The organism is Leisingera thetidis, assembly GCF_025857195.1.
In the GTDB taxonomy this organism is placed as follows: Bacteria; Pseudomonadota; Alphaproteobacteria; order Rhodobacterales; family Rhodobacteraceae; genus Leisingera; species Leisingera thetidis.
In genome coordinates this window covers 1,187,105-1,244,129 of sequence record NZ_CP109787.1, presented here as the reverse complement: position 1 = coordinate 1,244,129, position 57,025 = coordinate 1,187,105, and the positions used below count along the sequence as shown (strand labels likewise).

47 protein-coding genes and 1 tRNA gene (1 of these 48 only partly in view) are annotated in these 57,025 nt (G+C 66.8%); 19 read left to right on the top strand and 29 right to left on the bottom strand.

The window, feature by feature from the left end; translation table 11 throughout:
• Positions 1–1,011, top strand: the 3' portion of a protein-coding gene (locus OKQ63_RS05950; RefSeq protein WP_264213038.1) for a hypothetical protein. It extends 156 nt beyond the left edge of the window; only the last 1,011 of its 1,167 coding nucleotides appear in the window; its start codon lies off the left edge, out of view; the stop codon is at positions 1,009–1,011.
• 42 nt (positions 1,012–1,053) lie between these two features.
• On the opposite strand, the gene OKQ63_RS05945 is transcribed toward OKQ63_RS05950, so the two are convergent.
• Positions 1,054–3,414 carry a Tex family protein gene (locus tag OKQ63_RS05945; RefSeq protein WP_264213037.1) on the bottom strand — a complete coding sequence of 787 codons (2,361 nt, stop codon included), beginning with the start codon at positions 3,412–3,414 and terminating at the stop codon, positions 1,054–1,056.
• Positions 3,415–3,706: 292 nt separating this feature from the next.
• On the opposite strand from OKQ63_RS05945, the gene gatB reads away from it, so the two are divergent.
• From gatB to OKQ63_RS05930, 3 genes are all read left to right on the top strand, one after another.
• Entirely contained in the window at positions 3,707–5,218 is a 1,512-nt protein-coding gene (gatB, locus tag OKQ63_RS05940; RefSeq protein WP_264213036.1) for an Asp-tRNA(Asn)/Glu-tRNA(Gln) amidotransferase subunit GatB, read from the top strand.
• 172 nt (positions 5,219–5,390) lie between these two features.
• Positions 5,391–5,969: a class I SAM-dependent methyltransferase gene (locus OKQ63_RS05935; RefSeq protein WP_264213035.1), complete on the top strand. Its 579-nt coding sequence runs from the start codon at positions 5,391–5,393 to the stop codon at positions 5,967–5,969.
• Between the two features lie 71 nt (positions 5,970–6,040).
• Positions 6,041–6,538, top strand: coding sequence for a DUF4177 domain-containing protein (locus OKQ63_RS05930; protein WP_264213034.1), 498 nt, complete (start codon positions 6,041–6,043; stop codon positions 6,536–6,538).
• A 23-nt stretch (positions 6,539–6,561) separates the two neighbouring features.
• Here OKQ63_RS05930 and OKQ63_RS05925 read toward each other — a convergent pair whose 3' ends face one another.
• The gene (locus OKQ63_RS05925) at positions 6,562–6,816 is read right to left on the bottom strand and encodes a BolA family protein (RefSeq protein WP_264213033.1); all 255 of its coding nucleotides are present in this window, start codon (positions 6,814–6,816) and stop codon (positions 6,562–6,564) included.
• Between the two features lie 106 nt (positions 6,817–6,922).
• Between OKQ63_RS05925 and OKQ63_RS05920 the strand changes: the two genes are divergently transcribed.
• The 6 genes from OKQ63_RS05920 (at position 6,923) to OKQ63_RS05895 (ending at position 14,139) form a co-directional block, all read left to right on the top strand.
• Positions 6,923–7,546 carry a J domain-containing protein gene (locus OKQ63_RS05920; RefSeq protein WP_264213032.1) on the top strand — a complete coding sequence of 208 codons (624 nt, stop codon included), beginning with the start codon at positions 6,923–6,925 and terminating at the stop codon, positions 7,544–7,546.
• 256 nt (positions 7,547–7,802) lie between these two features.
• On the top strand, positions 7,803–8,171 hold the full coding sequence (locus tag OKQ63_RS05915; protein ID WP_264213031.1) for a hypothetical protein: 369 nt from the start codon (positions 7,803–7,805) through the stop codon (positions 8,169–8,171).
• A 378-nt stretch (positions 8,172–8,549) separates the two neighbouring features.
• Complete coding sequence (gene cobS, locus OKQ63_RS05910; RefSeq protein WP_264213030.1) at positions 8,550–9,536, top strand: cobaltochelatase subunit CobS; 987 nt, start codon at positions 8,550–8,552, stop codon at positions 9,534–9,536.
• Between the two features lie 166 nt (positions 9,537–9,702).
• The gene (cobT, locus tag OKQ63_RS05905; RefSeq protein WP_264213029.1) at positions 9,703–11,580 is read left to right on the top strand and encodes a cobaltochelatase subunit CobT; all 1,878 of its coding nucleotides are present in this window, start codon (positions 9,703–9,705) and stop codon (positions 11,578–11,580) included.
• A 351-nt stretch (positions 11,581–11,931) separates the two neighbouring features.
• Positions 11,932–13,722 carry an aminopeptidase P family protein gene (locus OKQ63_RS05900; protein ID WP_264213028.1) on the top strand — a complete coding sequence of 597 codons (1,791 nt, stop codon included), beginning with the start codon at positions 11,932–11,934 and terminating at the stop codon, positions 13,720–13,722.
• Between the two features lie 75 nt (positions 13,723–13,797).
• A complete protein-coding gene (locus OKQ63_RS05895; RefSeq protein WP_264213027.1) occupies positions 13,798–14,139 on the top strand; it encodes a DUF427 domain-containing protein in 342 nt (113 codons plus the stop codon).
• Between the two features lie 203 nt (positions 14,140–14,342).
• Here the strand turns inward: OKQ63_RS05895 and OKQ63_RS05890 are convergent, their stop codons facing one another.
• The 15 genes from OKQ63_RS05890 to ftsW all read right to left on the bottom strand — a co-directional run bounded on the left by OKQ63_RS05890 (position 14,343) and on the right by ftsW (position 31,315).
• The gene (locus OKQ63_RS05890; protein WP_264213026.1) at positions 14,343–14,534 is read right to left on the bottom strand and encodes a hypothetical protein; all 192 of its coding nucleotides are present in this window, start codon (positions 14,532–14,534) and stop codon (positions 14,343–14,345) included.
• Positions 14,535–14,741: 207 nt separating this feature from the next.
• Positions 14,742–16,424, bottom strand: a complete 1,683-nt coding sequence (locus tag OKQ63_RS05885) for a chloride channel protein (protein WP_264213025.1) — start codon at positions 16,422–16,424, stop codon at positions 14,742–14,744.
• Between the two features lie 88 nt (positions 16,425–16,512).
• Entirely contained in the window at positions 16,513–18,162 is a 1,650-nt protein-coding gene (recN, locus tag OKQ63_RS05880) for a DNA repair protein RecN (protein ID WP_264213024.1), read from the bottom strand.
• Between the two features lie 27 nt (positions 18,163–18,189).
• On the bottom strand, positions 18,190–19,038 hold the full coding sequence (locus OKQ63_RS05875) for an outer membrane protein assembly factor BamD (RefSeq protein WP_264213023.1): 849 nt from the start codon (positions 19,036–19,038) through the stop codon (positions 18,190–18,192).
• A 236-nt stretch (positions 19,039–19,274) separates the two neighbouring features.
• Positions 19,275–20,210: a UDP-3-O-acyl-N-acetylglucosamine deacetylase gene (lpxC, locus tag OKQ63_RS05870; RefSeq protein WP_264213022.1), complete on the bottom strand. Its 936-nt coding sequence runs from the start codon at positions 20,208–20,210 to the stop codon at positions 19,275–19,277.
• A gap of 211 nt (positions 20,211–20,421) precedes the next feature.
• Positions 20,422–22,140, bottom strand: a complete 1,719-nt coding sequence (ftsZ, locus tag OKQ63_RS05865; protein WP_264213021.1) for a cell division protein FtsZ — start codon at positions 22,138–22,140, stop codon at positions 20,422–20,424.
• Between the two features lie 371 nt (positions 22,141–22,511).
• The gene (gene ftsA / locus OKQ63_RS05860) at positions 22,512–23,846 is read right to left on the bottom strand and encodes a cell division protein FtsA (RefSeq protein WP_264213020.1); all 1,335 of its coding nucleotides are present in this window, start codon (positions 23,844–23,846) and stop codon (positions 22,512–22,514) included.
• A gap of 1 nt (position 23,847) precedes the next feature.
• Entirely contained in the window at positions 23,848–24,741 is an 894-nt protein-coding gene (locus tag OKQ63_RS05855; protein ID WP_264213019.1) for a cell division protein FtsQ/DivIB, read from the bottom strand.
• Positions 24,729–25,607, bottom strand: coding sequence for a D-alanine--D-alanine ligase (locus OKQ63_RS05850; RefSeq protein ID WP_264213883.1), 879 nt, complete (start codon positions 25,605–25,607; stop codon positions 24,729–24,731). The genes OKQ63_RS05855 and OKQ63_RS05850 overlap by 13 nt, the downstream gene beginning before the upstream one ends.
• Before the next feature lie 358 nt (positions 25,608–25,965).
• Positions 25,966–26,907, bottom strand: a complete 942-nt coding sequence (gene murB, locus OKQ63_RS05845; RefSeq protein ID WP_264213018.1) for a UDP-N-acetylmuramate dehydrogenase — start codon at positions 26,905–26,907, stop codon at positions 25,966–25,968.
• A complete protein-coding gene (locus OKQ63_RS05840) occupies positions 26,832–27,161 on the bottom strand; it encodes a hypothetical protein (RefSeq protein ID WP_264213017.1) in 330 nt (109 codons plus the stop codon). The genes murB and OKQ63_RS05840 overlap by 76 nt, the downstream gene beginning before the upstream one ends.
• 117 nt (positions 27,162–27,278) lie before the next feature.
• Positions 27,279–27,527 (bottom strand): DUF2484 family protein, encoded by a 249-nt coding sequence (locus OKQ63_RS05835; RefSeq protein ID WP_264213016.1) that lies wholly within the window; start codon positions 27,525–27,527, stop codon positions 27,279–27,281.
• A 100-nt stretch (positions 27,528–27,627) separates the two neighbouring features.
• Positions 27,628–29,025, bottom strand: coding sequence for a UDP-N-acetylmuramate--L-alanine ligase (gene murC / locus OKQ63_RS05830; protein ID WP_264213015.1), 1,398 nt, complete (start codon positions 29,023–29,025; stop codon positions 27,628–27,630).
• A gap of 4 nt (positions 29,026–29,029) precedes the next feature.
• The gene (locus OKQ63_RS05825) at positions 29,030–30,121 is read right to left on the bottom strand and encodes a UDP-N-acetylglucosamine--N-acetylmuramyl-(pentapeptide) pyrophosphoryl-undecaprenol N-acetylglucosamine transferase (RefSeq protein ID WP_264213014.1); all 1,092 of its coding nucleotides are present in this window, start codon (positions 30,119–30,121) and stop codon (positions 29,030–29,032) included.
• Positions 30,122–30,148: 27 nt separating this feature from the next.
• A complete protein-coding gene (gene ftsW / locus OKQ63_RS05820; RefSeq protein WP_264213013.1) occupies positions 30,149–31,315 on the bottom strand; it encodes a putative lipid II flippase FtsW in 1,167 nt (388 codons plus the stop codon).
• Between the two features lie 234 nt (positions 31,316–31,549).
• Between ftsW and OKQ63_RS05815 the strand changes: the two genes are divergently transcribed.
• The 3 genes from OKQ63_RS05815 to OKQ63_RS05805 all read left to right on the top strand — a co-directional run bounded on the left by OKQ63_RS05815 (position 31,550) and on the right by OKQ63_RS05805 (position 33,530).
• Positions 31,550–32,731 (top strand): BaiN/RdsA family NAD(P)/FAD-dependent oxidoreductase, encoded by a 1,182-nt coding sequence (locus OKQ63_RS05815; protein WP_264213012.1) that lies wholly within the window; start codon positions 31,550–31,552, stop codon positions 32,729–32,731.
• Between the two features lie 65 nt (positions 32,732–32,796).
• A complete protein-coding gene (locus OKQ63_RS05810) occupies positions 32,797–33,090 on the top strand; it encodes a putative quinol monooxygenase (protein ID WP_264213011.1) in 294 nt (97 codons plus the stop codon).
• Between the two features lie 5 nt (positions 33,091–33,095).
• On the top strand, positions 33,096–33,530 hold the full coding sequence (locus OKQ63_RS05805) for a MarR family winged helix-turn-helix transcriptional regulator (RefSeq protein ID WP_264213010.1): 435 nt from the start codon (positions 33,096–33,098) through the stop codon (positions 33,528–33,530).
• A gap of 78 nt (positions 33,531–33,608) precedes the next feature.
• Here OKQ63_RS05805 and OKQ63_RS05800 read toward each other — a convergent pair whose 3' ends face one another.
• Complete coding sequence (locus OKQ63_RS05800) at positions 33,609–34,505, bottom strand: LysR substrate-binding domain-containing protein (protein ID WP_264213009.1); 897 nt, start codon at positions 34,503–34,505, stop codon at positions 33,609–33,611.
• A 92-nt stretch (positions 34,506–34,597) separates the two neighbouring features.
• Here OKQ63_RS05800 and OKQ63_RS05795 point away from each other — a divergent pair, with 92 nt between their 5' ends.
• Positions 34,598–34,762 (top strand): hypothetical protein, encoded by a 165-nt coding sequence (locus OKQ63_RS05795; protein ID WP_264213008.1) that lies wholly within the window; start codon positions 34,598–34,600, stop codon positions 34,760–34,762.
• A gap of 22 nt (positions 34,763–34,784) precedes the next feature.
• Here OKQ63_RS05795 and murD read toward each other — a convergent pair whose 3' ends face one another.
• From murD to OKQ63_RS05750, 9 genes are all read right to left on the bottom strand, one after another.
• A complete protein-coding gene (gene murD / locus OKQ63_RS05790; RefSeq protein WP_264213007.1) occupies positions 34,785–36,185 on the bottom strand; it encodes a UDP-N-acetylmuramoyl-L-alanine--D-glutamate ligase in 1,401 nt (466 codons plus the stop codon).
• Between the two features lie 404 nt (positions 36,186–36,589).
• On the bottom strand, positions 36,590–37,672 hold the full coding sequence (mraY, locus tag OKQ63_RS05785) for a phospho-N-acetylmuramoyl-pentapeptide-transferase (RefSeq protein ID WP_264213006.1): 1,083 nt from the start codon (positions 37,670–37,672) through the stop codon (positions 36,590–36,592).
• A 20-nt stretch (positions 37,673–37,692) separates the two neighbouring features.
• Positions 37,693–39,093 (bottom strand): UDP-N-acetylmuramoyl-tripeptide--D-alanyl-D-alanine ligase, encoded by a 1,401-nt coding sequence (locus OKQ63_RS05780; RefSeq protein ID WP_264213005.1) that lies wholly within the window; start codon positions 39,091–39,093, stop codon positions 37,693–37,695.
• A complete protein-coding gene (locus tag OKQ63_RS05775) occupies positions 39,090–40,574 on the bottom strand; it encodes a UDP-N-acetylmuramoyl-L-alanyl-D-glutamate--2,6-diaminopimelate ligase (protein WP_264213004.1) in 1,485 nt (494 codons plus the stop codon). The genes OKQ63_RS05780 and OKQ63_RS05775 overlap by 4 nt, the downstream gene beginning before the upstream one ends.
• A gap of 19 nt (positions 40,575–40,593) precedes the next feature.
• A complete protein-coding gene (locus tag OKQ63_RS05770) occupies positions 40,594–42,378 on the bottom strand; it encodes a peptidoglycan D,D-transpeptidase FtsI family protein (protein WP_264213003.1) in 1,785 nt (594 codons plus the stop codon).
• Positions 42,375–42,725 carry a cell division protein FtsL gene (gene ftsL, locus OKQ63_RS05765; protein ID WP_264213002.1) on the bottom strand — a complete coding sequence of 117 codons (351 nt, stop codon included), beginning with the start codon at positions 42,723–42,725 and terminating at the stop codon, positions 42,375–42,377. The genes OKQ63_RS05770 and ftsL overlap by 4 nt, the downstream gene beginning before the upstream one ends.
• Positions 42,722–43,714, bottom strand: coding sequence for a 16S rRNA (cytosine(1402)-N(4))-methyltransferase RsmH (gene rsmH, locus OKQ63_RS05760; protein ID WP_264213001.1), 993 nt, complete (start codon positions 43,712–43,714; stop codon positions 42,722–42,724). Before rsmH ends, ftsL begins: the two co-directional genes overlap by 4 nt.
• A 3-nt stretch (positions 43,715–43,717) precedes the next feature.
• Complete coding sequence (gene mraZ, locus OKQ63_RS05755) at positions 43,718–44,221, bottom strand: division/cell wall cluster transcriptional repressor MraZ (protein ID WP_264213000.1); 504 nt, start codon at positions 44,219–44,221, stop codon at positions 43,718–43,720.
• A gap of 811 nt (positions 44,222–45,032) precedes the next feature.
• On the bottom strand, positions 45,033–46,097 hold the full coding sequence (locus tag OKQ63_RS05750; RefSeq protein ID WP_264212999.1) for an Mrp/NBP35 family ATP-binding protein: 1,065 nt from the start codon (positions 46,095–46,097) through the stop codon (positions 45,033–45,035).
• A gap of 360 nt (positions 46,098–46,457) precedes the next feature.
• Here OKQ63_RS05750 and OKQ63_RS05745 point away from each other — a divergent pair, with 360 nt between their 5' ends.
• Positions 46,458–46,667, top strand: a complete 210-nt coding sequence (locus tag OKQ63_RS05745; protein WP_264212998.1) for a DUF1127 domain-containing protein — start codon at positions 46,458–46,460, stop codon at positions 46,665–46,667.
• Between the two features lie 340 nt (positions 46,668–47,007).
• On the opposite strand, the gene OKQ63_RS05740 is transcribed toward OKQ63_RS05745, so the two are convergent.
• Positions 47,008–49,392 (bottom strand): ATP-dependent helicase, encoded by a 2,385-nt coding sequence (locus OKQ63_RS05740; RefSeq protein ID WP_264212997.1) that lies wholly within the window; start codon positions 49,390–49,392, stop codon positions 47,008–47,010.
• A gap of 199 nt (positions 49,393–49,591) precedes the next feature.
• On the opposite strand from OKQ63_RS05740, the gene OKQ63_RS05735 reads away from it, so the two are divergent.
• The 3 genes from OKQ63_RS05735 to OKQ63_RS05725 all read left to right on the top strand — a co-directional run bounded on the left by OKQ63_RS05735 (position 49,592) and on the right by OKQ63_RS05725 (position 56,406).
• Positions 49,592–51,385 (top strand): sensor domain-containing diguanylate cyclase, encoded by a 1,794-nt coding sequence (locus tag OKQ63_RS05735; protein ID WP_264212996.1) that lies wholly within the window; start codon positions 49,592–49,594, stop codon positions 51,383–51,385.
• A 109-nt stretch (positions 51,386–51,494) separates the two neighbouring features.
• Complete coding sequence (locus tag OKQ63_RS05730) at positions 51,495–52,640, top strand: alpha-hydroxy acid oxidase (RefSeq protein WP_264212995.1); 1,146 nt, start codon at positions 51,495–51,497, stop codon at positions 52,638–52,640.
• Positions 52,641–52,962: 322 nt separating this feature from the next.
• Positions 52,963–56,406, top strand: a complete 3,444-nt coding sequence (locus tag OKQ63_RS05725) for a pyruvate carboxylase (RefSeq protein WP_264212994.1) — start codon at positions 52,963–52,965, stop codon at positions 56,404–56,406.
• A 110-nt stretch (positions 56,407–56,516) separates the two neighbouring features.
• Here the strand turns inward: OKQ63_RS05725 and OKQ63_RS05720 are convergent, their stop codons facing one another.
• Positions 56,517–56,702: a hypothetical protein gene (locus OKQ63_RS05720; protein ID WP_264212993.1), complete on the bottom strand. Its 186-nt coding sequence runs from the start codon at positions 56,700–56,702 to the stop codon at positions 56,517–56,519.
• 156 nt (positions 56,703–56,858) lie between these two features.
• On the opposite strand from OKQ63_RS05720, the gene OKQ63_RS05715 reads away from it, so the two are divergent.
• A tRNA-Gly gene (locus OKQ63_RS05715) sits at positions 56,859–56,933 on the top strand.
• Positions 56,934–57,025: the final 92 nt, after the last annotated feature.

Here is a 57,025-nt window from a genome sequence, read left to right as displayed (position 1 = left end):
CGTGCCAGCGCCCGCTGCGGGCTGCCGCTGGCCGATCTCATCGCCTATGGCGCCCGCGCCGATGTGGTGCATGCCACCGAGCACGCGCTGGAAGAAGGAGAGGACGCAGGCAGCCGCGCCCTGATCCGCGGGCTGATGGCCTTTGAAGCCCTGCGGGCGGAGCACCGCCGCGACCCCTATCTGACCGCCCTGGTGGCACTGGCGCATATCGATATCGGCTGGGCCTGGCGCGGAACCGGTACCGCGCGCAAAGCGGCGCAGCACGGAAGGCGCCGCTGTGCTGCCCATTTCGACCGGGCCGCTGCCCTGCTGGATCCGATTGCGGAGGACTGCCGGAACAGCCCTTTCCTGAAAGCTGCGCATTGCGCGCTGTTTGCCGGCCGCAGCAGCGGGGCCCTGCGGGTGGCGGACGAATTTGGCATGCTGATCGATCTCGCGCCCGGCAACCACCGCCACATGCGCACGCTCGGCACCCATATGCTGCCGCGCTGGTCCGGCTCCTATCCGGCGCTGGAACTGGAAGCCCGCCGCACCGCCGCACGCACCGCGGAAACCTGGGGCGCGGGCGGCTACACATGGGTCTATTTCGACGCCATCGCAATCGACGATCAAGCCTGTGCAAGGGTGGACACCCGGCTGTTCCTCGACGGCCTTCGGGACATCGTCAATGCCAATTCCTCGCAGGAAATGATCAACCTGCTGGCGGCCTATTGCACGATTTCCCTGCGCAAGGGGCTGGGGCGGAATCTGCAGGCTGACGTGCCGCGGCTGAAGCTGGCCGAGGCGGCGGACTGGCTGATCCGCGATCATCTCACGGAACTGCATCCGCTGGTCTGGGCCCATGCGGCCGAAGGGTTTGACAACAGCGCCCGCATCCCTTCGATCAACCGCTTTGCTGCCCGCGGCCACGCCGGCGCGCTTGCCGCAATCGCCAGCCAGTTCCGCGATGAAATCGAAGGCGGCCAGAAAATCGCCTTTACCGACCAAGGTTTGCAGCTCAGCCCGGCCTAACCTGCGGGCTGAGCAATAAAAGGGGCCCAGGCCCCTTTTTCGTCATTTCTTCTTGAAGGCATCCAGCAGCGCCGCGCCCAGCGCCCCCGTGCCCTGGTCCGAGCCCTGGCCTTTGTTCCGGCCGCCGCCGCCGGGGGCTGCGGACATCTTGCCCTTGCCGCCGCCCGGCTTGCCGCCCCGGCGGGGGGCCGCGTCTTTGGCCGGACCGCGCGCGCTGCGCTCTTCCCTGGCCGAGGTGCCGCCGTCCTTCTTCATGGTCAGGCCGATCCGCTTGCGCGGCACATCCACCTCGGTGACCGTGACCTTCACCACCTGGCCGGTCTTCACCACCTCATGCGGGTCCTTCACAAACCGGTCGGCCAGCTGGCTCACGTGCACCAGCCCGTCCTGATGAACGCCAATATCGACAAATGCGCCAAAGGCCGCAACGTTGGTCACCGTGCCTTCCAGCACCATGCCCGGCTTCAGGTCGGTGATCTGCTCCACGCCGTCCTTGAAGGAGGCGGTCACAAAGGACGGGCGCGGGTCACGGCCGGGTTTCTCCAGCTCCTGGAAAATGTCGCGCACCGTCGGCAGGCCCACTTCGCCGCCCACGAAATCCTCCGCCCGCACCCCCTTCAGCGCCGCACCGTCGCCCATGATCTGCCGGATATCCCGGCCGCAGGCCGCGACGATCCTGCGCGCCACGTCATAGGATTCCGGGTGGACCGAGGACGCATCCAGCGGCTCCTTGCCGTCGCGAATGCGCAGGAAGCCCGCGCATTGCTCAAACGCCTTGGGGCCAAGCCGCGCCACCTTCAACAGTTCCCTGCGGGACTTGAAGGCGCCATTCATGTCCCGATGCGCCACAACCGCCTCCGCCAGACCGGGGCCCAGGCCCGAGACATGGCTCAGCAGCGGCGCCGAGGCCATGTTGAGGTCGACGCCCACCGCGTTCACCGCATCCTCGATCACGGCCTCCAGCGATTTCGACAGCTTATGCTGATCCACGTCATGCTGGTACTGGCCGACGCCGATGCTTTTTGGTTCAATCTTCACCAGCTCCGCCAGCGGATCCTGCAGGCGCCGCGCAATCGACACCGCCCCGCGCAAGCTCACATCCAGATCCGGGAACTCCCGCGCCGCCAGCTCGGACGCGGAATAGACCGAGGCGCCGGCCTCCGACACCACCACCTTGGTTGGCGCCTTGATCTTGGCGGGCAGGTGTTTCAGCACCTCCGCCACCATCCGCTCGGTCTCGCGGCTGGCGGTGCCGTTGCCGATGGCGATCAGCTCCACGCCGTGCTCGGCAATCAGCTTGACGATAGACACCTGCGCGCCGCGCAGATCATTCTTCGGCTGGAACGGATACAACGTCTCTGTGGCCACCAATTTCCCGGTTGCATCCACCACTGCCGCCTTGACGCCGGTGCGGATGCCCGGGTCCAGCCCGAGAGTCGGCCGCGCACCGGCCGGAGCTGCAAACAGCAGGTCCTTGAGGTTGCGGGCAAAAACCTGAATGGCGTCTTCCTGTGCGCGCGCCCGCAGATCGCCCATCAGCTCCAGCATCATCGAAAGGCTCAGCTTCACCCGCCAGCACCAGCCCGCCACCTTGCGCAGCCATTTGTCGCCGGGGCCATTGCCGCCCGCGCCCAGCTCGGCCGCGACCATGGACTCGGCCCGTGCCGCGCCCTCCTCCGGTTCCGGCCCCGCGTCCAGCGTCAGCACGCCTTCGTTGGAGCCGCGCAGCATCGCCAGCGCCCGGTGCGAGGGCACATCGGCCCAGCGCTCGGAATGCGCGAAGTAATCGGAGAACTTGGCGCCCTCCTGCTCCTTGCCCTCGATCACCTTGGCGGTCAGCACCGCCTCCCGCTGCAGGAATTCCCGCAGCCGGCCCAGCAGAGCGGCGTTCTCGGTCAGCCGTTCGGTCAGAATGTCCCGCGCCCCGTTCAGCGCGTCCTTCACCGTGGCGACTGCCTCGGTAATGTAACCTTCCGCCAGTTTCTCCGGGTCGGCGCTGCGGTTGCCCAGAATGGCGTCGGCCAGCGGCTCCAGCCCGTTTTCGCGGGCAATCATCGCCTTGGTGCGCCGCTTGGGCTTGTAGGGCAGATAGATATCCTCCAGCTGCGCCTTGGTTTCCGCCTTGGCAATCGAGGCCGCCAGATCATCAGTCAGCTTGTCCTGTCCCTTGATCGACTCGAGGATCGCAGCACGGCGCTTTTCCAGCTCGCGCAGGTACTCCAGCCGCTCGGCCAGGGTCCGCAGCTGGGTGTCATCCAGCCCGCCCGTCGCCTCCTTGCGGTAGCGCGCGACAAAGGGCACGGTTGCCCCCTCATCCAGCAGCGCGACGGCGGCACTGACCTGTTTCGCAGCGGCGCCGATCTCTGTGGCAATGGTCTGGGCGATGCGGGCGGATGTGTCCAAGGCGGCCTCCTGAAATTCTGTTCGGGCTGCCAGTTCTAGCCCTCCTGATGCACTCCGCCAAGAGGCTGAATCGGGACCAAGCGAAGCATTGCGAAAGGCAGTGCCCGTCCGCGGGCAGCAGCAAAGCGCCCGCCCATGGGGGCGGACGGGTGCTGCCCGCGCGTGCGGCCCGAGCAAAATAAGGAGTATCAGCGCCGCTCGGAGTTTTCTCCGCCACCTGCCCCCTTGCCCCTGCCCGCCAGCGGGCCTAGAACGCTTGCCAACATCGGACATTCGGATACGGCGGAAAACCATGCTCGACCTGACATATGAACTCCCCAAGCCCAAGGTGATCGCGGGCGCCAAGCATGACTGGGAACTGGTCATCGGCATGGAGGTGCATGCCCAGGTCAGCTCCAATGCCAAGCTGTTCTCCGGCGCCTCGACCAAGTTCGGCGCCGAGCCGAACTCCAACGTGGCCTTTGTGGACGCGGCGATGCCCGGCATGCTGCCGGTGATCAACGAATACTGTGTTGAACAAGCTGTGCGCACCGGTCTCGGCCTCAAGGCCGGCATCAACCTGTGGTCGGCCTTCGACCGCAAGAACTACTTCTACCCCGACCTGCCGCAGGGCTACCAGATCTCGCAGCTCTACCACCCCATCGTGGGCGAAGGCGAAGTGCTGGTGGAACTGGGCGACGGCACCGCGCGCAATGTGCGCGTGGAGCGCATCCACATGGAGCAGGACGCGGGCAAGTCGATCCACGACATGGACCCCAACATGTCCTTTGTCGATCTCAACCGCACCGGCGTCTGCCTGATGGAAATCGTCTCCCGCCCCGACATCCGCGGGCCTGAGGAAGCGGCCGCCTATATCGCCAAGCTGCGCCAGATCATGCAGTATCTGGGCACCTGCGACGGCAACATGCAGAACGGCAACCTGCGCGCCGACGTGAACGTCTCGGTCTGCCTGCCGGGCCAGTACGAGAAGTACCAGGAAACCCAGGACTTCTCCCACCTCGGCACCCGCTGCGAGATCAAGAACATGAACTCGATGCGCTTCATCCAGCAGGCGATCGAGGTCGAGGCGCGCCGCCAGATTGCGATCATCGAGGCCGGCGGCAAGATCGACCAGGAAACCCGGCTGTACGATCCGGACAAGGGCGAGACCCGCTCCATGCGCTCCAAGGAAGAGGCGCATGACTACCGCTATTTCCCCGACCCCGACCTGCTGCCGCTGGAAATCGAACAGGCCTGGGTGGATGAGATCAAAGCCAATCTGCCGGAGCTGCCGGACGAGAAGAAGGCGCGTTTCATCAAGGACTTCGGGCTCAGCGACTATGACGCCTCGGTGCTGACCGCCGATGTGGAATCGGCGGCCTTCTTTGAAGAGACCGCCCAGGGCCGCAGCGGCAAGCTGGCCGCCAACTGGGTCATCAACGAGCTGTTCGGCCGCCTGAAGAAAGAAGACCACAGCATCACCGACTCGCCGGTCTCCCCGGCGCAGCTGGGTGGCATCATCGACCTGATCGCCTCGGACGCGATTTCGGGCAAGATCGCCAAGGACCTGTTCGAGATCGTCTACACCGAAGGCGGCGACCCGGCGCAGATCGTCGAAGAGCGCGGCATGAAGCAGGTGACCGATACCGGCGCCATCGAGACCGCCCTGGACGAGATCATCGCCGCCAACCCGGCGCAGGTCGAGAAAGCCAAGGTGAACCCGAAACTGGCAGGCTGGTTCGTCGGCCAGGTGATGAAAGCCACCGGCGGCAAGGCCAACCCCAAGGCGGTGAACGAGCTGGTCGCCCGGAAGCTGGGCGGCTGAGCCAGCTGCAGACCGGAAACCGGAAAGGCGCCCCGTGGCGCTCTTCCGGCCCTTCAGGCCGGTGCCGTTTGCGTATCTGCGGCGGCTGCCTCCTGGCCGCGTTCCACAAAATCCGCGCCGCCTGTTCCGGCGGAACTGGACCCGGCGTGCGCCGGTGTGCAAGGGTGCCGGCATGACGGAAATCATTGATATTCTTCAGGAACGCAAGGAACTGCCTCAGTTCCTCGGCCGCGGTGGCCTGATCGGTGTGGAACTGGGGGTGGCGTCGGGCTGGCATTCCAGGCGGCTCTTGGAAACCGGCCTGTTCCAGGCGCTTTACGGGGTCGACATCTACGGCGACCACCATGACACCCGGGAATACATCCGCGCCATGCAGAATGTCGGCATGGGAAAGCCCTATTGGCTGCTGCGGATGAGCTTTGACGACGCCCTGGACGCATTTCCGGATGCGTATTTCGATTATGTGTACATAGACGGCTACGCGCACACCGGCGAAGAGGGCGGCAAGACGATTTACGACTGGTATGCCAAGGTCAAGGTCGGCGGCATGATTGCGGGGCATGACTACCACCCGAAGTGGCCGCTGGTTCAGGCCGCCGTCGACGCATTTGCCCTGGCCCTGGGCCAGCCGGTGATGCGCACCGCGCTGAGCCGCACCCCGGACCCGCAGGACGCGTTTCCCTCCTGGGCGCTGCACAAGATATCGCCGGAATTGCCGGTATATCCCGAAAGTCTGCGCCCCCCGGCCTGACACCAGGCCCGGGAGAGGTTATATCACGGGCCGTACGCGCAGCAGCCAGCCCCCTTCAGGATCCAAAGCCAATGACAAAATACGAATACAAGGTTGTCCCCGCCCCGGCCAAGGGCACCAAGGCAAAGGGGGTCAAGACCCCGGAAGCACGCTTTGCCAATTCGATCGAGATCCTGCTGAATGAAATGGCCGCAGGCGGCTGGGAGTTCCAGCGGGCCGAGCTGCTGCCCAGCGAGGAGCGCTCCGGCCTCACCGGCTCCACCACCAACTGGCGCAACGTGCTGGTCTTCCGCCGCGCCAGTCCAGCCGAGCAGCCGGCAGAATCACCCGCGCCGGGCCGCAGGGAGCCCGCGGCGCCATCCGTCGCGTTCCGCCATTCCGAACCGCAGTCCCCGCCGCTGACTGCCGCCGCAGGCGATCCCGAAGCACCACCGGAAGCCGCGCAGGTTCCGGGGCCGGGAGCGGCAAAGATGCAATCGGATGACGGGGTCGAGGAACTGAGCCCGGTGTCCGGCATGACCGCCGCGCTCAAAAAACGGGCCGAGCAAAAAGGGCACGGGGAGGACTGATCCCCCCGCTTCAGGCCTCCGGTTCAGGCCCCGGTGTCCAGCGCCAGCGCGTGGATGCGCGGCACGATGTCCCCCAGCGCCTTGTGCACGGCACGGTGTTGCGCCACCCGGCTCATGCCCTGAAAAGCCTCCGCGCGGATCATCACCGCAAAATGGCTCTCGCCCGAGCCGTCATCGCCGGCATGGCCTGCGTGCTTGCGGCTTTCGTTCACGACTTCCAGCGCGCTGGGGGCAAATGCCGCCTGCAGCGCGGCTTCCATTTCTTGCTTCACGTTCATTTTCCGCTCATCCCCATATTTTTTCCCTGCGCCCCCTTCTATCTGGCGCCCCTTAGACTAAACTGCTGCCTCCGAGTCGAACAGATGCGTCTAGAAGGTGCGCCCCATGAGCAAGTCCGATCCCTTTGGCTTTGATATGTCCATCCGCTCTGCCAAGAAAAAGAACCCGCGCGGACGCCGGGCCGCCAGCGGCGCGTCCGAAACCTCCGTGCGTGTCTGCGACAAGGACGGCTGCGAGGAAGCCGGCAAGTTCCGCGCCCCGAAGGCACCGGATGTGCTGGATGATTTCTACTGGTTCTGCCAGGAGCACGTGCGCGAGTACAACAACAGCTGGAACTTCTTCGAAGGCACCACCGAGGCGGAGCTGAACGCGCAGCGCTCCAAGGACAAGGTCTGGGAGCGCGAGACCAAGCCGCTGGGCGACCCGGAGGCCCGCGCCTGGGCGCGGCTGGGCATCGAGGACCCGCATCAGGTTCTGGGCGCCAACGCCACCCAGAACCCCGGCCGCGCCGCCAAGACCGGCCGCCGCCTGCCGCCCACCGAACGCCGTGCCATCGAAATTCTGGAGGCCAAGGACGATTGGACCAAGGCCGACATCCGCAAGGCGTACAAGAAGCTGATCAAGGTGCTGCACCCCGACATCAACGGCGGCGACCGCAGCCAGGAGGAGCAGCTGCAGGAGGTCATGTGGGCCTGGGATCAGATCAAGGACAGCAAAAGCTTCAAATAAGCCGTCAGCTGATGGATGCGCAGAGGGCGGCCCGGGGCCGCTCTGTTCATTTGGCGCCCCCGCCTTTCCAGCGTCCCGACAGCGCAGCCGCGCGCACAAAAGGCGAGACGCCTATCCGTTGGCATAGGCCGGCGCGCTTTTGCTGCGGATAGCGCAGGGGTTCTATCCTTTTGCGGCCCCGCAGGAGCGGCGGTTTCCGGTTAGGTTGGGATGACCGGCCAGGCAGGCAGCCGCCGGCGCCCAAAGGAGACAGCCCATGCACCGCCTCATCCTCACCACCCGCCTTGCCCCCGGCACCCGGCACCTGGAAATCGGCAGCTACATCAGCCGCAACCGGCCGGCCCTGCGCCAGGGCGGCGCCACCGGCATGATGATCCGCAGCGGAGAGGCCGTGCATTTTGTTCTTGAAGGGCCGCAGGCCGTGTTGGAGCTTGCAACCGCCCAGGCCAGGTCGAGCCGGCTGTTTGCCTCTGTGCAGGTGGCGGGCCTCGTGCCGGTTAGCTGCCGCGCGTTTGACAGGCTCTGCCTGGCATACGCCAGGCCGGAGCTTCTGACAGAAGAGATACGCCATGAAATCGCCACGCACACCGGGCTGAAATTCCAGCAGGCGGCGCTGGCCGCCTGAAGCGCCGCCCCCTCAGGGCTGCCGTCCGGCCCTGCGCCATGGGCGGTCTTTTGCCGAAAACTTACGATAGACTCTTTATTTCTTTGACGCCGCCCCGCGCAACCGGCTAGGCAAAGACGTGTCGGCCGCAGCCTACCCCCCCAAAGCTCAATGAGAGCCGGCAGACGCGCCCCCTGCTGCCCGGCCGGGGGCGCTGTGACTCTGCTGCGGTCCGGAGCGGCCTGCCCGGCCCCTGCAGCGCAGCCTGTCCAGTTCCGGAACAATCGCAGCCTCAGCTGGTTTCCGGCGCGACTTTCCCTTGCCCTCGCGCGCCAGATCGGGCACCAATCCCGCGGATTGGCCCCTGATGCCAGGGAAGTGAGATAAGGATCGACTGGGATGACCGACGGCTTTGTGGACATGAATGCGAAACCGACCGAAGCAATTTCGGTCCGCGATGTGTTCGGGATCGACACGGATATGACGGTCAAGGGCTTTGCTGACGGCTCCGACCGGGTGCCGGCGCTGGACCACACCTACAAGTTCGACCCGGAAACCACGCTGGCGATTCTGGCCGGCTTCAGCCACAACCGCCGCGTCATGATCCAGGGCTACCACGGCACCGGCAAGTCGACCCATATCGAACAGGTCGCGGCGCGGCTGAACTGGCCCTCCGTCCGGGTGAACCTCGACAGCCACATCTCCCGGATCGACCTGATCGGCAAGGACGCGATCAAGCTGCGCGACGGCAAGCAGGTGACCGAGTTCCACGAAGGCATCCTGCCCTGGGCGCTGCGCAACCCGGTTGCCATCGTGTTCGACGAATACGACGCCGGCCGCGCCGACGTGATGTTCGTGATCCAGCGGGTGCTGGAGCATGACGGCAAGCTGACCCTCTTGGACCAGAACGAGATCATCACCCCGAACCCGTTCTTCCGCCTGTTTGCCACCGCCAACACCGTCGGCCTGGGCGACACCACCGGCCTCTATCACGGCACCCAGCAGATCAACCAGGCCCAGATGGACCGCTGGTCGCTGGTCTCGACCCTGAACTACCTCAGCCATGACGCCGAAAGCGCCATCGTGCTGTCCAAGGCACCGCATTACAACACCGAGAAGGGCCGCAAGACCATCAGCCAGATGGTGACCGTTGCCGACCTCACCCGCACCGCCTTCATGAACGGGGATCTCTCGACCGTGATGAGCCCGCGGACGGTGATCAACTGGGCCCAGAACGCCGAGATCTTCCGCGATGTGGGCTATGCCTTCCGCCTGTCGTTCCTGAACAAATGCGACGAGCTGGAGCGCCAGACCGTGGCCGAGTTCTACCAGCGCTGCTTTGACGAGGAGCTGCCGGAAAGCGCCGCAAGCGTGAGCCTGGGATAGGCAAAGCCGAGCCGCCCGGCCGGCAGGCCGGGCAGTGCCCGACCGCCCCCACGGGCGGGCACTTCGTTTCCCGCCCGCGGCCGGGCACTGCCCTTTGATAACTCCAAAGAAGGCTGGACATCGGCTGCTCTTGGCGGAATGCTTCGACCAAGGACACCTTGCGACCATGAAAAAGCCGAACGACAACCCAGCCGATCCGTTCAAGAAGGCGCTGGCCGAAGCCACCAAGGTGATGGCCAACGACCCCGAGCTGTCGGTCAGCTACACGGTCGACCCTTCGGGGCTTTCGGGCGACTCGATGCGGCTGCCGCAGGTCTCCCGCCGGATGAGCCGCGAAGAGGTGCTGCTGGCCCGCGGCACCGCCGACGCGCTGGCGCTGCGCCACAAATTCCACGACAATGCCACCCACGCCCGCTACGTGCCGCAGGGCGAAATGGCCCGCGATCTCTACGAGGCGATGGAAACCGCCCGCTGCGAGGCGATGGGCGCGCGCCACATGCCCGGCACCGCGTCGAACATCGATGTGAAGATCCGCAACGAGTCGATCCGGCGCGGCTATGACCAGATGAAATCCTCCTCCGAGGCGCCGCTGGCGGCCTCGGCCGGCTATCTGATCCGCCATCTCGCCACCGGCCGCCCGCTGCCCGAAGGGGCTGCCAACATCATGGAGCTGTGGCGCGGCTTCATCGAATCCCAGGCCGGCGGCACGCTGGAGGATTTGCAGGACAAGATTGCCGACCAGACGGAATTTGCCAAATTCGCCCGCCAGATCATTTCCGATCTCGGCTATGGCGACCAGCTGGGCGATGACCCGGATGAGCTGGACGACGACGCGGGCGACGAGGCCGAAGAGGGCGCCGAGGAACAGGACGATCCGGACAGCACCGGCCAGGACGACTCGGACGAGGAACAGGCCGACGCCAGCCCCGAGCAGAGCCAGGAACAGCAGCAGGACGAAAGCCAGGCCCAGGTCTCGATGGACGAAATGGCCGACGAGGAGCTGGCCGAGGACACCGAGATGCCCGACGGCGAGGCGCCGCTGGAGCCGCCTGCCCCGCCGCCCGCCTCCGAGGCGGATCCGGATTACAAGGTGTTCCTCGATACCAACGACGAGGAGATTGCGGCCGAGGATCTGGCGGAACCGGCCGAACTGGAGCGGCTGCGCGCCTATCTCGACCAGCAGCTGGAACCGCTGAAGGGCGCGGTGTCGCGGCTGGCCAACAAGCTGCAGCGCCGCCTGCAGGCGCAGCAGAACCGCTCGTGGGAGTTCGACCGCGAGGAAGGCATCCTGGATGCCGGCCGCCTCGCCCGTGTGGTCGCCAACCCGACCACGCCCTTGTCGTTCAAGGTCGAAAAGGACACCGAATTCCGCGACACCGTGGTGACGCTGCTGCTCGACAATTCCGGCTCGATGCGCGGCCGCCCGATCTCCATCGCGGCGATCTGCGCCGATGTTCTGGCCCGCACCCTGGAGCGCTGCAGTGTGAAGGTCGAGATCCTCGGCTTCACCACCCGCGCGTGGAAAGGCGGACTGGCGCGCGAGGCTTGGCTGAACGAGGGCCGCCCGCAGCAGCCCGGCCGCCTCAACGACCTGCGCCACATCATCTACAAGGGCGCCGACGCCCCGATGCGCCGCACCCGCGCCAACCTCGGCCTGATGATGAAAGAGGGCCTCTTGAAGGAAAACATCGACGGCGAGGCGCTGGAATGGGCGCACCGGCGGATGGCGGGCCGGCGCGAGGCGCGCAAGATCCTGATGGTGATCTCCGACGGGGCGCCGGTGGACGATTCGACGCTGTCGGTGAATCCGGCGAACTACCTGGAGAAGCACCTGCGCGACGTGATCGCCATGGTCGAGAAGAAGAAGCAGGTGGAGCTGCTGGCGATCGGCATCGGCCACGATGTGACCCGCTATTACCAGCGCGCGGTGACGATCACCGATGTGGAACAGCTGGCCGGCGCGATGACCGAGCAGCTGGCGGCGCTGTTCGACAGCGACCCGCGCGCCCGCGCCCGGGTGATGGGCATCAAACGCGCCGGCTGATCCCGCCCTGCAAGCGGCAAGGGCGCTCTCCCGCGCCTTTGGCCTGCATCAAAGATGCCGTCCTCAGCCTTGGGCATGGCCGCGCGCCGACGCGCGCGGCGGCGCCGGATGCCTTGGCATCCGGCGCCCGGCCCAACGGGCCTTTGAGGGCATCTTTGATGCCCCGGGGCCGGGCGGGAGCCTTCCCCTCGCGGTGTGCCGTCAGGTCCGATGATTTCCCGCCGCTGCCGCCCTTGCCAGCACCGGAGCGATTTGGGACAACAAGGGCGCGCGCTTGGGCCGCGCCTGTCTTTGCCGCGGCCTCCGGGACCCCGTCCCGCCGCCCCCCGCCCGTCATCAGGAGAGACGCCGATGTATCAGACTTTCGATGCGACCGCCCGCCCGGAACAGGGCCCGCCGCGGCTGGCAGCCTTGCGCAAGGAACTGGCCGCCGAAGGGCTGGACGGGTTCCTGGTGCCCCGTTCCGACGCCCATCAGGGGGAATATGTGGCACCGCGGGACGAGCGGCTGGCCTGGCTCACCGGCTTCACCGGCTCGGCCGGCTTTTGCGCGGTGCTGCGCGATATTGCAGGTGTCTTCATCGACGGCCGCTACCGCACCCAGGTGAAGCGCCAGGTGGCAGCGGATTACACGCCGGTGCCCTGGCCCGAGGTGCAGCTGGCGGAGTGGCTGAAGAAGCAGCTTCCCGGCGGCGGCAGGATAGGGTTCGACCCCTGGCTGCATGCAGCAGGCCAGATCACATCCCTGACGCGGGATCTGGAGGGCAGCGGCATCACCCTTCTGCAGTGCGGAAACCTGGTGGACCGGATCTGGCCGGACCAGCCCGCACCGCCGATGCAGCCCGTCACCGCGCACCCGATCGAATACGCCGGCGAAAGCGCCGCGGACAAATGCGCGCGGCTGGCCAAGGGCCTGCGGGATGCAGGCCAGGCGGCGGCGGTGATCACGCTGCCGGACAGCATCATGTGGCTGCTCAATATCCGCGGCCGCGATGTGGCGCGCAATCCGGTGGCGCACGGCTTTGCCATCCTGCACAGCGACGCGCGGGTCGACCTGTTCATGGCGGCGGAGAAGCTCACAGCCCTTGAGGGCCATTTCGACAGCACCGTCACCGTGCACCCGCCCGAAGACTTCCTCAAGGCGGCGGCCGCGCTCAATGGTTCCGTCGCCGCGGAGTCCGGCACCCTGCCGCAGATCGCGGCCGACGCGCTGGGAGACCGCATGGTGCCCGCAGGCGACCCTTGCGCCCTGCCCAAGGCGCGCAAGAACACCGCCGAGATCGAAGGCAGCGCTGCCGCGCATCTGCGCGACGGTGCCGCCATCGTGGAAATGCTGGCCTGGCTCGATGCGCAGCCGCCCGGAACGATCACCGAGACAGACGTGGTGAAGAAGCTGGAAGGCTTCCGCAGCGCCGACCCCGCCCTGCGCGACATCAGCTTTGAGACCATCGCAGGCACCGGCGAGAACGGCGCCGTGATGCACTACCGGGTCACCGGGGAAACCGACACCCGGCTGGAGGACGGCCATCTGCTGGTGCTCGACAGCGGCGGCCAGTACCTGGACGGCACCACCGACATCACCCGCACCATCGCCATTGGCACGCCCGGAGAAGAGGAGCGCGACGCCTATACCCGGGTGCTGCAGGGGATGATCGCCATGTCCCGCCTGCGCTGGCCCAAGGGGCTGGCGGGCCGTGACATCGAATGCATCGGCCGGATGCCGTTGTGGCTGGCGGGGCAGGACTTCAACCACGGGCTTGGCCACGGCGTCGGCGCCTATCTCAGCGTGCATGAGGGCCCGCAGCGGCTGGCCCGCACCAGCCATGTGCCGCTGGAGCCCGGCATGATCCTGTCGAACGAGCCCGGCTACTACCGCGAGGGCGCATTCGGCATCCGCATCGAGAACCTGCTGGTTGTGCAGGAGGCGCCGCCCCTTGACACCGGCGACCCGGAGCGCGACATGCTGTGCTGGCGCACCCTCACCTTTGCCCCGGTTGACCGGCGGCTGGTGAATGCTGCTATGCTGTCCGCCGGTGAACGGGACTGGCTCAACGCCTATCACCAGGAGGTGGCGGCAAAGACCGGCCCGCAGCTCAGCCCCGCCGCAAAGGCGTGGCTTGATGCCGCAACCGCCCCCTTGTGACACAGTGCTGTTGCATAGGCTGCTACATAGACTGAACAACACGACGACACGAACAAGAAGAATGGGAAAGCACGCATGACAACTATCCGTATCCGCAAGGCCGAAGGCACCTGGACCGTCCGCTCCGGCGGCGCCGTATTGGGGGAAACATCCAATGCACTGGAGCTGAGCGAGGGCGATATGGATCCGGTCATCTATTTCCCGCGTGACGATATCGCCATGGCCTTCCTCGACCGGACCAGCAAGTCCACCCATTGCCCGCACAAGGGGGACGCCAGCTATTTTTCGATCGCCAACAAATCCTCGGTCACCGAAAACGCGGCCTGGAGCTATGAGGATCCGTTGGGGGCGGTGGCGGAAATCAAAGGCTACCTGGCCTTCGTGCTGAGCGACTCCGTCAAGGTTGAACAGGTCTGATCCGCCTGCTGCGGCTGCGGCGCCGCCGCAGCCTGCCGGCCCGCCGGCAGGGGATCACATGTCCGGAACACTTCCGCACCGGCGCCCTGGCGCCGGTGTTTCCGTTTCCAGCCGGACCGGGGACGGACACCGGCAGCGGCAGCCCGTGCCTGCCCGCCTCTCTCAGCGGGGGCCGGGCCAGTTGCGCAGGCGCGGGGACAGGCTCAGGTGAGAACCGCCCGGCTGAGGTTCAGCCTGGCTTCCTCCAGCGCGTCGCCTGCGCCCAGGATATCCGTTTCGTGCGCGCATTGGATCGCGTAGTTGATCACCGCTTCCAGTGCCGCCCGTTCGTTTTCCCGCTCGTTCGTCTTGTTTTTCGCACCAGCCTCTTGCGGGCCGATTTCGAAGTTTCGCATGATTTCCTGCCGAAGTGAGTAAGCCTTGCTGTGTTCCACTCACAGTGTTGGGTCAGGCTCCGCTTCCGAGCAACGAAAATATTTACTTTACCTTTACGTGTCACCGAATTCGCACAGGTCCGGGGAAATGCGGTGAATTTTTCCCCCTTCCGGTGCAGCCTCCGCCCGCCGCAAGACCGCCAGACCGGGCCGCCCGGCGTTTGCGGCCTATCTGTGCTCCTCGGCGGCGGTCGCGGCCAGAGCGCGGTTGTACGCTTTCAGCGCATCCACATGGTAAAGCGCGCCGATGATCTCCTCGCTGCCGCCGTCCTCCATCAGCACCGGCAGCCAGGCCACATCGGCGCGGTCGAACACCGGCATCGCCGCCTCCAGCGAGGCGGAAGCGCGGATGCCCAGCCCCTGCTCCGCCAGCGCCTGGCAGTCCTCCAGCGAAGCGCAGCGGCTGTCGCCCATCGGGCGCATCACGGCGCCGGCGCGGATCAGCGCCAAAAGATAAGCCTGCGGCCCGGCGGCGCAGTGGATGTTGCGCAGTTCCAGCTGGGTCAGGAAGAACGACCGGTGGACCAGCCTCGAGGCCAGCGCGGTGGACATCGACACCGACACCATCACCGCCAGGCCGATCTGCCAGTCGCCGGTCAGCTCGAACACGATCAGCGTGGTGGAGATCGGCGCCCCCAGCACCGCCGCGGCCACCGCCCCCATGCCGGCAAAGGCATACAGCGTATGGGTGCCCGACACATCCGGCAGCACCGCAGTGGCGATCAGGCCAAAGGCCAGCCCGGTCAGCGCCCCGATCATCAGCGAGGGCGAAAACACCCCGCCGCCCATCCGCCCGCCCATGGTGACCGCCACGGCGGCCGTCTTGACCACGGTGAAGATCACCGCCTGCCCCAGCAGCAGCCCGCCGGTCAGCGCCAGCACCGTGGTTTCATAGCCGACGCCGATGATATGCGGATACCAGACGGCAATGACACCCAGCATGGCGCCCGACACCGCCGGGCGCAGCCAGCGCGGAAGATGCAGGTGCCGCTGCACCCTGTTGCCCACCCTGTCGGCAAAGAAGATCGCCTTCATCAGCGCCACGGCCACCAGGCCGCAGATCAGGCCGAGGATCAGGAACGCGGGCAGCTCGACATAGAACTGCAGCGCGCCGGGGGTGGCCAAGGTGAACTCGGTGACATCGCCGTACTCCAGCCGGTTGATCACCGTGCCCGCAACCGAGGCCACCACGATCGGCGCAAATGCATTGATCGAGAAATGCCGCAGCACCACCTCCATCGCAAACAGCGCGCCGGCAATCGGCGCGTTGAAGCTGGCCGAGACCGCCGCCGCCACCGCGCAGCCCAACAGGTCGCGCCCGGTGATGCCGTCGGCGTTGATCCGGTTGCTGACCCAGGTGGCGATCACCCCGGCCATATGCACCACCGGCCCTTCCCGCCCCGATGATCCGCCGGTGGAGAGCGTGATGAAAGACGCCAGCGCCGAGGCGGCGCCGGCGCGGATTTCCACCCGCCCGTCCCGCAGCGCCGCGCCCTCGATCACATCGGCCACCGCCCGCACCCGCCCGTCCGGGGTGAAGCGGTCCAGGATCAGGCCGACCGCCAGCCCGCCGCCCGCCGCGATAGACACCAGCACGTACCAGGGCAGGCCCTGCGCAAAAGAATGCAGGTAGTCGACATCCGGCGCGCCGTATACCCAGGCCTGCAGCGCGGCGATCCCCTTGCGGAAGAACAGCGCGGCAAAGCCTGCGGCGATGCCGATCAGCAGCGCGATCAGCCAGAACTGGAACTGGCTGGGGCCGCGGTGGCGCAGCACCCGCCAGATATCCTTCAGGCCGGCCAGCCACCGCACGGAAGCTGCAGAAAGGGACGAACGGATGTCTTGCACCATAACCTGCCAGCGGTTCTTTTGATTTCAATAGCCTATAGCTGCCATAAGCCTGTTAAAGAACCCTCACCCGGCCGGTCTTTTCGGCGGGTCATCCGGCCAGCAATGCACGGGCCGCAGCGCGGGCCTCGTCGGTGATGGTATCACCTGACACCATGCGGGCAAGCTCATCCACCCGCTCGGTCTCGGCCAGCGGCACCACCTGCGACAGGGTCATGCCGTCGATCACCTGCTTGCGCACCTGCCAGTGATGGCCGCCAAGCGCCGCCACCTGCGGCGAGTGGGTCACCACCAGCACCTGGCCGCTGCCGGCCAGGCTGCGCAGGCGGCGGCCCACGGCATCGGCCGTCGCGCCGCCGACGCCGCGGTCGATCTCGTCGAAGATCAGCGTCTTGCTGGCATCCTCGCCGCGCAGGCAGACCTTCAGCGCCAGCAGGAACCGGCTCAGCTCGCCGCCCGACGCAATCTTGTTCAGCGCCCCCGCAGGGGCGCCCGGGTTGGTGGCAACGGTAAAGGCCACCGCATCGGTGCCCTCAGGCCCCGGCTCCGCCGTCGTGATGCGGGTCTCGAACACCGCCCGCTCCATCTTCAGCGGCGCCAGCTCGGCCATCACCGCCTTGTCCAGCGCCGCGGCCGCCTGCCGGCGCACGGCGCCCAGCTGCTTGGCGGCCTGCGCATAGGCCGCCTCCGCCGCCTTCAAAGCTGCTTCCTGATCGGCCAGGTCCTGGTCGCCCGCGTCCAGCGCCGCCAGCTTGGCTCGCAGGGTTTCGGCATACTCCCCCAGCTCATCCGCCAGCTTCCCGTGCTTGCGCGCCAGCGCCCGGATGGCAAACAGGCGCTCCTCGCAGTCTTCCAGCTCCCCCGGATTGAACTCCAGGGCATCAAGCACCCGCCCGACCCCGTCCTGGGCATCGCCCAGCTCGATCATCGCGCGGCTGAGCGCCGCCAGCGGCGCGTCCAGCCCGGTATCTTCCTCCTGGCCTTCAACGCCCTCCAGCCAGCGCTGCGCTTCGCCCATGGCGGTCTCGGCGCCCTCGCTCAGCAGCGCATGGGCGCGGGCGATGTCGCCGCGGATGCGCTCCGCCGCCTGCATCTGGCGGCGGCGGGTGTCCAGTGTCTCATCCTCGCCCGGCTGCGGGTCCAGCTTGTCGAGCTCGGCCACCGCATGGCGCAGGAACTCTTCCTCCGCCCGCACCGCGTCCAGCGCGGCGCGGGTAGCCGCCGCCGTCTTGCGCGCCTTGGCGGCCCCCGCCCAGGCCGCGCGCACCGCGGCCAGCAGCGGCTGGGTGCCGGCATACTGATCCAGCAGCGCCATATGCCCGCGCGGGTTCAACAGCCCGCGGTCATCGTGCTGGCCGTGCAGCTCCACCAGGGTTTCCGACAGCGCCCGCAGCACCTCGCCCGAGCAGCGCCGGTCATTGACCCAGGCCGTCTTGCGGCCCTCGGCGGTATTGACCCGGCGCAGGATCAGGCTGCTGCCGCCGGGCAGGCCGGCCTCTTCCAGGATCGCATGCGCGGGATGGCCCTCGGGCAGATCGAACTCCGCCAGCACCTCGCCCTGGGCCGCGCCCTGGCGCACCAGCTCCGCCCGGCCGCGCCAGCCCAGCACAAAGCCAAGCGAGTCGAGAAGGATCGACTTCCCCGCCCCGGTCTCGCCGGTCAGCACATTCAATCCGGGCTGAAAATTCAGCTCCAGATGATCAATGATCAGGATATCCCGGATATCAAGCGCGCGCAGCATTGCCCCGCCCCCGTGCCGCAGCGGCCGTTACAGCCACTGCCCCTTTACTGTCTGACGGTAGATCTGGCTCAGCCAGTTGTTGCCGCGGTCGCGGAGCTTGAGCCCGTTTGCGGTCAGCAGCTTGTAGCTGTCCTCATACCATTCGGTGGACTGGAAATTGTGGCCCAGGATGGCGCCGGCGGTCTGGGCCTCATCGGTCAGGCCCAGCGACAGATAGGCCTCGACCAGACGGTGCAGCGCCTCGGCGGTGTGGCTGGTGGTCTGGAAGTCCTCCACCACCACGCGGAACCGGTTGATCGCCGAGGTGTAATGGCCGCGGCGCAGGTAATAGCGGCCGATTTCCATCTCCTTGCCCGCCAGATGGTCAAAGGCCAGGTCGAATTTCAGGATCGCCGACGTGGCATATTCGCTGTCGGGATAGACCTCGATCACCGTGCGCAGCGCCTGCAGCGCCTGGAAGGTCAGCCCCTGGTCGCGGCCCACTTCGTCGATCTGGTCGTAATAGCTCAGCGCCAGCAGATACTGGGCATAGGCTGCATCCTCATCCGCCGGGTAGAAGTCGATGAACCGCTGCGCGGCGGCGCGGCTGTTCTCGTAATCCTTGGTGCCGTGATAGGCAAAGGCCTGCATGATCACCGCCTGCTTGGCCCATTCGGAATAGGGGTACAGGCGCTCGATCTCGGAGAAGTAATAGGCGGCATCCTTGGGCTGTTTCTGCGCCAGCTCGAACTCGCCGCGCTCGTAGATCTGCTCTGGTGAGAAGGCCTCCAGCGACTCGCCCCGCTTGACCGCGCCGCCGTCTCCGCCGCAGCCCGCAAGGGCCGCCATCAGAAGGACCGCGCCGAGGGTTTTGGCTCCCGCCCTGATGCCGTTCATAGTGCCTAACCTCACCGTCTTTGACTTACGGGTGTCCGCCCCGGTTATGCTGTCTCTAGCATATTCAAATGGCGCGCAAAACGCCTTTCGCCACTTCCGCGCTCACATGGCAGAGAAAGCCGGCGCGGGTCAAGGCTGCGCTTGGCTTCCCGGCGCGGCAACCGGCCCGCCGGCAGGAAAAGACCCGGGACATTCACGTCCCGGGCCAATCCGCCGCTCGTTCCTGTTTCTCTGCCTTATGCCACGCGGCGCTGCTCGGCCGGGATCTCCGACCAGATCAGCCCCTGCCCCGGAAGCCGTGCTGTCATCGCTGCATCGCAGACGACGGCCCGGACTGCGCCCGGCTCCGCAAACAGGGCACGCAGCAAGGTGTTGGTCAGCGCGTGCCCCGCGCGCTCCCCAACGTACCGCCCCAAGACCGGCCCCCCGGCCAGCGCCAGATCCCCCAGCGCATCCAGCATCTTGTGGCGTACAGGTTCGTCCGAATGGCGCAGGCCTGCGCCGCTCTCGACCCGTTCCCCGTCAAACACAACCGCGTTTTCGCCGGGCACACCGCCCAGGGCGAGGCCGTTGGCCTGCATGGTTTCAACATCCGCCTGGCGGCAGAAGGTGCGGCTGTCGCACAGCTCGCGCGCAAAGCTGCCGTTGCGCATGTCCAGAACCTTGCTCTGGCGGCCGATGGCGGCCTCGGCAAAGTCGATGTGGAATTCGATGGTCAGCCGGTCGCTGGGCAGCAGGGTGGCGCGGGCGCCGTCCGTTTCCACCGTCACCGGCTTCAGCACCTCATAGGCCATGATCGGCACGCCCTGGCTCTGCACGCCGCTCGTCATGATGCCGCGCACGAACGGCGCCGAGGAGCCATCGGCGATCGGCACTTCCGGCCCGTCGATCTCGATCAGCGCGTTGTGCACGCCGCAGCCGGCCAGCGCCGCCATGATGTGTTCGACAGTGGAGACGCTGACGCCGGCCGCATTGACCAGCCGGGTGCAGAGCGGGCTGCGCTCCACCAGGTCCCAGCGCGCCGGAACCACGGTGTTGCCCAATGCGATGTCGGTGCGTTTGAAGATGATGCCATGGCCGGCCGGAGCCGGGATCAGGATCATGCGCGCGGGCTTGCCGGAATGCAGGCCGACCCCTTCGAATGCCACCGATGCCTTGAGCGTATTCTGCACGTTGCGCCTCGTTTCATTGTTTCCGGCCTCAGGGGCCGTGTTGCGGAAGAGAGTTAAGGTTTTGCAAAAAAACCTACAACTCAATCTTTGTAACGGTTTGAAACATGGCTGTAACAGATAAGCAAAACACCGCTCAGAACAGCGCAAGGCCATGTAAATACAATAGAAAAAGCCGCCCTCAGGCGGCTTTTCCGGCGCGATATGTGATGGCTCAGTTGGCCTGGCGGCGCAGGAATGCGGGGATTTCGATGCGTTCCTGATCGGGATCCGCCTGCTGTGCCTGCGCTTGCTGCGGCTGCGCCGCGGGGGCCGGCGCATGCATGGCAGGCTGCTGGCGCACCGCCTGCGGCTGCTGTTTGGCCGCCGGGGCATCGGCGCTGCCGGTCATCCGGTGGATCAGCGAATTCAGGCCAAAGCGGCGCTGGCCTTCGGGCTGATGCTGTGCGCTATGCTGCTGCGGCTGGTGCTGCTGCTGCGGTGCCGGCGCGGCTGCCGGGCGCGGCTGCTGGGCCTGCGGCTGCTGAACCCGCTGCGCCGCGGCCTGCAGCCGCTCCAGCGCCTGCGGCGACGGGGTGCCCGGCGCCGGCGCCTTGGGCGCGACAAAGGCATCCGCCTGCGGCTCGGCCCGGTCCGCCTGGGGGCGGAATTCCGGCACCTGCGGCTGATAGGCCGGCGGCGGCAGGCCGTCGTCGGCAATCTGCTCCGGCTCTTCGAAAAGGTCCTCGGCCTGCTCCTGTGCGGCCGCCTGCTGCGCGTTCATCTCTTCGAACAGCGACGGCTCCTCCAGGGCTGCGGCCGCTTCCGGAACCTCAGGCGCCGGTGCAGGCGCGGCTTCCGCTGCGGCCGGCTGCGCAACCGGGGTTTCCAGCTCCAGCGGCGCCGGGCGGGTGCTTTCGACACTGACGGTCTGGCGCAGCGGCGCCGACATCGGGCGGCGCGGCACCGGCATGTCGGTGTTCACATCCACCGCATCGATGCCGGTGGCCACGACAGAGACCCGCATCCGGCCTTCCATGCCGGTGTCCAGGGTCGAGCCGACGATGATGTTGGCGTCCGGATCCACTTCCTCGCGGATGCGGTTGGCGGCCTCGTCCAGCTCGAACAGGGTCAGGTCGTGGCTGCCGGTGATGTTGATCAGCACGCCGCGCGCGCCCTTCAGGCTGATTTCGTCCAAGAGCGGGTTGGCAATCGCCTTCTCGGCGGCCTGCACCGCGCGGTCCTCGCCCTCGCCCTCGCCGGTGCCCATCATCGCCTTGCCCATCTCGTCCATCACCGCACGCACGTCGGCAAAGTCGAGGTTGATCAGGCCCGGGCGCACCATCAGGTCGGTGACGCCCTTGACCCCCTGGTACAGCACGTCGTCCGCCATCGAGAACGCCTCGGTGAAGGTGGTCTTCTCATTGGCCAGGCGGAACAGGTTCTGGTTCGGGATGATGATCAGCGTATCGACGACTTTCTGCAGGCTCTCGACACCGCTTTCGGCCTGGCGCATCCGCTTCAGCCCTTCGAACTGGAACGGCTTGGTCACCACGCCGACGGTCAGCACGCCCAGCTCCCGCGCGGCTTGCGCAATGATCGGCGCCGCACCGGTGCCGGTGCCGCCGCCCATGCCCGCGGTGATGAAGCACATATGCGCGCCGGCCAGATGGTCGACGATCTGCTCGATGCTCTCCTCGGCCGCCGCCGAGCCCACCTGCGGGCGGGCGCCGGCGCCCAGGCCTTCGGTCACTTTCACGCCCAGCTGGATGCGGCTCTTGGCCGAGCTCTGCTGCAGCGCCTGCGCGTCGGTATTGGCGACGACGAATTCGACCCCATCCAATTCCTTGGCAATCATGTTGTTGACGGCGTTGCCGCCGGCCCCGCCGACACCAAATACCGTGATCTTCGGCTTCAACTCTTCCTGCCCGGGCATCGATAGATTCAACGTCATGCTCATACCGCCTGTGTTACCCGCCCTCCCGCAAAGGGCTTATTCCTGTCCTATTCACCATAATCTTACCGCGCAGCACGTGTTACGTCATCCCAAAAAGCACAAAGTGCCACAAAATAGGGTCTCATTCTGAGATAAAAACGCGGTATTTCGCCGTCCCTAGCAGATATTGCGGTTTCAGCACAAGCAGCACACAACACAACTCTGCCACCCGCAAAACCGGGGCTTGCGGAAGAGGTCTTCGTATACCTTGGCTGGCCACTGCCCGGCCTGCTGACTCGCCGCGTTTGCCGCGGGCGTTAAGAACAACCTAACGGGTCCTGCCGGCGCTGTCACGCCCTCTTTGATACGCCAGTCAGAAATGAAAGAGCCTACCAGTTGTCCCGGAACCAGCGCACGGCGCGGCCCAGAGTGCCCGCTGGATGGCGGGTGGCAGGCATGTCGAAATCCCACCATTCATCCTGCGGATGGGCGGCAAACAGGCACAGGCCGACCGCCGAGGCAAAGCCCGGCCCGGTTGCCGACTGCGGCAGGCCATGCACCCGCAGCGGGCGCCCCAGGCGCACCTGCTGGCCGAGAATGCGGCTCGCCAGCCCGTCCAGCCCCATGATCTGGCTGGAGCCGCCGGTCAGCACGATCTGCTGGCTGGGCAGGTATTCGAAGCCGGCCGCATCCAGCCGCGCCCGCACCTCCTCCAGGATTTCCTCGACCCGCGGCCGCATGATGCCGATCAGCTCGGCCCGGCTGACGGTGCGGCGGTCATGCTCCCAGTCTCCGGTATCGCCGCCGATTTCGATCATGTCACGGTCGTCGGCACCGGTGGCATGCACGCCGCCGCGGAAGGTCTTGATCCGCTCGGCATTGGCCAGCGGCACCCCCAGCCCCATCGAGATGTCGCTGGTGATGTGGTCGCCGCCAAGGCGCACCGCATCGGCATAGATCATGTGCTTCTTCATGAACACCGAGATCGAGGTGGCGCCGCCGCCCATGTCGATGCAGGCAGCCCCCAGTTCCTGCTCATCCTCGACCAGCGCGGAAAACCCGGAGGCATAGGCCGACGACGCGATCCCCGCCAGTTCCAGGTCGCAGCGCTGGATGCAGCGCACCAGATTCTGCACCGCAATCGCATCGACCGTCAGCATGTGCATGTCGGCCGCCAGCGTCTGCCCCATCTGGCCGCGCGGATCCGCCAGGCCGGTGCGGTTGTCGAGCGCAAAGTTCACCGGCTGCGCGTGCAGCACTTCGCGGCCGTCGCCGTATTCGGGCACCTCGCAGGAGGCCAGCACCTGCGCCACCTCATGCTCCGACACCACCTGCCCCTCAAGGTCCAGCTTGGCATCCAGCCCGTAGGAGCGCGGATTGGCGCCGGAAAAACAGGCAATCACATGATCGACCCGCACCTCGGCCATCTTCTGCGCCGCCTGCACCGCGGTGCGGATGGCGCGCTCGGTCTCCTGCATGGCGGTGATCTCGCCGAACTGCACCCCGCGCGACCGCGTAGTTGCGGCACCGATCACCCGGAATCCCGACTGCCCCGCCAAGGCGCCGATCGAGCCGTCCTCGCTGAGGCGGCCGGTGCCGTCAAAGCGCAGCACCAGGCAGGCGATCTTGGAGCTGCCGACATCGAGAATGGCGACCACGCCGCGCTGCATCGCCTGGCGCCGCATCTGCCGCATCGCCCGCTGGGATTGATAGAGATCTGTCATGCTACTGCCCGCCCCCGTTCAACTGCCGGATCCGCCACCAGTTTTCCACCGAGTCTTCGGTCATGCGGATGGTCGGGCGCCCAGCCAGGCGCATGTCCACCGCCGCCACATCGCGTTCCAGCAAATCCTGCACTTCACTTACCGCCAGTACCCGCTCCAGCGCGCGCACCGGGTTTTCCGCCGGCAGCATGATCCGCTGCTTACGGTCCAGCACCACATCCCAGCGCCGCTCGCCGACCCGGACCAGCCCGCGCAGGCGCGGCCCCAGCGGTTTCGCCGCCGCAAACAGCCGCAGCGCCTGCGCCGCATGCCCGGCCGCCCCCTTGCCTGCAATCAGCGGCAGGTCCGGGTGTAGGCTGCGGCGGCCCAGCTCGGCCACGTGAATGCCATTCTCGTCCAGCAGAGCCAGCCCCTCGCGGCTGCGCCAGATCAGCGCCGGCGTGCGCTCCTCGACATCCACCTGCAGGATGCCGCCCGGACGGATCCGCACGCTGGCGGTCTTCACCGGATCCAGCCCGGTGATCACATCCCGGACCTGCTCCAGGTCCAGATCGAACGAGCTGACGGGGAACTCCACCGGCACCACTTCGCGGATGTCCTGGGCCACGCTGGCGCCCGCCCCGTCCACCGCCATCACGTTGACCATGAACTCGGGCCGTTCCTCGACCGCGGCACGGGCGTCGCTGATCAGCCCCTGCAGCGCATCGCGGCGTGCCTCATCGGCCAGATACGCGCTACCCGCGGCAAAGATCAGGCAGAACGGCACCCCGAACCGCAGGCCGAACCGGATGCCCGGCGTCAGCATCCAGCGTTGCAGCCGGTACTTCAGCCGCGACGGCGCCGGGTCCGCCCGCCCCTCGCCACTGCGGCGAAAGCGGCCCTTCAGCGGTTGCATGAGGCATCCTCCACCATCCAGGCGCAAAGCGCACCGAATGTCATGCCGCAGAAGGCCGCCTGCTCCGGCACCAGCGAGGTCGGCGTCATGCCGGGCTGGGTGTTGGTCTCCAACAGGATCAGCCCGGCGGCGCCGCGCGCCTCGTCCCAGCGGAAATCGGTGCGGCTGACACCGCGGCAGCCCAGCACCTCATGCGCCTTCAGCGCGTATTCCAGGCACAGGTCATGGATCTCCCGCGGCAGATCCGCGGGCAGCACATGGCGCGAGCCGCCCGGCTTGTACTTGGCATCGTAATCATACCAGCCGTCGGTCAGGATGTCGGTCACCGTCAGCGCCCGGTCACCGATCACCGTGGTGGTCAGCTCGCGCCCCGGCGCATAGGTCTCGACCATCACCTCGGCGGGCATCTCTTCCGACAGCTGCGGCGGGCCGTTGGCGGCCTCCTGCACGATGTAGATGCCGACGCTGGAGCCTTCGTTGTTGGGCTTCACCACATAGGGCGGCGCCATCACATGGCCGGCAGCGACGTCCTCCTTGGCAAACAGGCCGCTGTCCACCACCGGCAGACCGGCGGCGCGGTAGACCTCCTTGGAGCGCTGCTTGTCCATCGCCAGCGCCGAGGCCAGCACCCCGGAATGGGTATAGGGCAGCCCAAGCCATTCCAGCAGCCCCTGGACGCAGCCGTCCTCGCCCCAGCGCCCGTGCAGGGCATTGAAGACCACGTCCGGTTTCACGTCCGCCAGACGCGCGTGCAGGTCCGGACCTGCATCCACCTCGACAACTTCATACCCCTCACCGCGCAGCGCCGCCGCGCATTCGCGGCCGCTGGACAGCGATACCTCGCGTTCGGCCGACGGTCCGCCCATCAGCACCGCGACTTTCGGGAGTGCCCTGCTCGACTTACTCACCACAAGCGCCTCAATATGCGGGGCTTTGCGCCCCTGGTTTTTGGAACCCCTGAGCGGGTCCGCCTTGTCTCTCTGCGCCGGATGCAGCCCGGCTGATTCTCGCGCGGCCCTGCGCCCTGGAGCATGCGGCGCGGTCCGCTCCGCAAACCGGCAGTTCCTTGCCGCCTCTTCGGCACCCTAACGCCCGAAATCTTACCGGGCTGTTAACGCTGCCTTTACCAGTTTCCAGGGTTTCCGCCCCCCAAGGCCCTGCACCGGCAGCTGCCTGACCTGTGCGCCTGGCCGCAAAGCCCTTGGAAACGCACCGGTTTTTCAGTTATTCGGGAAGCGGATCACCAATCCGCATGATTTCCCACTCTAGCGTGATGCCGGAATCGTCGTAAACCTTTTTCCGCACATCTTCGCCCAAACCTTCCAGATCTGCGGCAGTTGCGCCACCGGTGTTGATCAGGAAGTTGGAATGCTTCTCGCTCATCTGCGCACCGCCGCGGCGGGCACCGCGCATGCCGGCATTGTCGATCACCTTCCAGGCCTTCAGATCATGCACGTCATCAGCCTGCCCCGTCGAAGAGAACCCCGCCGGGTTGCGGAAGGTGGAGCCTGCCGAGCGGTCGCGCGTCGGCTGGGTCTCATCGCGCTTGCGCAGCTGTGCTTCCATCCTTGCGTGCAGCTCTGCCGGGTCGCCCGCGGGGCCACGCAGCTTGGCCGATACCAGCACCGCGCCTTCGGGAAAGGCAGTCTGGCGGTACTGAAAACGCAGCTCCTCCGCGGTGATCTCGCGGATTTCCCCCGCCCGGGTCACGATGGTGGCAGAGACGAACACATCCGCCGTATAGCTGCCGTAGCAGCCGGCATTCATCCGCACCGCGCCGCCGACCGAGCCGGGAATGGTGCGCAGGAACGTGAGGTCGATCCCGGCATCGGCGGCCTTCTTCGCCACATGCGCATCCAGCGCAGCCGCCCCGGCGGTGACGATGCCGCCCTCCGCCGAAATGCCGTTGAAACCGCGGCCCAGCCGGATCACCACCGCGCGCAGGCCGCCGTCCCGCACGATCAGGTTGGAGCCGACCCCGATCGGAAACACCTGCACCGACGGATCCAGCTGGCGCAGGAAGGCAGCCAGATCCTCGACGTCCGCAGGCTGGAAAAGATGGTCCGCAGGCCCGCCCACGCGCAGCCAGGTCAGCTCCGCCAGCGGTTTGTGCCGGGAAAGCCGCCCGCGAGCCGCCGGAAGGTTGATTTCAGTTTGCGCCGCCATCGTTTTCTTCGCCCCAAGTTCCAGCCCGTGAACGCGCACAGTCCGTAAACAAGATGGCCGCAGAAATAAAGAGACAACCAAAGTCCATGATCGTGGTTCCTGTGAAACAGGCCAGGAGCCAGCCAGACCAGCAAAGCCGCCCAGAACAGCACCAGGCCCGCGGCCAGCCGGCGCCATTGGAACCGTGCAAGATAATAAAAGCCGATCAGCCAAACGGCCCCGAAGGCCATCCAGATTGCAACAACAGCGGCCATCCCGGACTCCACGGCCGGCAAAACCCGCGCCGGCGGCAACAAAGATAAGAACTACTCCCGCATAAGTAGCATGCAATCTGAAAACAATCCGTAAACGCAGGCAAATTCCCGCCGCCGTCAGCGGCTGACAGCGCGCCTGATCCGGCGCCCCAGATAGATCACCGGCCAGCGCAGCACCGACATGCCGCCCAGCAGCACCGCCAGCCCCCACCAGGGGCCGTTTTCATAGGTGACATAGCCCAGCAGCGGAATGCCGAAGGCGATCAGCACATAGGCGCGGGTCCAGTGGTTGTCGCGGCTGGGGATCAGCGCCAGCACATTGGCCGCCAGCGCCCAGACCGCGGCAAGGGTCAGGGAAAGCGTCATGTGCCGCTCCTCAGCCCGCCAGCTACTTCTGGCCGGAAATATCCCGGGGGGAGCCGCCGCAGGCGGCGGGGGGCAGCGCCCCCTCTGCTGCCCGCAGCCCTCACCGCTCCAGCCGCGCGGGCAGGCCGTTGGCCCAGGTGCTGATGGTGCCGGCGCCCAGGCAGACCACGATATCGCCGGGCCGCGCCTGCTCGCGCACCAGCCGCTCCAGGTCTTCCTCGCTGAGGATGGCGCGGGCGTGGCGGTGGCCATGGCGGATCAGGCCCGCCACCAGATCGTCGCGGCTGGCGCCTTCGATCGGCTCCTCGCCGGCGGCGAAGACTTCGGCAATCGCCACCACATCGGCCTCGTTGAAGCAGGCGCAGAAATCATCGAACAGGCTCGACAGCCGCGAATAGCGGTGCGGCTGATGCACCGCGATCACCCGGCCCTCGCTGGCCTGGCGCGCCGCCTTCAGCACCGCCGCGATTTCCACCGGGTGGTGGCCGTAATCGTCGATGATGGTGACGCCGTTCACCTCGCCCACCTTGGTGAAGCGGCGGTTCACCCCGCCAAAGGCCGCAAGTGCGGCGCGGATCTCGGAACTGTTCATGCCCAGATGCCGCGCCACCGCGACGGCGGACAGCGCGTTGGAGACATTGTGATCCCCCGGCATCGGCAGGGTGCAGCCCTCGATCACCCGGTCCTCCGCCTGCAGCACCACGTCGAAATGCGCAACACCCGCCTTGTAGGTCAGGTTCACCGCCCGCACGTCGGCCTGCGCGTTGAAGCCATAAGTCACCACCCGGCGGTCGGAGATGCGCCCGATCAGCGCCTGCACCTCGGGATGGTCGGTGCAGCAGACGGCGATGCCGTAGAACGGAATGTTGGAGACAAACTCCAGGAACCCGTCGCGCAAGGTGTCGAAATCGCCCCAATGCTCCATGTGCTCCGGGTCGATATTGGTGACGACAGCAATGGTCGCGGGCAGCCGGTTGAAGGAGCCGTCGCTCTCATCCGCCTCGACCACCATCCACTCGCCCTGCCCCATCCGCGCGTTGGAGCCGTAGGCATGGATGATGCCGCCGTTGACGATGGTCGGATCGAACCCGCCGGCCACCATCAGCTCCGCCATCATCGTGGTGGTGGTGGTCTTGCCGTGGGTGCCGGCGATGGCGACGTTGGACTTCAGCCGCATCAGTTCCGCCAGCATGTCGGCGCGGCGCACCACCGGCAGCCCGCGCAGGCGGGCCTCGTCCAGCTCCGGGTTGCCCGGCTTGATCGCCGAGGAAATCACCACCACCGCGGCCTCGTCCAGGTTCTCCGCCTTCTGGCCGACAAAAATGCGCGCGCCCAGCTCTTCCAGCCGGGCGGTGATCTTGGAGGATTTCAGGTCCGAGCCCTGCACCATGTAGCCCAGGTTCAGCAGCACCTCGGCGATGCCCGACATGCCGATGCCCCCGATCCCCACGAAATGGATCGGGCCGACGTCTCCGGGCAGTTTGGTTGCAGGGTTCATCACGTTATCCTTCCTCGGCCAGCTGTTCGACCAATGCCGCCAGACGTTCGGCGGCATCGGGAACCCCGGCGCTCAAAGCGGCTGCGGCCATCTGCGCCGCAGCCTGCGGGTTACTCAGAATTGCGCCCATATGCTCCGCCAGCACCGGGATATCAAGGGCGCTTTCCGGGATCATCACCGCGGCATCGGCATCAACCAGCCCACGGGCGTTGGCGCTTTGGTGATCGCCGGCGGCAGCGGCAAAGGGGATCAGAACCGAGGGCCGCCCGATCACCGAGATATCGGCCACCGACGACGCGCCGGAGCGCGAGATCACCAGCTGCGCCTCCGACATCCGCGCGGGCACATCGGTGAAAAAGGTCTGCACATCGGCGTTGATGCCATGTTCGGCGTAAAAGGCATTGACCCGGTCCAGATCCTCGTCCCGCGCCTGATGCGACACCCGCAGGTGCCGGCGGATCGGGCCCGGCAGCGCGGCAACCGCCGCAGGCACCACATCGGACAGAATCCGCGCGCCCTGGCTGCCGCCCATCACCAGGAGCGACATCGGGTAATCGCCCGGCGGGATATAGGCGGCGCCGGCCCGTTCCATCACCGCGCGGCGCACCGGGTTGCCGACATGCTCATGCGCGACGCCGTCCGGCAGCACCGTAGGCCAGGTGCCGCAGGCAACCCCCGCCACCCGCTTGGCAAACAGCTGGTTCACACGGCCCAGCACGCCGTTCTGCTCATGGATCATCCGCGGCAGTTTCAAAAGCGTGGCCGCCCCCAGCGCCGGGATCGACGGGTAGCCGCCAAAGCCGATCACCGCATCCGGCCGCTCCCGCCGCATCTGCATCATCATCGACGCAACGCCCGCCGCAATCTTCGGCCCGGCCAGCGCCTTGGCCAGCAGCCCGCCGCGGGCAAAAGTGGCCGAGGACACCTCGGAAATCTCAACCGAATGCGGAAAGCCGCCGGTATAGCGCGCGCCGCGCGCATCCGTCGACAGCTTCACCCGCCAGCCGCGCGCCAGCATCTCTTCGGCCAGCGCCTGGGCCGGAAACATATGGCCGCCGGTTCCGCCCGCGGCCATCAAAAGCAGTTTCTGTGCCATCCTCAGGGGGTCTCTTTTCCAGTCTCGTCAGCGGCCGCGGCCGTTCAGGTAATCGGCAATGCCGCCCTGCGGGCGCGTGCGGGTGAAGGCCAGCAGCATCCCCACCGCGATGCCGGTGGCAATCAGCGACGAACCGCCATAGCTGACAAACGGCAAGGTCATGCCCTTCGCGGGCAGCAGCCGCACGGCGACGCCCATGTTGATCATCGCCTGCACGCCGAACATGCAGACCAGGCCGGTGCCGGCGAGGCGGATGAAGGTGTCGCGCTCGCGCATCAGCCGCAGCAGCGAACGCACCACGATCGAGGCGTAAAGCACGATCAGCACCGCCACCAGAACCAGCCCGTATTCCTCGGCGGCGACGGCAACGATGAAATCGGTGTGGGCATCGGGCAGCGACCATTTCACCTGCCCCTCGCCGACGCCGACGCCGAACAGACCGCCCTCGCGGATGGCGTTGGTGGCATAGCCCAGCTGGGTGGTGGGATCGACATCGGGGTTCAAAAAGCCGTCGATGCGGCGGGCAAAATGCTCCGAGCTGTTATAGGCAAAGACGCCCCCCAGCACCACCACCCCGGCCATGAACACCAAGAGCAGCATCGGCGCGCCGGCCACGAAATACATCACCCCCCAGCCGAACAGCACCAGGCTGGCCTGGCCGAAATCCGGCTGCAGCACCAGCATCATCACCACCGCCATGCACAGGCCAAAGGACATCAGCGTGCCCGGCGGCCCGTTGATCTGCTGGCTGGCGGCAATCATCCAGGCGGCGGCCACGATGAACCCGGGCTTGAGGAATTCCGACGGCTGCAGCGAGGCAAAGCCCAAGCTGTACCAGCGCACCGCGCCCTTGCCGAAATCGGTGCCGAAGATCGGCAGGAACGCCAGCGCCACAAAGGACACCGCAAAGCCCAGAACCGCCAGCCGCCGCACCAGCGTCGGCGACATCACCGAGGTGACCAGCATCGCCGCCAGCGCTGTCAGCCCGAACACCGCCTGCCGCTGCACATAGTGGAAATTGCCGAACCCGTTGCGCTCCGCCAGCGGCACCGAGGCGGCAAGGCCCAGCAGCAGCCCGATCACGAACAGCATCAGGATGCAGGACATCGTCCATTTATCCAGCGTCCGCCACCATTTCGGAAGAATCGGCTCGCCTGTTTGCACAGGAACTGCGCCATAGACCATCTCAGTCATGGGAATACCGCCACTATATGCCTCGCTCCGCCCCATTTTTCGGGGTCTCTCCCAAACTGTAACGAAACGTGAGCCGCGGCGCCAGAAAAAGAACACAGTTCGGCGGAATCCCTCCGCCCCGCCCACCGCCGGGCTTGACAGGCAGGATGCCGCCCGTGCGGCGGCGGCCCCCGCAAGGACCCGCCGCCCGGCAGCCCTCTTGCGCCGGCGCCGGTTCCGTGGTCGATGCGCGCCATGCAGCTGAACACCCTGATTCTCGGCGCCGGCGCGGCCGGCATGATGTGCGCGCGCCATTCCGGCGGCAGCACCCTGGTGATCGACCACGCCAAGGCGCCGGGCGAGAAGATCCGCATTTCCGGCGGCGGCCGCTGCAATTTCACCAACATGCATGCGGCGGCGGACAACTATCTCTCCGCCAACCCGCATTTCTGCAAATCGGCGCTGGCCCGCTACACCCAGTGGGACTTCATCGGGCTGGTGGACCGCCACGGCATCGCCTGGCACGAGAAAACCCTGGGCCAGCTGTTCTGCGACGGCTCCTCGAAACAGATCATCGCAATGCTGGCAGAGGAAATGCAGCAGGCCGGCGCGGACCTCTGGCTGCAGACATCGGTGGAAAGCGTTGAACCGACCGCTGAGGGCTTCCGCGTCAAGCTCCTGCGCGAGGGCACGCCGCAAACGGTCACCTGCCGCAACCTGGTGCTGGCCACCGGCGGCAAGTCGATCCCCAAGATGGGCGCCACCGGCCTCGCCTATGACCTCGCCCGCCAGTTCGGGCTGGCAATCACCGAGACCCGCCCCGCCCTGGTGCCCTTCACCTTCCCCGACGGGCGGTTCCAGCCGCTGGCCGGGGTCTCGCTGCCGGCGCGGCTTTCGAACGCGCGCACCAGTTTCGACGAGGCCCTCCTGTTCACCCACCGCGGCCTGTCCGGCCCGTCGGTGCTGCAGCTCTCCTCCTACTGGCGCGAGGGCGAGGAGATCACCGCCAACCTGATCGCGGAGATCCCCCTTTACGATCTGTTGCGCGAACAGCGCCAGGCCGAGGGCCGCCGCGACCTCACCACAGAGCTGGCCCGCCACCTGCCCTCGAAACTGGTGGAGGTCCTGAAACCCCAGCTCGGCCTCAAGGGCCGCCTGGCGGACCAGTCCGACGCCGCGCTGCGCAGCCTGTGCGATGCGCTGGAAAACTGGCGCCTGCTGCCTGCCGGCACCGAAGGCTACCGCACCGCCGAAGTCACCCTGGGCGGCATCTGCACCGATGGCCTCTCCTCCAGGACCATGGAAGCCAAAGCCGCCCCCGGCCTCTATGCGATCGGCGAAGCGGTGGATGTGACCGGCTGGCTCGGCGGCTACAATTTCCAATGGGCCTGGTCCTCCGGCTTTGCCGCCGGCACCGCAATCGCCGCCAACGCCTAGCGCATCTTTACAACCAGAAGCGCAGCGGCTATTCAATTAGCATGATAACATAAGTGGAGTTTCCCATGACCAGCCCTTTTCAGCTGATTGCCAAGATCACCCCGAAACCAGAGCACATGGAGGACGTTCGCCAAAACATCCTCGCCATTCTCGGCCAGACACGCGCCGAGCCGGGCTGCCTGAAATTCAACCTGCTCCAAGGCCGCGACGGCGATTGCTTCTACCTCGACGAAGAATGGGCCGGCGACGAAGCGCTGGCGGCGCATTATGCCGCGCCATACATTGCCCCTGTCTTTGCCAAATACGAGGACTGGCTGGCGGAACCGGTGGAGATCCACAAGATGACACCGCTGGCCTGACCGCGATGTTCTTCCTCAAAGACCTTCCCTCCCGGCAGATGGTCGAGACCTACGCCGCGCCGTATGGCGCCGATCCGGCGCATGTCATCGCGGCCCTTCGGATGATGCGCAGCGCCAGCCTGCTTATCCGCAGGATTGAGGCCTATTTTGCCGCGCAGGGGCTGTCGCAGCTGCGGTTCCTGGTGCTGATCGTGATCGACCGGGAACCGGAGCGCAAATCACTTGCCCCGAATGAGATTGCCCAGCGCATCGATGTGTCGAAACCGGTCATGACGCGCACTCTGCAATCCCTTCAAAAGGACGCGCTGATCAGCATTTCGGCCAATCCGTCCGACAAGCGTTCAAAGGAGGTTGCGCTGACCCCGAAGGGCCGGCAGCGCCTGCAGGATACCCTGCCAGGATACTACAAGATTTTGTCTGAGGGGATGGAAAACAACTAGCTGAGGCAGACGCGGCCAGACGGCAAAGGCGGGCTGTTTCCGCAGCAACTGAAGCCGTCCGCCCGCCGCTGAAGGCCCTTACCCCGCCAGCTCCGCTGCCTCGGCCAGCAGCCAGCTGCGGAAGGCGGCAATCGCCGGCGCGTCGCGGCGCGCCTCCGGATAGACCAGCCACACCGAAATATCATCCTCCGTCACCAGGTCGAAGGGCTGCACCAGCGCGCCGCTGGCAATCAGGCCGCGGGCATAGGCCGGAGTCAGCAGGCAGGCGCCGTGGCCCGCCAGCGCCGCCTGCACCTCCAGCATTTGGGTGCCAAGGCTGTGCTGCTCCGCCCGCTTCGGCGGTTCAACGCCGGCAGCGCGGAACCACATCGCCCAGGCCGGGTCGCCGGCATCCACCAGCGGCACCCGCAGCAGGTCGGCCGGTTCCTCGATCGGCCCGTATTTTTCCATCAGGGCCGGTGTCAGCAGCGGCGTGTAGCTGGCGCGGATCAGCAGGTCGGCCGCCAGCCCCGGCCAGCTGCCGCGGCCCACGCGGATGGCCACGCTGGCCTCGCCCGCCAGCAGATCCGCAACCCGCGGATTGACATCGACCCGGGTGGTGATGCCGGGATGCGCCACCTGGAACAGCCCCAGCCGGGGACCCAGAATGAAGGCGGCAAAGCTGGTGATGGTGCTGATCACCAGCTCCTCGCCGCCGCCGCCGCGCAGCTCCGCCCAGCCCTGCCGCAGCAGATCCAGCGCCTCGCCCGCATGCCGCTGCAGCGCCTTGCCCGCCGCCGTCGTTGCCACGCCGCGCGGCAGCCTGCGGAACAGGGGCTGGCCCGCCCGGTCCTCCAGCAGCTTGATCTGATAGCTGACCGCCGCCTGCGTCATCGCCAGCTCCTCCGCCGCGCGGCTGAAGCTGCCCAGCCGCGCCGCCGCCTCAAAGACGCGCACAGCCGGCAGTGGCGGCAGGGGGTTTGCAGAGCGATCCATCAACACAGCTTATACCAAGGCCGCTGAGATTCAATTGGTCATCCGCACCGGAAGCGGCCACATCATGTTCGCATAGAACAAGGATCGCCCCCATGGCCGCAATGCTCTCGCAGATGACACTCTGGCACGCTATCAACCGGTTTTTTGCTTCTCACCGGCACGGCAGCGCCCTGCCCGGCCAGGCCGCCGGGCAGCAGCTGGCCCGCAGGCGGCTGAGCCACCTGCCCGAGCACCTGCTGCGCGACATCGGTCTTTGACGCGGGCGCGCAGGGTCCGCGGCTAGCTCTCCAGCCGCTTCCGGACCTCGGCGGTGAAATCCTCGCCGCGCTGTTCGAAATTGTCATACTGGTCAAAGCTGGCCGCAGCCGGCGCCAGCAGCACGGTGTCGCCCGCCTGCGCCTCGGTTTTGGCGCGCTCCACAGCGGCTGCCATGGTGGTGCAGACCTCGGCCTCCACGTCCAGCTGCAGCGCGAACCCTGCCGCCTCGCGCCCGATCACATAGGCTTTGACCACATTTGCAGTCTGCCCCTGCAGCGCCTCCAGACCGCCGTCCTTCTCCAGCCCGCCGCAGATCCAGCGGATGTTCTTGAAGGCGCTCAGCGCCTTTATCGCGCTGTCCAGGTTGGTGGCCTTGCTGTCATTCACATAGCGCACGCCATCTGCCTCAGCGATGGTCTGGCTGCGGTGCGGCAGGCCCGGGAAGGTGGCCATGGCGTCGCCGATCAGCCGCGGCGCCAGCCCCAGGGTGCGCGCCGCCGCATAGGCCGCGCAGGCGTTCTGATGGTTATGCGCGCCCGGCAGCCCCTGCATCTCCCGCAGATCGATCGAGGCCGCCTGCCGCCCCTTGCGGTACTCGCTCAGGAAGCCCTTGCGGGCAAAAACCTGCCAGCCCGGACCGGTCAGCTTCTGCGCTGCGGAAATCCGGATCACCCGGTCATCGCCCAGCCCCTCGGACAGCTGCCCGGCCAGGAACAGCCCTTCGTCCTCATCGATGCCGATCACCGCGCGGTCCGGCCCGCCCTCGGCAAACAGCCGCCGCTTGGCCGCAAAATAGCCGCCCATGCCGCCGTGCCGGTCCAGGTGATCGGGGCTGAGGTTGGTGAACACCGCCACATCCGGCGTCAGCGCCCGCGCCAGCTCGGTCTGATAGCTCGACAGCTCCAGCACCACCACGCCGCCCTCGCCCGGCGGGTCGATATCCAGCACGCCGCGGCCGATGTTGCCCGCCAGCTGGCTCTCGCGGCCCGCCTGCTGCAGGATGTGGTGCAGCAGCGCCACCGTGGTCGATTTGCCGTTGGAGCCGGTGACCGCCACCACCCGCGGCGGCTGGTCGTGCATCTGCCAGTCGGCATCGGCAAAGGAGCGGAAGAACAGCCCGATGTCATTGTCCACCGGCACCCCGGCCGCCATCGCCGCGCGGATCACCGGGTTCGGCCTGGGGTAGAGATGCGCAATACCGGGCGAGGTGATCAGCGCCGCCACGCCGTCAAAGGCGCCGGCCTTGTGCAGGTCGCGGCAGGCGAACCCCTCGGCTTCGGCGGCCGCGCGCGCGGCGGGGTTGTCGTCCCAGCAGACAGGCTCCGCATCGCCCGCCCGCAGGGCCCGGGCCGTCGCCAGCCCCGAACGCCCCAGCCCCAGCACCGCCACCCGGGCGCCTTCATAACCTTTGACCGGGATCATCGCCTGTCCTCTGCACGTTCATATTCTGCCACGCACCCTGTACCGCAGCCCAAGGGATTTGCAAGCCGTCGCCCGGCCGAAAGGCCGGGCAGCGCCCGTTGCGCAGCCGCCGCACGCTGCCCTCACGGGATCTTCACCCCGCCGGTCTACGCTCCACCCGTTGCAACGAAGACCAGGAGACCGGCCGCCCCCAGACCACCTCTTCATCGGGTGCAGGGCGGGTCCGCACAGGCCGCCAGACGGACATGGCTGCTGACAACAGCCATCCGATGCTCCGCCCCTCCGGCGGCGCCGCCTTCTTCTCAAAGACAAACCGCCCGAAGCCCCGGCCCCGCGCGGTTCCATGGATCAGAGCGTTCAAACCGCCCCGCCGAAGACACGGCGCGGCGGCCGGCCGGCGTGTCTTACCGCACCTTCAGCGTCGCCAGGCCGATCATCGCCAGGATCAGCGAGATGATCCAGAAGCGGATCACGATCTGCGGCTCCGCCCAGCCCTTCTTCTCGTAGTGGTGATGGATCGGCGCCATCAGGAACACCCGGCGCCCGGTGCGCTTGAAATACAGCACCTGGATGATCACCGACAGCGCCTCCACCACAAACAGCCCGCCGACAATGGCCAGCACCAGCTCGTGCTTGGTGGCGACCGCGATGGCCCCCAGCGCGCCGCCCAGTGCCAGAGAGCCGGTGTCGCCCATGAACACGGCCGCCGGCGGCGCGTTGTACCACAGGAACCCCAGGCCCGCGCCGAACAGCGCCGCGGTGAAGATCAGGATCTCGCCGGTGCCCGGCACGTAATGCACGTCCAGATATTCGGTGAAATCGACCCGCCCCACCGCATAGGCGATGACGCCCAGCGTGCCGCCCGCAATCATCACCGGCATGATCGCAAGACCATCCAGCCCGTCGGTCAGATTCACCGCATTGGCGGCGCCGACGATGACGCAGATCGAGAACGGCACGTAGAACAGGCCGAGATTGATCAGCGTGTCCTTGAACACCGGCAGCGCCAGCTGATTCTGCAGCGGCGCCGGGTGATAGGCCGCGGCCCAGACCGCCGCCGCCACCGCGATCATGATCCCCAGCGCCAGCCGCAGCTTGCCCGGCACGCCCTTGGTGTTCTGCTTGGACACCTTGGCATAGTCATCGGCAAACCCGATCAGCCCGTAGGCCAGCGTCACAAACAGCACCAGCCAGACAAAGGGATTGTCCCAGCGCGCCCACAACAGCGTCGCGGTCAGCAGCGCGCCCACCACCAAGAGGCCGCCCATGGTCGGGGTGCCCGCCTTGGAGAAATGCCCCTCCGGCCCGTCGTCGCGGATCGGCTGGCCCTTGCCCTGGCGCTTGCGCAGCACGTTGATCAGCGGCTTGCCGAACAGGAAGCCGAAGACCAGCGCAGTCATGAAGGCGCCGCCTGCACGGAAGGTGATATAGCGGAAGAGGTTGAAAACATCCCCCCCGTCCGACAAAGCGGTCAGCCAATAGAGCATCTGGGCTCTTCCCCCGTTCTTTACGCGTTTTCTTGTGCCGGGCCGGATTGGCCCATTTCTCGGATGCCGTCAACGATCTTGGCCAGCGCCATGCTGAGCGAGCCCTTGGCCAGCACGATATCGCCGCCCCGCAAACCGCGTGCCAGATGCGGCACCGCGTCGGCGCTGGTTTCATACCAGCCGCCGCGTTTCGCCTCCGGCAATGCGCCATGCAGCGCCCGCATCAGCGGGCCGATGCAGTGGATCCTGTCGATGCCCTGCACCGCCTCCAGACCGGCCAGCCCGGCGTGCAGCGCCTGCTCCTGCGGGCCAAGCTCCTTCATATCGCCCACATAGGCGATCCGCCGCCCCGCGCCCGGTGTCGCCGCCAGCACCGCCAGCGCCGCCGCCATCGAGGTCGGATTGGCGTTGTAGCTGTCGTCCAGCAGGGTGATCTCTCCGCTGTCCAGCCGGATGGTCTCGCGCACGCCGCGGCCCTTGACCGGCGACCACAGCGCCAGGCTTCCGACGGCGCGCGCCGGGTCGGCCCCCAGCGCCTCCACACAGGCCAGCGCGCCGAGCGCATTCATCGCGAAATGGGCGCCCAGCGATTGGATGTGCAGCTCAACCGCGCGGCCGTTTGCGGTGGCGCGGGCCACGGTTTCCTCGCCCTCGATCGCCGCCGAAAGCAGCCTGTAGTCTTCCGCGCTGCTGCCGAACCAGCGGGCATCTGCGCCCAGATCAGCCGCCGCGTCCCGCAGCACTTGGGCCTCGGCGATATCGGCGTTCAGCACGGCCACGCCGCCGGGCTCCAGCCCTTCCATGACCGCGGCCTTCTCAGCCGCGATGCCGGCGACGTCCTCGAACGCCTCCAGATGCACCGCGGCCACGGTGGTCACCATCGCCACATGCGGGCGCGCCTGCCGTGCCAGCGGCGCGATCTCGCCCGGGTGGTTCATGCCGATCTCGATCACCGCAAATTCCGTATCGCGCGGCATCCGCGCCAGCGTCAGCGGCACCCCCCAGTGGTTGTTGTAGCTGGCCACGGCGGCATGGGTGCGGCCCTGATCGGACAGCATCCGCGCCAGCATCTCCTTGGTCGAGGTCTTGCCGACCGAACCGGTGACGGCAACCACTTTGGCCCGCGTGCGGGCCCGCGAGGCCCTGCCCAAGGCCTCCAGCCCCGCCTGCACGTCATCGACCACCAGCAGCGGCGCATCCGCCGGAACCCCGTCTGGAATGCGCGAAACCAGCGCCGCACCGGCGCCCTTCTCCAGCGCCTGCGCCACGAAGTCATGGCCGTCCCGCGCCGCCTTCAGCGCCACGAACATGTCGCCCGGCGCAAGGGTGCGGGTGTCGATCGACAGGCCGGAGACGGCCCAGCTGCCCTGCGCCCGCCCGCCGGTGGCGGCGGCGGCCTCTGCCGCGGTCCACAGCGTCATGCCAGCCTCCCGTCCAGTGCGGCCACGGCAATGCTGGCCTGCTCGGCATCATCAAACGGCAGCACCTGGTCGCCCACGGTCTGGCCGGTCTCATGCCCCTTGCCGCAGATGATCAGCGCATCGCCTGCCTGCAGCATGTCGGCGCCGCGCAGGATCGCCTCGGCGCGGTCGCCGATCTCGATGCAATCGGGCGCGCCGCCCTTCACTGCGGCGCGGATCGCCGCCGGGTCCTCGCTGCGCGGGTTGTCGTCGGTGACGATCACCACATCGGCGTTCTGATGCGCCGCCTGCCCCATCAGCGGCCGCTTGCTGGTGTCGCGGTCGCCGCCGGCGCCGACGATGGCAATCAGGCGGCCCAGCACATGCGGGCGCAGCGCCTTGATGGCGCTGGCAACGGCATCCGGGGTGTGGGCGTAATCGACAAATACGGCGGAACCGTTGCCGCGCGACGCCGCCAGCTGCATCCGGCCGCGCACGGTGGTCAGATGCGGCAGGGTTTCGAACACCCGCTCCGGGTCCTCGCCGCCGGCAATCGCCAACCCGCAGGCCAGCAGCACGTTTTCCGCCTGAAAGCCGCCGATCAGGTTGAGGCGCACCTGATAGGGCTGGTCATGCCAGGAAAACCGCATGTCCTGCCCGGTGCCGTCATAGCGCAGCCCCATCAAGTTCAGATCGCCCAAGCCGCGGCCGACGCTGATCACCTCCTGGCCGCGGGCGGCGGCCACCGCGCGCATCTCGGCGCCGCGCGGATCGTTCATGTTGATGACGGCGACGCCCTCTTCCGGCAGCACCCGGCGGAACAGGCCTGCCTTGGCAGAGAAATAGGCGTCGAATGTCTCGTGGTAATCCAGATGGTCCTGGGTGAAATTGGTGAACCCGGCGGCGGCCAGCTGCACCCCGTCCAGGCGCCGCTGGTCGAGCCCGTGCGAGGAGGCCTCCATCGCCGCATGGGTGACACCCGCCGCCGCGGCCTCTGCCAGCGCGCGGTGCAGGGTGACGGGTTCCGGCGTGGTATGGGCCAGCGGATAGCTCCAGGCGCCTTCGATGCCGGTGGTGCCCATGTTCACCGCCTCATGGCCCAGCTCCATCCAGATCTGGCGCACGAAGCTGGCGACCGAGGTCTTGCCGTTGGTGCCGGTCACCGCCACCACGGTCTGCGGCTGGCCGCCGAACCACAGCGCGGCGGCATAGGCCAGCGTCTGGCGCGGGTCCTCGACGACGACCAAAGCGGCGTGGCTTTCGTCCAGCACCTTGGCGGCGATGCCTGCGCCTGCGGCATCGGTCAGGATCGCCGAGGCGCCCTGTTCCAGCGCGGCAGGAATGAATTTGGCGCCATGCATCTGGCTGCCCGGCAGGGCCGCAAAGAGATAGCCCTCGCGCACCTCGCGGCTGTTCACCGCCAGGCCGCGGATCTGCGGGTCGGCGCCGCCGCGGGCGGTCAGCCCCAATTGGCTCAGCGGCTGGTCTGGTCTGCTGCTCATGGCGGCCCTCTGCCCTGTTTCAGTTTGAGGTGAGGGTTATACCAGTCACCTCTGCGGGTTCAACTTGCGGACGCAGCCCCAGCAGCGGCGCCACGCGCCCGATCATCTCAGCCGCCACCGGGGTGGCGGTCCAGCCGGCGGTGCGGCGCTCTTCGCCATGGGCAATGATGGACGGTTCGTCCAGTGTCACGATCAGCACGTATTCGGGGTCATGTGCCGGAAAAATAGAGGCAAAAGTGGCGATCACCTTGTCCTCGTAATAGCCGCCCTGGGGCTTGGGCTTATCCGCGGTGCCGGTCTTGCCGCCCACCTGGTAGCCCTCGACCTCGGCAAAAGAGGCCGTGCCTTCGCTCACCACCTTGCGCAGCATTCTGCGCGCGGCGGCGGCGGTGGCCTCGCTCATCACCCGTTCGCCCGGCTGCGGCCCGGCCTGCTTCAGAATCGTCGGCGCCACGTAGCGGCCGCCATTGGCAATCGCCGCATAGCCCGCCGCCAGGTGCATCGGCGTGGTCGAGATGCCGTGGCCGTAGGAAATGGTCATCGCCGACAGCTCCGACCAATTGGCCGGCAGCAGCGGCTTGCCGCCCGCCGCCTCGGAGATTTCGAACGGCACCGGCGCCAGCATGCCCAGCGAGTCGAGGAAGCTCTTCTGCCGCTCCACCCCGATCTGCTGCGCCAGCCGGGCGGTGCCGATGTTGGAGGATTTGACGATGATCTTGGTCACCGACATCTCGTTGCCGTAGTTGCGGAAATCGCGGATCGCAAAGCGGCCCCAGCGCAGCGGCCCGCGGGTGTCGATCACGGTGTCGGCGCCGACCAGCCCCAGATCCATCGCCTGCGCGGCGGTGAAGATCTTGAAGGTGGAGCCAAGCTCGTACACCCCCTGCACCGCGCGGTTGAACAGCGGGCTGACCGAGGGGTCATTGCCCGAGGCCGGCGGGCGCGGCCGGTCGTTGGGATCGAAATCCGGGAACGACACCACCGAGATCACCTCGCCGGTGTGGACATCCATCAGGATCGAGGTCGCGCCCTTGGCGTTCATCAGCTTCATGCCGCCGTACAGCACCTGCTCCGCCGCCGCCTGCACCGTCAGGTCCAGCGACAGCTGCAGCGGCTTGCCCGCATTGGCCGGATCGCGCAGGTAGGTGTCGTACTGGCGCTCGACCCCGGCGACGCCGATCACCTCGGCGGCGTTGACGCCCTCCTTGCCGAACCCGGCGCCGCCCAGCACATGCGCGGCCAGGCTGCCATTGGGGTAAAGCCGCATCTCGCGCGGGCCGAACAGGAGGCCGGGATCGCCGATGTCATGCACGGCCTGAAGCTGTTCGGGGCTGATTTTCTTCTTGACCCACAGGAACTTGCGCTTGCCCGTGAAGTCGCGGATCAGGCGGTCGCGGTCGAGGTCAGGAAAGATCTGCACCAGCTTTTCCGCAGCGCCCGCGGGGTCGATCATCTGCGGCGGCTGGGCATAGAGCGAGTGGGTCTCGAAGTTGGTGGCCAGCAGGCTGCCATTGCGGTCGACAATATCGGCGCGCTGCGCGGCAATCACGCTGCCGGGGACGCTGGCGACCGGTTCCGCCGGTTCCGACACCGCGGTCATGCCCATGCGGGCGATGATCGCCCCGAAGGCGCAGACAAAGAACAGCCCCAGCACCAGCAGCCGCCCTTCGGCGCGCTGGCGGGCCTGCACCTGCATCTCCTGATGGCGCAGGCTGATGTTTTCCGCTTCGATCACATCCGGGTTTTCGCCGGTTGCGCGGGCGTGCAGAACCCGCGCCAGCGGGCGGAGCGGGGTGCGGATCATGGCTGTCTCTCCGCGTTCAGGCCGGAGACCTCGACCTCGTTGGTGATGTCCAGCTCGTCCGGCACCGGGTAGGAGACCTCGTCCACCCGGCCGAACTGGTCGGGGCGCAGCGGCAACAGACCGAGGCTGTCGAAGTTGATGTCCGCCAGGTCGCGCAGCCGCTGCGGCCGGTTGAGATAGGCCCATTCGGCGCGCAGCACGCTGAGCCGCACCTGGGCGGCGCCGATCTGCTGCTGCAGGGCACGGGTGTCTTTCAGCACCTGCTGGGTGGCATAGTTTTCGCGGTAGGCCCAGAAGGCGAGGCCGAAGACGGCCAGGCAGGTTGCGGCATACAGCAAAGTCTTCATTTGCGCGCCTCTTTCAGCTGCGGCATTCCAAGCTCCTTGGCCGAGATCGGCCCCGGCGCCGCCTCCGTGCGGCGGCCGACCCGCAGGCGGGCGGAACGGGAACGGGGGTTGTCGGCCAGTTCCCGGTCGTCCGGCCCCACCGCCTTGCGGGTGACCAGCGTGAACTGGGAAGGGGTTTCTTCCTGCTCCGGCGCGTAGCGGTTGGCCCGGCCGGTCTTGCCCGCACGGTGCTGGAAGAAGCGTTTGACCATGCGGTCCTCAACCGAGTGGAAGGTCACGACGGCCAGCAGCCCGCCGGGCTTCAGCGCCCTTTCAGCGGCCAAGAGGCCCTCGAACAGCTCGTCATATTCGGCATTCACCGCGATGCGCAGCCCCTGGAAGCTGCGGGTCGCCGGGTGCGACTGGTTCGGCTTGGGGCGCGGCAGGCAGGATTCGATAATCTTGGCGAGGCGCAGGGTGGTGGTGATGGGTTCGATTGCGCGTTCGCGGACGATTGCCTTGGCGATGCGGCGGCTGGCGCGTTCTTCGCCGTAGTGGAACAGGATGTCGGCGATCTGCGCCTCCTCCAGCCCGGCGATCAGATCGGCGGCGGAGGGGCCGGACTGCGACATCCGCATGTCCAGCGGACCGTCCTTCATGAAGGAAAAGCCGCGCTCGGCCAGGTCCAGCTGCATCGAGGAGACGCCGAGGTCCAGCACCACGCCATCGAGGCCTTGCGCATATTCATCCATGCGGGAGAACACGCCGGGCTGCAGGATCAGGCGCTCGCCGTACTCCCCTGCCCAGGGTTTCGCGAGTTCAAACGCAAGCGGGTCGCGGTCGACGCCGATGACCTGCTCCGCCCCGGCCTCCAGCAGGCCGCGGGTGTAGCCGCCGGCCCCGAAGGTGCCGTCCAGCCAGCGTCCCGCGACCGGCGCCACCGCCTGCAGGAGCGGGCGCAGAAGGACGGGAATGTGGGGACCATTGGCAGCTTTCTGGTCCTGGGTCATGTCTCAAGCGCTCCCGGCGCCATCTAGGAATTCCATCGGATCGAAGTCTTCGGGCAGCTCTTCCATCCATTTCTCGGCCTGGGCCAGTTCCTCGGCCTCATAGGTCTCCGGCTTCCAGATCTGGAAGGTGTCGCCCGCGGCGATGAAGAAAGCCTCGGCCTCCAGGTCGATCTTGCCGCGCAGCTTGGCGGGCAGCACCAGGCGGCCGGTCTCATCCACGTTGGTCGGGAAGGACTGGCCGTGGAACATCCGCTGCAGCATCTTGCGCTGCATCGAGCCGCGCGGCAGCTGGTCGATCTTGGCGTCCACTTCTTCGATCGCCTCGATAGTATAGCATTCCAGGAAGTTCCGGCGGTCATCGCCGTAGACAATCACCAGTTCCGGGTTCTGGCCGGGCTGCCAGTTGGGGTCGGCGGCCTCCAGCACACGGCGAAAAGAGGCCGGGATTGACACCCGCCCCTTGCTGTCCACCTTGTGGTGGCTTTCGCCTCTGAACCTGCGGCCCAATTTCCCGTCCTTTTCCGCGCGTCCCTCGCGTAAATCCGTCCCCCGGAATGAAAAGGGGCGGGTTGATCTGCTGCCACTGATCAACCCGCCGCCTTGGCCCGCTATGCGGGATGTCCGACTGCGCGCGCCACCTGGGGGGATGTCTGCTCGCCCGCGCGCCGGATCTCTTTGGTCGATGAAAGCGAAGGCCTGTATGAAACCTGCTTGTTTTGTTTTGGCTTGGGGTCGTTTGGCGCCCCGTCCCTCGTCTCATTCGATGTATTAGGGATACTATGGGAATTGATGGCCCTGCAACTGTTTTCTGCCAAAAACCGCTGAAGGGCTGGCAATCCAGGCAGAGATTCGCAAGAGATTCGTGGTCTGTTCAAGCCAAAAATGCGAAGCTGTTGTGAGTTAAGCAACCGCAAACACTAGATGTAGAGGCGAGTTGCAGCGGCAATTTTTTTCCCATAGTTTCCCGCGATTCCGTCCAGCGACTCACGAACTCCGCCAGTGTTCCCCCTACGTTCGCAAGCCGGCGCTGGCGGCAGCGCCGGAAATTGCCAATTGCAGCGTTTCAGCACGGAATGATTCGCACCGGCAAGGGGGTGCGGCGGAAATCCGGGCCATGAATTCCCATGACGCCCATGATTTCCCAGCCGGCCCATGATTTCCCAGCTGTCCCATGCGGTCCCGCGCGGGGCCGCCCACCCCGCGGGACCCCGAAGCGGGCGGGCAATCCCATCTGCGCCCATCCGAAGGGGCAAACAGCAAAAAGGCCCGCCGGAAAGGCGGGCCCTAAAGAGCGCAATTGCAATGAGAGCGGCCGGCCTCAGGCCATGCCGCCCTTGACCAGCCCCTCGGCAATCCGCGCATAGGCTTGGGCCATCGGCCCCTCGCCCGCCGCCACCGGGGTGCCGCTGTCGCCGGCCAGCCGGGTCTCCAGATCAATCGGCAGCGCCCCCAGCAGCGGCAGCCCCAGCGCCTCGGCCTCGGCCGCGACGCCGCCGTGGCCGAAGATGTGATGCTCGCCGCCGCAGTCGGGACAGGTGAAGAAGGACATGTTCTCGATCAGCCCCAGCACCGGGGTCTTCAGCGTGCGGAACATGTCCATCGCCTTGCGCGCGTCCAGCAGCGCCACGTCCTGCGGGGTGGAGACCACGATGGCCCCCGACACCTCGGCCTTGGTGCACAGCGTCAGCTGCACATCGCCGGTGCCGGGCGGCAGGTCGACGATCAGCACGTCCAGCTCGCCCCAGTTCACCTGCCCCAGCATCTGCTGCAGCGCCCCCATCAGCATCGGGCCGCGCCAGACCACCGCCTTGCCCTCCTCCAGCATGAAGCCGATCGACATCAGGGTGACGCCGTGGGCGTGCAATGGCTCGATGATCTTGCCGTCCGGGCTGGCGGGGCGGCCGGAGGCGCCCATCATGCGGGGCTGCGAGGGGCCGTAGATATCCGCGTCCAGAAGCCCGACCTTGCGCCCCTGCCTGGCCAGCGCCACCGCAAGGTTGGAGGCGACGGTGGATTTCCCCACCCCGCCCTTGCCCGAGCCGACGGCCAGGATGCGCTGGACGCCCGCCGGCTTCAGCGGTTCCGCCTGCGGTTTCGGATGGCCGCCGATCTTGAGGCTGGGAGCGGGCTGCTGCGGCGCATGGGCGGTGAGCGCGGCAGAGACCGTCTCCACCCCTTCCAGCGCCAGCACCGCCGCCTCCGCCGCCTTGCGCAGCGGCTCCATCAGCTTGGCGATCTCGGGGCTGGGCGCTTCGATCACGAAGCTCACCTTGCCGCCCTCGACGCGCAGTGCCCGCAGCAAGTCGCGCGACACCAGCGTGCCGCCATCCGGCAGGGCCAGCCGCTCAAGGGCGGCGCGAATCTGTTCCTGGGATACCGGCATGGCTGTTCTCCTGCTGCTGTCCGCCCCTGTATAGGCCGCCGCGGCGCGGCCGGAAACCCGTGCCGGAGACGGGACCGGCAGCAGGGCCCGGAGGGAAAGGCAAGCGCGGCGCGGCAGCCCTGCCGCCATTTGCGGCAGTTTGCTGCGAAAACCGGCAGCCGCGGCGGGTGCGGCAAAAATCTTCAGCAGTTTCCAGAGCATAGGGACCCGCCACCCATGCGCTCGCTGCATATCCGGATTGACGAAGCACGGGATTGTGCATCTGCAGCATATCCTTAAATTGTGTCTCAAGCGGCGCCACTGAGGCGCTGGACGATCACGGCGCAACCGGCGCACACGGCAAGACGAAGGAACGGATCCATGGCAGCAGCACAACAGATCTCCGCGGTGAGCATTGCATCCCCGGTGGGTTTCCTGGACTCGCTGATGGTGAAGTTTGTCCGCTACCGGCTGTACCGCCGGACCGTCAACGAGCTGTCGGAACTGACGGCCCGCGATCTGGCCGATCTGGGCCTGAACCGGTCCGAAATCAAACGCGTCGCCTATCAGGCGGCCTACGAACACAACTGATAGAGATCAGGTCCTTTCTCCTCCTCCCTTGAAGGGCCTGTCCTACGCGGCGGCATCCTCCTCCTCCCTGATGCCGCCGCACCCTATACCGGTCAGAAACCGGGCACAGATACACCGGGCCTCCTCCTCCCTGGTTTCCGGTGTGTGACAGAACGGCGGCGCCCCTCCTCCCTGGGCGCCGCCGTTTTTGCATTCTGTCTTCCCTGAATCGGGTTTACCGCCCGCACGGCGCGCAGGCTGACGCCGCCGGCCGACCGCGGCGCTGCACGGAAGCTTTGGGCAAGACCGTGGCGCAGGCGCGGCGGGCAGCCGGTCAGGCCGGCTCAATCAAACGGGGCCCTCAGAACGGAACGTCATCCGTGGCCGTTACAAAGCGGGCCACGACCTTCTTGCTGCCGGCCTTTTCAAATTCCACTTCCAGCTTGTCGCCCTCGATGCCGGTGATGGCGCCGTAGCCGAACTTCTGGTGGAACACCCGCTCGCCCAGGGTGAAGCTGGAGGTGGCGGTGAGGTCGATCACCTGATGCTTGCTTTCCTTCGGCTGCGACAGCCCGCGCTGGCCGGCCCGGGCCTGCATCCGCTTCCAGCCCGGCGAGTTGTAGCCATCGGCCTGCGCCACGCGCTCGTCAATGGTGGAGCGCACCTGCGCGCCGCCCATAGTGGAACCGCCCATGGATCCGCCCGGTGCCGCGGCGCCGTAGCCGCCGCCGTAAAGGCCCGGCGGGGTCAGCACCTCGACATGGTCCTCGGGCAGCTCGTCGATGAAGCGCGAGGGCAGCTGCGACTGCCACTGGCCGAACACCCGGCGGTTGCCGGCAAAGGAGATGGTGCAGATTTCCTCGGCCCGGGTGATTCCCACATAGGCAAGGCGGCGTTCCTCCTCCAGCCCCTTGAGGCCGGTTTCGTCCATCGAGCGCTGCGAAGGGAACAGACCATCCTCCCAGCCCGGCAGGAACACGGCCGGGAATTCCAGGCCCTTGGCCGCGTGCAGGGTCATGATCGAGACCTTTTCGTCCGCGTCCTGCTTGTCGTTGTCCATGACCAGGCTGACATGTTCGAGGAAGCCCTGCAGGTTCTCGAAGGATTCGAGCGCCTTCACCAGTTCCTTGAGGTTTTCCAGACGGCCCGGCGAATCCGGGTTCTTGTCGTTCTGCCACATGGTTGTGTAGCCCGACTCGTCGAGGATGATTTCGGCCAGTTCCATATGGGTGATGTCCGCGTCGCCGGCCATGCGGCCCCAGCGGGCGATACCTTCGACCAGCTGGCGCAGGGCGCCGCCGCCCTTGCCCTTGATCTGGCCGCTGTCGACCGCCAGCCGCGCGCCCTCCACCAGCGAAACGCCGTTTTCGCGGGCCAGCCCCTGAATGGTCTGCTGCGCCTTGTCGCCAAGGCCGCGTTTCGGCGTGTTGACGATGCGCTCGAACGCCAGATCGTCGTCGGGCGAGACCACGACGCGGAAATAGGCCATCGCATCGCGGATCTCCATCCGCTCATAGAAGCGCGGGCCGCCGATCACCCGGTAGGGCAGACCGATGGTGAGGAAGCGGTCCTCGAACGCGCGCATCTGGTGCGAGGCGCGGACCAGGATCGCCATGCTGTTGAGGCCGATGGGGCGCTGGCCGCGGGTGCCGCGCTGCATCGTTTCAATCTCTTCGCCGATCCAGCGGGCCTCTTCCTCGCCGTCCCAATGGCCGATCAGGCGCACCTTTTCGCCGTCGCCGGCATCGGTCCACAGTTCCTTGCCCAAGCGGCCCTCGTTGCCGCGGATCACCCCCGCGGCGGCGGCGAGGATATGGCCGGTGGAGCGGTAGTTCTGCTCCAGCCGGACCACCATGGCGCCCGGGAAATCCTTTTCGAACCGCAGGATGTTGCCGACCTCGGCGCCGCGCCAGCCGTAGATCGACTGGTCGTCGTCGCCGACGCAGCAGACGTTCTTGTGCGCGCCGGCCAGCAGCCGCAGCCAGAGGTACTGGGCGACGTTGGTATCCTGGTATTCGTCCACCATGATGTAGCGGAACCAGCGCTGGTACTGCTCCAGCACATCCGCATGGGTCTGAAAGATCGTCACCATGTGCAAGAGCAGGTCGCCGAAATCCACCGCGTTCAGCTCGCGCAGGCGGGTCTGGTACAAAGCATAGAATTCGGCGCCGCGGCTGTTGTAGGCGCCGGCATCGGCAGCGGGCACCCTGTCCGGGGTCAGGGCGCGGTTCTTCCAGTCGTCGATGATGTTTGCCAGCATCCGGGCGGGCCAGCGCTTGTCGTCGATGCCCGCGGCCTGGATCAGCTGCTTGAGCAGGCGGATCTGGTCGTCGGTGTCGAGGATGGTGAAATTCGATTTCAGCCCCGCCAGTTCGGCGTGGCGGCGCAAAAGCTTGACGCAGATCGAGTGGAAGGTGCCAAGCCAGGGCATGCCCTCGACCGCCTGCCCGAGCATGCCTGCCACGCGCTCCTTCATCTCGCGGGCGGCCTTGTTGGTGAAAGTCACCGACAGGATCTCGTTCGGGCGGGCGCGGCCGGTGCTGAGAAGATGCACGATGCGCGTGGTCAGCGCCTTGGTCTTGCCGGTGCCCGCCCCCGCCAGCATCAGCACCGGGCCGTCCAGGCATTCCACCGCCTCGCGCTGCGCCGGGTTGAGGCTGTCCAGATAAGGCATCGGCCGCGCCTGCATGGCGCGGGCCGACAATGATGCGCCCTCAAAGGCGTCCATTTCGTCAAAACTGCTCATGGCCGTGATCCTAACGTGATTCAAGCCCGGCGGGAAGAGGACGTTCACAGTCTGTTCCAAGGAAAACCGCGGCATCCGCCCGCCCCCATTCCAAGGCCTGAGCGGGGGCTGCCTGCAGATTAACGCGTCCTCAATCACTCCCGGCTTACGCTCGCGGGGCCGCCCCTGCGGAAACCCGGACTATTTCAGGCGCCGATGCATGACAAGGAATTTGAAATCCAGCCTCGCCGACAACGTCCGCGGCCTGTCCCTGATCCTTGTCCTGATTGCTGCCGCGGCGGTGTCTGGCTGGGCTGTTCTGGCTGTTCCCGAACCGATTGTCGACCGGATGCTGGAAGCCGACATGCGCAAGCAGGCCGAACTGTGGCAGCGGCGGGTCATCCTGCATATGGCCGATCCGGAGGCCACCTTCGAAGGCGGGCGCATTCAGCCCGGGGATGCCCGCGCGCTGTCTTTGCTGCCGGCGGAAACGGATGTCTTCCTGTTCCGCCTGCTCACCTCCGACGGGCAGATCTTCTGGTCCACCCGGCCGGAGGAAATCGGAGAATACGAGGTCAACGCCTTTTTCAGCAGCATCGTGGCCCGGGGCGAAACCTATTATCACCATCAGGCGCGCGCCGCCTTCGAGGTGGACGGGTTCCCGCTTCATGCCAGCGGTTATGATTCCAGTATTCTGCGCGACATAGCCGAGGTCTATGTGCCGTTGATGCACAATGGCCATTTCGACGGCGCCATCGATTTTCACACCGACATCACCGGGCTGCGGGACACCTTCATCCGCCGCGCCCGGCTGTCGCTGGCGGTGCTGACATCGATTGCGCTGCTTGCCATGACCATTGCGGTCTATGTGGTTTTCAGAACCAACAGGTTCAGCATGGACCAGATGCGCCAGCGCAATGAAACCGAGCGCAGCATTCTGGACGAGCAGCTGCGGCTGGCGCGCGAGGTCCAGCTGCTGGGGGAGCTGAACGAATGGCTGCAGTCGAGCCGCTCGCTGGATGAGCTGTTCGAGATGGTTGCCCACTTCATGACCCATATCCTGCCGGCGGCGGAAGGCAGCGTCTATGTCTACTCCAACTCGCGCGATGTGCTGGACGGCTGCGCCAGCTGGAACGGCGGCAGCCACAAGGATCACATCCACCCCGGGGAATGCTGGGGGCTGCGCCGGGGCCGGACCTATGAATTCGGCACCTCGGGGATCGATTTTGTCTGCGCGCACGCGGAGCCGCATGACGGCCGGAGCTATTACTGCTTTCCGATCCTGGCCCATGGCGAGACCGTCGGCCTGATGCATCTGCGCGCGACCACCGGCACCACCCAGGAATTTGCCGCCAGCAAGAGGCTGGCGCAGACCTGCGCCGAGCAGATCTCGATGGCGATTGCCAATGTGCGGATGCGCGATCAGCTGCACGACCAGTCGGTGCGCGATCCGCTGACCGGGCTGTTCAACCGCCGCCACATGACGGAAACCCTGCGCAAGAGCATCAATGCCAGCCAGGCCAGCGGCCAGCGGCTGAGCATTGTGTCGATCGACGTGGACCACTTCAAGAAATTCAACGACACCCATGGCCATGATGCCGGCGACATGGTGCTGCGCGCGGTGGGGTCGGTGCTGGAGCAGGCCTGCGACGGCGACGAGGCGGCCTGCCGCCCCGGCGGCGAGGAGTTCACGCTGATCCTGCCCGGCCTCAGCCAGGAGGATGTGATGACCAGGGCCGAACTGCTGCGCCAGGGCGTCGAGGACGTGGTGGTGCGCTATGGCGAAAAGGCGCTGCCGCGGATCACCATTTCGCTGGGCATTGCGCATTATCCGGCGCATGGCACCATGCCCCAGGACCTGCTGCGCGCCTCCGACGAGGCCCTGTATGACGCCAAGGCCAAAGGCCGCAACCAGATCTGCGTTGCCGCAGCTGCGGCCCCTGCCCCCCGCAATCCATCTGCGCGGCCGGACCCCGGCGGCGCGCAGGACGGGGACAGCGGCGCGGCTGCATAAGGCTTTGCCCCGGCGATGCCGGCAGCTGCCCCCCCCCCGGCGGCGCCGGCAACTGCGGGCTGCGGCCCTTTTCCTTGCGGAATCCGCGGCGGCGCGTACCAATGCCCGCATGGACCTGCATCAGCGTTATCCCGGCCTCGAAGACCTGAAACGCCGCGCCGAACGGCGGCTGCCGCGGTTTGTCTGGGACTATCTGGACAGCGGCACCGGTGCAGAGGCCGCCCGCGCGCGCAACCGCGCGGGCCTCGACCGGACCGGATTCCTGCCCTCCGTCCTGCACGGGCCGATGGAGCCGGACCTCTCGGCGCCGTTCCTGGGCACGGGCTACCCGCTGCCTTTCGGGGCGGCTCCGGTGGGCATGTCCGGCCTGATCTGGCCGGATGCCGAAGGCATCCTGGCCCGCAGCGCCGCTGCCGCGGGGATCCCCTTTTGCCTGTCCACCGTGGCCAGCCAGTCGCCCGAGGACCTGGCGCCGCACCTGGGAAACCACGCCTGGTTCCAGCTGTATCCGCCCAAGGACGAGGCCATCCGCGCCGATCTGCTGGCGCGGGCGCGGCATGCCGGGGTCCGCACGCTGGTGCTGACGGTGGATGTGCCCGCCGCCTCGCGCCGCGAGCGGCAGACCCGCTCCGGCCTGACCCAGCCGCCGCGGCTGAGCGCGCGGCTGCTGGCGCAGATCGCGCGGCGCCCGGCCTGGGCGCTTGGCATGGCGCGCCGGGGGCTGCCGCGGATGCGCACGCTGGACAAATACATCGCCGCGCCGCAGGCCGGCCTGCCGCCGACGGCCCACATCGGCTACCTGCTGCGCACCTCGCCCGATTGGGAGTATGTGCATTGGCTGCGGCGCAACTGGGATGGCCCTTTCATCATCAAGGGGGTGCTGCGCGCCGCGGATGCCAAGCGGCTGGAGGAGGCCGGCGCCGATGCGGTCTGGGTGTCCAACCATGGCGGGCGGCAGTTCGACGGCTGCCCGGCCGCCATCGACCTGCTGCCGCAGATCCGCGCCGCGGTGGCCATTCCGCTGATCTTCGACAGCGGCATCGAAGGCGGGCTGGACATTCTGCGGGCGCTGGCCCTGGGCGCGGACTTCGTCATGCTGGGCCGCGCCTTCCACTATGCGCTGGCCGCGCTTGGCGCGGGCGGCCCGGCCCATCTGATCGACATCCTGGCCAGGGACATGCAGGCCAATATGAGCCAGCTTGGGCTGTCAAAGCTGAGCGGCGCGCGCGGCCTGCAGCTGCGCAAACCGGTCTGACTGCGCCCGCTTCCGGCGCAATCCGGGCAAATTCAGGGGAATTGCGCCAAAATGACGCAGCGCCCGCACCCTTTTTATGCTGCGCTGCAGAAAAATAGTTACAAAATAATGCTGCGGATGCGAAATTTTGCAGAATCTGTACCTGTTTGCGCCGCACCCGGCAGCCCGCCGCCGGCCGGGGCAATGGGCAAACGACGGATCACGAATGGAAAAACAGGCCGCTTGAGAGCGCAATCATGCCGGAAATACCCAGAACTACTGTTGTGCGGTTCGCTAATATCCGCCTAACACTGCACCAACTTGCACGGACCCCGAGGGTGACATGACCGACTTCAAAAAAATCCTGATTGCCAACCGTGGTGAGATCGCCATCCGCGTGATGCGCGCCGCCAACGAGATGGGCAAGCGCACCGTCGCCGTCTATGCCGAGGAAGACAAGCTCGGCCTGCACCGGTTCAAGGCGGATGAAGCCTACCGGATCGGCGAGGGCATGGGCCCGGTCGCGGCGTATCTGTCGATCGACGAGATCATCCGCGTCGCCAAGGAATGCGGCGCCGATGCGATCCATCCGGGCTACGGCCTGCTGTCGGAGAACCCCGATTTCGTCGATGCCTGTGCGCGCAACGGCATCACCTTCATCGGCCCCAAGGCGGAAACCATGCGCGCGCTTGGCGACAAGGCCAGCGCCCGCCGCGTTGCGATCGAGGCCGGGGTGCCGGTGATTCCGGCCACCGAGGTGCTGGGCGACGACATGGACGCGATCCGCAAGGAAGCGGCTGAGGTCGGCTACCCGTTGATGCTGAAGGCGTCCTGGGGCGGCGGCGGCCGCGGCATGCGGCCGATCCACTCCGAAAAGGAGCTGGAAGAGAAGGTTCTGGAAGGCCGCCGCGAGGCGGAAGCCGCATTCGGCAACGGCGAGGGCTATCTGGAAAAGATGATCACCCGCGCCCGCCACGTCGAGGTGCAGATCCTGGGCGACAAGGACGGCAACATCTACCACCTGTATGAGCGCGACTGCTCGGTGCAGCGCCGCAACCAGAAAGTGGTGGAGCGCGCCCCGGCCCCCTATCTGACCGAGGAACAGCGTGCCGAGATCTGCGACCTGGGCCGCAAGATCTGCCAGCATGTGAACTATGAATGCGCGGGCACCGTCGAATTCCTGATGGATATGGAATCCGGCAAGTTCTACTTCATCGAAGTGAACCCGCGGGTGCAGGTGGAGCATACCGTGACCGAAGAGGTCACCGGCATCGACATCGTGCAGGCGCAGATCCTGATCGCCGAGGGCAAGAGCATTGCCGAAGCGACCGGCAAGTCCAGCCAGGATGAGATCCGCCTGCACGGCCACGCGTTGCAGACCCGGGTGACCACCGAGGATCCGCTGAACAACTTCATCCCCGATTACGGCCGCATCACCGCCTACCGCTCGGCCACCGGCATGGGCATCCGCCTGGACGGCGGCACGGCTTACGCGGGCGGCGTGATCACCCGCTATTATGACTCGCTGCTGACCAAGGTGACCGCCTGGGCGCCGACGCCGGAGAAGGCGATTGCCCGCATGGACCGCGCGCTGCGCGAATTCCGGGTGCGCGGTGTCAGCACCAACATCGCGTTTGTCGAGAACCTGCTGAAGCACCCGACCTTCCTGTCGAATGAATACACCACCAAGTTCATCGACGAGACGCCGGACCTGTTCCAGTTCAAGAAGCGGCGCGACCGCGGCACCAAGGTGCTGACCTACATCGCCGACATCACCGTGAACGGCCACCCGGAGACCGAAGGCCGCGCGGCGCCCGCCGCCGACCTGAAGGAGCCGCGCGCGCCGCATGCGGAGCCGGGCAACCTGCCCTATGGCACCCGCAACCTCTTGGAGCAGAAGGGTGCGCAGGCGGTGGCCGACTGGATGAAGGCGCAGCGCCAGCTGCTCTTGACCGACACCACCATGCGCGACGGCCACCAGTCGCTGCTGGCGACCCGGATGCGTTCGATCGACATGATCAAGGTGGCGCCGGCCTATGCGCAGAACCTGAGCCAGCTGTTCTCGGTCGAATGCTGGGGCGGTGCGACCTTCGACGTGGCCTACCGCTTCCTGCAGGAATGCCCCTGGCAGCGCCTGCGCGATCTGCGCGAGCGGATGCCGAACGTGATGACCCAGATGCTGCTGCGCGCCTCCAACGGCGTCGGCTACACCAACTACCCGGACAACGTGGTGCAGGAATTCGTGCGCCAGGCGGCGAAAACCGGCGTTGACGTGTTCCGCGTCTTCGACAGCCTGAACTGGGTCGAGAACATGCGCGTCGCGATGGACGCGGTGGTCGAGAGCGGCAAGGTCTGCGAAGGCACCATCTGCTATACCGGCGACATCCTGGACCCGAACCGTGCCAAGTACGACCTGAAGTATTATGTCGGCATGGCCAAGGAGATGGAAGCGGCCGGCGCCCATATCCTGGGCCTGAAGGACATGGCGGGCCTCCTGAAGCCTGCCGCTGCCCGCCAGCTGATCAAGGCGCTGAAGGAAGAGGTCGGCCTGCCGGTCCACTTCCACACCCACGACACCTCGGGCGTGGCCGGTGCCACCATCCTGGCGGCGGCCGACGCCGGCGTCGATGCGGTGGATGCAGCGATGGATGCGTTCTCGGGCGGCACCTCGCAGCCCTGCCTCGGCTCCATCGTCGAAGCCCTGCGCAATACCGACCGCGACACCGGCATCGACATCGCCAAGGTGCGCGAGATCTCCGGTTACTGGGAGCAGGTGCGGGCGCAGTACGCAGCGTTCGAGAGCGGTCTGCAGGCGCCGGCCTCCGAAGTCTATCTGCACGAGATGCCGGGCGGCCAGTTCACCAACCTGAAGGCGCAGGCGCGTTCCCTGGGGCTTGAGGAGAAATGGGCCGACGTGGCGCAGACCTATGCCGACGTGAACCAGATGTTCGGCGATATCGTCAAGGTGACGCCGTCCTCCAAGGTGGTTGGCGACATGGCGCTGATGATGGTCAGCCAGGGCCTGACCCGGGCGCAGGTGGAGGACCCGGCAACCGACGTGGCCTTCCCCGACTCGGTGGTCGACATGATGCGCGGCAACCTGGGCCAGCCCCCGGGCGGCTTTCCCGAAGGCATCGTTGCCAAGGTGCTGAAGGGCGACGCGCCGAACCTGGAGCGCCCGGGCGCGCATCTGGCGCCGGTCGACCTGGAAGCGGTGCGCGCGGAGCTCAGCAAGGAGCTGGAAGGCTTTACCGTCGATGACGAGGACCTGAACGGCTACCTGATGTACCCGAAGGTATTCCTGGACTACATGGGCCGCCACCGCCAGTACGGGCCCGTTCGCACCCTGCCGACCCGCACCTTCTTCTATGGCATGGAGCCGGGCGAGGAGATCACCGCCGAGATCGATCCGGGCAAGACCCTGGAAATCCGTCTGCAGGCAATCTCCGAGACCGACGAGAAAGGCGAGGTGAAGGTGTTCTTCGAGCTGAACGGCCAGCCCCGCGTGATCCGGGTGCCGAACCGTCTGGTCAAGGCCTCGACCCAGGCCAACCCCAAGGCCGAAGCCGGCAACCCGAACCATGTCGGCGCGCCGATGCCGGGTGTCGTCGCCAGCATTGCAGTGCATCCGGGCCAGCAGGTGAAAGAGGGCGACATGCTGCTGACCATCGAGGCGATGAAAATGGAAACCGGCATCCACGCCGAGCGCGACGCGGTGGTGAAAGCCGTCCACGTTCAGGCCGGTGGCCAGATCGATGCCAAGGACCTGCTGATCGAGCTGGAATAAGCAGCACGGTCTGATGTGAAAACAATGGGCGCCCTGCCAATCGGCGGGGCGCCTTTTTCATTGAACGGATGCGCGGGAATTTCCGCCCCGGCTAGCGCCTGCCGCCCAAGTCAGGCGTTGAAGTCAGCCGGCGCCGGGAGCTTGACGGTTTCCACCTGCACCGGGGTGATCTCCTCAATCTGCAGGATCCAGCTGTCGATCGGCGCCGTGCCGGGCTGATGCGCGCGCGGCAGGACACAGCCCAGGATGATTGCGGCAGCAAGGCCGCCGATCCGCAAATAATCTTTCCACAGCATGGCTCCAAACTCCCTCTGAAATCCGGCGGTTCGGACGTGACACGCCGCGCGCCTGCAGTTCCGGCGGAGGGCTGGCGGTTTTTTTCCGCCGAGGGCGGATTTTTTGCTTGCAGCCCGGCGCCGGAATTCCTATTTCACCGCTCACCGGATGGCAGCGCGGGCGTAGCTCAGGGGTAGAGCATTACCTTGCCAAGGTAAGGGTCGTGAGTTCGAATCTCATCGCCCGCTCCATCCGAAATCGAAAGGGCCGCCCCTCGGGGCGGCCTTTCGCATTCAGGGATTTGCCCCTACCCTGCCTCTTGTGCGGAATCATCTTTCCGCCT

What these genes read in the sequence shown, in the direction of transcription:
- cobS (WP_264213030.1), top strand. Translation starts at nt 8,550, where the DNA reads ATGACCGACGGCTTTGTGGACATGAATGCGAAACCGACCGAAGCAATT.
- OKQ63_RS05840 (WP_264213017.1), bottom strand. Translation starts at nt 27,161, where the DNA reads ATGGCCGCTGTTGTTGCAATCTGGATGGCCTTCGGGGCCGTTTGGCTG.
- OKQ63_RS05930 (WP_264213034.1), top strand. Translation starts at nt 6,041, where the DNA reads ATGACAAAATACGAATACAAGGTTGTCCCCGCCCCGGCCAAGGGCACC.
- OKQ63_RS05780 (WP_264213005.1), bottom strand. Translation starts at nt 39,093, where the DNA reads ATGACGCTGTGGACCGCGGCAGAGGCCGCCGCCGCCACCGGCGGGCGG.
- OKQ63_RS05730 (WP_264212995.1), top strand. Translation starts at nt 51,495, where the DNA reads ATGGACCTGCATCAGCGTTATCCCGGCCTCGAAGACCTGAAACGCCGC.
- OKQ63_RS05855 (WP_264213019.1), bottom strand. Translation starts at nt 24,741, where the DNA reads ATGCAACCGCTGAAGGGCCGCTTTCGCCGCAGTGGCGAGGGGCGGGCG.
- OKQ63_RS05835 (WP_264213016.1), bottom strand. Translation starts at nt 27,527, where the DNA reads ATGACGCTTTCCCTGACCCTTGCCGCGGTCTGGGCGCTGGCGGCCAAT.
- OKQ63_RS05795 (WP_264213008.1), top strand. Translation starts at nt 34,598, where the DNA reads ATGGCCGCAATGCTCTCGCAGATGACACTCTGGCACGCTATCAACCGG.
- OKQ63_RS05745 (WP_264212998.1), top strand. Translation starts at nt 46,458, where the DNA reads ATGGCAGCAGCACAACAGATCTCCGCGGTGAGCATTGCATCCCCGGTG.
- OKQ63_RS05800 (WP_264213009.1), bottom strand. Translation starts at nt 34,505, where the DNA reads ATGGATCGCTCTGCAAACCCCCTGCCGCCACTGCCGGCTGTGCGCGTC.
- ftsW (WP_264213013.1), bottom strand. Translation starts at nt 31,315, where the DNA reads ATGACTGAGATGGTCTATGGCGCAGTTCCTGTGCAAACAGGCGAGCCG.
- recN (WP_264213024.1), bottom strand. Translation starts at nt 18,162, where the DNA reads ATGCTGCGCGCGCTTGATATCCGGGATATCCTGATCATTGATCATCTG.
- gatB (WP_264213036.1), top strand. Translation starts at nt 3,707, where the DNA reads ATGCTCGACCTGACATATGAACTCCCCAAGCCCAAGGTGATCGCGGGC.
- mraY (WP_264213006.1), bottom strand. Translation starts at nt 37,672, where the DNA reads ATGCTCTATTGGCTGACCGCTTTGTCGGACGGGGGGGATGTTTTCAAC.
- OKQ63_RS05810 (WP_264213011.1), top strand. Translation starts at nt 32,797, where the DNA reads ATGACCAGCCCTTTTCAGCTGATTGCCAAGATCACCCCGAAACCAGAG.
- OKQ63_RS05770 (WP_264213003.1), bottom strand. Translation starts at nt 42,378, where the DNA reads ATGATCCGCACCCCGCTCCGCCCGCTGGCGCGGGTTCTGCACGCCCGC.
- OKQ63_RS05935 (WP_264213035.1), top strand. Translation starts at nt 5,391, where the DNA reads ATGACGGAAATCATTGATATTCTTCAGGAACGCAAGGAACTGCCTCAG.
- OKQ63_RS05895 (WP_264213027.1), top strand. Translation starts at nt 13,798, where the DNA reads ATGACAACTATCCGTATCCGCAAGGCCGAAGGCACCTGGACCGTCCGC.
- OKQ63_RS05825 (WP_264213014.1), bottom strand. Translation starts at nt 30,121, where the DNA reads ATGGCACAGAAACTGCTTTTGATGGCCGCGGGCGGAACCGGCGGCCAT.
- OKQ63_RS05720 (WP_264212993.1), bottom strand. Translation starts at nt 56,702, where the DNA reads ATGCTGTGGAAAGATTATTTGCGGATCGGCGGCCTTGCTGCCGCAATC.
- murB (WP_264213018.1), bottom strand. Translation starts at nt 26,907, where the DNA reads ATGGCGGCGCAAACTGAAATCAACCTTCCGGCGGCTCGCGGGCGGCTT.
- OKQ63_RS05740 (WP_264212997.1), bottom strand. Translation starts at nt 49,392, where the DNA reads ATGAGCAGTTTTGACGAAATGGACGCCTTTGAGGGCGCATCATTGTCG.
- OKQ63_RS05885 (WP_264213025.1), bottom strand. Translation starts at nt 16,424, where the DNA reads ATGGTGCAAGACATCCGTTCGTCCCTTTCTGCAGCTTCCGTGCGGTGG.
- ftsL (WP_264213002.1), bottom strand. Translation starts at nt 42,725, where the DNA reads ATGAAGACTTTGCTGTATGCCGCAACCTGCCTGGCCGTCTTCGGCCTC.
- cobT (WP_264213029.1), top strand. Translation starts at nt 9,703, where the DNA reads ATGAAAAAGCCGAACGACAACCCAGCCGATCCGTTCAAGAAGGCGCTG.
- OKQ63_RS05750 (WP_264212999.1), bottom strand. Translation starts at nt 46,097, where the DNA reads ATGCCGGTATCCCAGGAACAGATTCGCGCCGCCCTTGAGCGGCTGGCC.
- OKQ63_RS05805 (WP_264213010.1), top strand. Translation starts at nt 33,096, where the DNA reads ATGTTCTTCCTCAAAGACCTTCCCTCCCGGCAGATGGTCGAGACCTAC.
- OKQ63_RS05915 (WP_264213031.1), top strand. Translation starts at nt 7,803, where the DNA reads ATGCACCGCCTCATCCTCACCACCCGCCTTGCCCCCGGCACCCGGCAC.
- murC (WP_264213015.1), bottom strand. Translation starts at nt 29,025, where the DNA reads ATGAACCCTGCAACCAAACTGCCCGGAGACGTCGGCCCGATCCATTTC.
- OKQ63_RS05920 (WP_264213032.1), top strand. Translation starts at nt 6,923, where the DNA reads ATGAGCAAGTCCGATCCCTTTGGCTTTGATATGTCCATCCGCTCTGCC.
- OKQ63_RS05775 (WP_264213004.1), bottom strand. Translation starts at nt 40,574, where the DNA reads ATGAGCAGCAGACCAGACCAGCCGCTGAGCCAATTGGGGCTGACCGCC.
- OKQ63_RS05725 (WP_264212994.1), top strand. Translation starts at nt 52,963, where the DNA reads ATGACCGACTTCAAAAAAATCCTGATTGCCAACCGTGGTGAGATCGCC.
- OKQ63_RS05875 (WP_264213023.1), bottom strand. Translation starts at nt 19,038, where the DNA reads ATGAACGGCATCAGGGCGGGAGCCAAAACCCTCGGCGCGGTCCTTCTG.
- OKQ63_RS05900 (WP_264213028.1), top strand. Translation starts at nt 11,932, where the DNA reads ATGTATCAGACTTTCGATGCGACCGCCCGCCCGGAACAGGGCCCGCCG.
- OKQ63_RS05890 (WP_264213026.1), bottom strand. Translation starts at nt 14,534, where the DNA reads ATGCGAAACTTCGAAATCGGCCCGCAAGAGGCTGGTGCGAAAAACAAG.
- OKQ63_RS05925 (WP_264213033.1), bottom strand. Translation starts at nt 6,816, where the DNA reads ATGAACGTGAAGCAAGAAATGGAAGCCGCGCTGCAGGCGGCATTTGCC.
- OKQ63_RS05815 (WP_264213012.1), top strand. Translation starts at nt 31,550, where the DNA reads ATGCAGCTGAACACCCTGATTCTCGGCGCCGGCGCGGCCGGCATGATG.
- rsmH (WP_264213001.1), bottom strand. Translation starts at nt 43,714, where the DNA reads ATGACCCAGGACCAGAAAGCTGCCAATGGTCCCCACATTCCCGTCCTT.
- ftsA (WP_264213020.1), bottom strand. Translation starts at nt 23,846, where the DNA reads ATGACAGATCTCTATCAATCCCAGCGGGCGATGCGGCAGATGCGGCGC.
- ftsZ (WP_264213021.1), bottom strand. Translation starts at nt 22,140, where the DNA reads ATGACGTTGAATCTATCGATGCCCGGGCAGGAAGAGTTGAAGCCGAAG.
- murD (WP_264213007.1), bottom strand. Translation starts at nt 36,185, where the DNA reads ATGATCCCGGTCAAAGGTTATGAAGGCGCCCGGGTGGCGGTGCTGGGG.
- OKQ63_RS05850 (WP_264213883.1), bottom strand. Translation starts at nt 25,607, where the DNA reads ATGGGCGGACCGTCGGCCGAACGCGAGGTATCGCTGTCCAGCGGCCGC.
- OKQ63_RS05735 (WP_264212996.1), top strand. Translation starts at nt 49,592, where the DNA reads ATGACAAGGAATTTGAAATCCAGCCTCGCCGACAACGTCCGCGGCCTG.